Genomic DNA, 57,444 nt, shown 5'->3' with positions numbered 1-57,444 from the left:
CGGGTTTCTCATGCCGCTTATAGAACAGAGAGGGGGGTTGGGGGGAGAGGTTTTCCCTAGATATTCACTGTAATAAAACGACTGGCAATTTGCTCTTGCGTTGCATCAATAATGCTAGCCACATAAGGTCCATTTGCACCGACGCTAATCAAGGTAACGTCTGTCGAACCATTCCCATCACGATCGAAAGATGTAGGTGTAATTAGACCCTCGTTGATGAACCTTGTTCCCCGACCCGAACCGACAAAAAGGTTATAAACTTGAGTGGAAGGTACTGTCTGTGTACTAAATGTAAGTTGGTTCGCTGACAGTCCTCCGCTAAGTCCAATAAAGTCACTCGATGGATCGAAGTCGAGAATCAGCTGTGGGACAGTTAAGTTAATTGAATCGCTTGTATTGCCCAAAAGCAGATCCTGTCTGAATACAAACACATCACTACCTGCGCCGCCAAAATTTATATTGACACCCCTATCGCCAATTAAAGTATCGTTACCATTTCCACCAATTAAATAGTCATCACCTTTGCCACCCCGGAGCAAGTCATCTCCATCTCCGCCATTGATAAAATCATCTGCTTGCATACCGTTGAGGATGTCATTGTTAGCTTGTCCAAAAATGTTATCGTTCCCTTCACCACCAAATAGGCTATCGTTACCCGCAGCACCTAAAAGACTGTCGTTGCCAGCACCGCCCAATACCAAATCTCCGTCCGATGAACCCGTTATTGTATCGTTTCCTGCCAAACCCCGTAACCCACCCGGCAGCGTGCTTAGTAGCCCTGAAGTAATGGTAAAATTGTCAACTTCGGGAGTTAAGTCAAAAAAAGGAAAATTTGCTTGCATATTTATTACCTTTTCTTGTAAAAGCAGATCAATTATAAAGGCTTTTTGGAAAAATTTTAGAGCCAGATAATAAAAAAATTGTGGAAAAAACTAGACGTTAAGCGATTGTCCTGGAAGGTTGCAGGCAGATTAAAAACAGAACTTACGCCAGTTATTTTCCCCCCTCTCAGCAGAGGGGGAGAGGGGGGGTAGGGGGGAGAGGTGAAAATCTTAGCTTTAGAGTTTGGCGGGAGCAAGCACGCCGCCGCTTTGCTAAATTTAGGTGAAAAACAGTGGATTGCTCACAAACGCGCCCTCTCGCCGCCTAATCCGAATTTTAGGACGGATATGGAGATAATGCGATCGCTCGCCAGCGACCTTTTACAAAACGAAACACCCGCTGCTATCGGCGTCAGTTTCGGTGGCCCAGTCGATGCTACCACCGGCACGGTACGTTTATCCCACCAAGTTGAAGGATGGGAAAATAGCGGTGCGGTGGCACTAGCATCTGATATCCTGTCTGGTTGATTGCGTCTTGAGAGAGGCGGGTTTAGCCAAGTTGTCTGTTAGAGTTTGAAAGTTATTGGTAAAACCCGCCCCAAAAATTCTCACCTACCCGCCTGCTTACCCGCTCACCTGCTATGATTCGTCCTGCTACACCCGCTGATGTTCCCGCCATTTTGCCGATGGTTGCCAAGATTTGTGCGTTGCATGAAACTTGGAATGAGGCGAAATATGGATTTTTACCCAATCCAGAACAGCGTTACGAGGGATGGTTGAAAAGATTGACGACCAACGAAACCAGCGTTTTCCTAGTCGCCTCTGCACCCGAACAACCGGGCAAATTAGTTGGATTTATAGTAGCAACGGTAGAGAAAGAAATACCCATCTATCGTTTAAAAGAATATGCTTTTATTCACGACCTTTGGGTGGAAGAAGAATATCGCCGCAGTGGAATCGCGCGACAAATGGTCATGGAAACCATTGAGCAATTTAAGCTCAGGGGAGTCAAACAAATTCGGCTCGATACAGAGGCGGTTAACGAATCAGCGCAGCGGTTGTTTTCCTCCTGCGGTTTTCGGGTTAGCACGATAGAAATGCTGGTGGAATTGGAGTCACTTTGACGAATTTTAAAATTAGGAACATAGTTGGACTACTTCACATTATCTTTAGGGACAGCATTTAGAGTTTGGTGGTAAGTTGAGCAATGTTGATCTAGCATTTCAACCCATGATATTGGAAGTTGCGATTCTTGAGGTTAAACCTAATTTGACTGAAGAATTTGAAGCTGCATTCAAAACAGCCTCAACGATTATTGTTTCTATGTCAGGCTATATCTCCCATGAGCTTCAACGATCTCTAGAAACTACAAATCGTTATATTCTGCTTGTACGTTGGCAGCAATTAGAAGACCATACGGTTGGATTTCGACAATCGCCAAAATATCAAGAGTGGCGCTCCCTACTCCACCACTTCTACGATCCATTTCCAACTGTGGAGCATTATCAAAGCGTTTTGTTTAACTCTGGATCTGAGTTTTGCCCATGATACTCCCTGAATTTTCATTATATGGGAAAATGGATGCGGTACGTCGGTCTTAAAAAGGGAGATTGAGATCGTTAAATTTCAATTCCCCCTTAAAAAGGGGGTTAGCGGGGACAAGTCCCCCTTTTTAAGGGGGATTTAGGGGGATCTCTTACACCCCACTAATCTGCACAAACACAGTTCTTTTTCTCGGTCCATCCAAATCAAAAAATAACACAGATTGGTAAGTACCCAAACCCAATTTACCATCTACAACCGGAATTACTTCACTCGTACTCAAAGTCATCGCCATCAAGTGCGAGTGAGCATTCATCGGTTCATCCGGCGGGATATTTGTTCTTAAATGCAGGTCGTTATGCAAGTACTTATCCGATTCCGGCGCTAACTTTCTCAGATATACTTTAATATCTTCCAGCAACCTTTCCTCATATTCATTAATCGCCAAAGCCGTTGTCGTGTGACGAGAAAACACTAAAACCTGCCCCGTTTTGATTCCACTAGCCTCTATAATTTTTGTCAGATTGGGCGTAATATTATAAATGTTGATTCCGGCATCGGTTTCTACTTCAACAATTTCATTTATAATCTGCATAAGTAGTTAGTTCTTAGTTGTCAGTTGTCATTGGATCAGATGGTACTTTACTTGGTGCGATTTAAATCCCTTTTTTACAGAACTGGCGACAGCATTAAGTCCATTTTAATGGACTTGAGCTATTAGCCCGCAAATTGATGATGCTGTTGGTAAAGTCACTCCGGGATCTGACCCCTCCCCAACCCCTCCCCTAAGCGGGGAGGGGCTTTCCGGCCCCCCCTTCCCTCCTAGGGAAGGGGGTTGGGGGGTTAGGTTTTTCGACTTTGCCAACAGGATCATTGATTGGTGGGCGGGTCGTCAGGCAGGTGCAATATCTAAGTATTCCAGGACTTACGCACGAAGAGAAAATCACCTTTGTTTCTTCCTATATCTCTAGCTGACAAATCAACGGTTTTTCAGATTTAAGTATTACAAAAAAGAGTCGTTAAGTGAGGAAGCTATCGTGAATTATTGGTTAATGAAATCAGAACCTACTGTATACAGCATTGCTGACTTAGAGCGAGAACATCAAACGATTTGGGAAGGAGTCCGCAATTACCAAGCGCGCAACTTCCTGCGGGAAATGAAAGTAGGAGATTTAGCCTTTTTGAACGCGACACCCCCAGGCATTGCCGGATTAATGCGGATTGTCAAAAGTAATATTATAGACCCGACTCAGTTCGATTTTAACAGTAAATACTATGATGCCAAATCTACTCAAGCATCCCCAAGGTGGCAGACAGTTGCAGTGGAATTTGTTGAAGCTTTCCCGACAATTTTATCTTTAGAAACACTCAAACAAGAGTTTAGCGACCAAGAGTTATTATTAGTCAAGCGAGGGAATCGATTATCGGTGATGCCAGTGGCAGAAATAGTAGCTGAGAAAATTATAGCGCTCGCTCCCCAAAGTTTATAATTATTACCAGGAAGTAGCAATTTAATCTTGTGGCGAGGTGTCAGATGACACCTTTCTAAACTTAATAACAACGGTAAAATAATTGAGCATTTCTACAACGTGTCCCCTAATAGCACCTTGACCAAAACATTCTTTGGCTTCCTCTGCTGTTGCAAACTCTAGATGAAACCCATCTTTCTCGACCTCAACTCGCTTTGGATGAAACGAGCTGATTCCCATATCATCAGCCATAATATTACTCCATTCTTGCAATCAGTTGTTTCAATCCTGTTGCCAGGATTCATTAATTTGAAAGTACCGCAAGCAGCATCGCTGGCACACAATTTCCATTACCTATAGTTCCACTTTGACAGTTGCGTAAGTCTTGTGCCAGTTGCCTAAGTTCTTACCCCTAATTGCAATAGCTTTGCACCATCACCGGCAGCGTCACTGTAAAAGTCGTGCCAACTCCCTCTTCACTTTGCACGGAAATCTCGCCTCCATGCGCCTCCACACACCTTTTGACAATGGCTAATCCTAAACCAGTACCGGGAATTGTATCGACATTACTGGCGCGGTGGAAAGGTTCAAACAGTCGTTCTTGGTCTTCTTCTGGAATGCCAATTCCTTGGTCTTGAATCCGGAAAATAACTGTTTTTTCCTGACCGATTAGTTCAAATCTAATTATACCACCTTCCGGTGAATATTTAATCGCGTTGGCTAGTAGATTGGTCAAAATGTGTCGCAGAAGATTTTCATCCCATAGCGCCTCGACGAATACCCCACCCGTTGTAAAAACAAGCTGATGTTTCTCGCCTATATTGAGTTTTAGCTCTTCAATCAAATCGTGGCAAAATAGTTTTAAAGCTAAGGGAGTGGGGCGAAACTCAAATTTACCGGCATCGGCTTTACCGAGTACTAAAGCTTCATCCAATAACTGTGCCATGTTTTTGATGGCTGAGCGGATTAATTGGTAATGAGCGTGTTTTTTCTCCCGCGTTAATTTTTGTTCGTGGTGTTGCAGAAATCCAGCCGAAAGCAGAATAGCATTTAAAGGATTGCGGAAATCGTGAGACAGCATCGAGACGAATTCAGATTTGAGTTGATTGATTTCTTTGGCTTTCATCAACTCAGCGGTTCGTTCCTCAACGCGAGTTTCTAAGGTTTTATTTAATTCCCGTAACGATTCTGACATTTGCTTGCGTTCGATCGCATAATAGAGCGATCGCACCAACAATTGCGAATTTACCTGGCGCTTGACTAGATAATCTTGCGCCCCTTGACGCACCGCTTCTATCGCCAGTTCGTCATCGTTGGTATTCGTTAGCACTACAATCGGTATGCTAGGGGCAAGACTTATCAGCGGCGGCAGGGAGGCTAATCCTTGGCTGTCTGGTAGCGTTAAATCCAACAAAATCGCATCAAAACAATCTTGATTTAGTTGTTCAATTGCTTCTCGCAATCGCTTCACATGCACCAGACTAAATTCCTTGGACTTCGCTTGCTGCAAAAACTCTTCCAACAATCTAGCTTCTGCCAGACTGTCTTCAATCAACAAGATTTTTAGCGCGCTTGCAAGCATATTCTTTTGGTTCTTCCCTTTCTCCTCCTTTGATAGTCTGCCCAATCTAAAATTTAAAATTACAATCCAAAATCCTATGACTCCGATGGTAAGGTAACTGTTGCTAACCAGAAATCTTCAATCCCCTTCACGATTTTGAATAGTTCGTTGAGATTGCGGGATTTGGTGATGTAGCAATTGACGTGCAATTCGTAGCTGTGGTGAATATCCTCCTCATTTCTAGAAGTTGTCAGCACGACGACCGGAATGCGTTTCAAGTCAGGGTCGGCTTTAATTTCTGCTAGCACTTCTCGACCATCTTTTTTGGGCAAGTTTAAATCTAGCAGAATCAGGTCAGGACGCAATGCTTCAGTATACTCCCCTTCGCGGCGGAGATATGCGATCGCGTCAATCCCATTCCTCACCGCCACCACCTGATGAGACACCGAACTATCTTTCAATGCCTCTTGTATTAAACGAATATCCGCTTTATTGTCCTCCACCAAAAAGATGATTTTGGGTCTTTCGGTTGCTTCTACGCTCACCATAAACCTCCGGGAGTCTCGAATTTCCTGCGCTTAAGACGGGAGAGGAAAGACGACGCGGCGAATACATTTGCCGTTTTCTTCCTAGAATGCATAGCTGTAACCATCCTTTTGATGAACTTTAAAGCAATATCTATAACTGATGCCTGATATTCTTCCATCCTTAGTTACAATATCAAAACTGCCAGTTGCTCTACAAAGAACTCGACCAATGTAAATGCCAATTTTCTTGCCGCAACTGACAACTGCTTTAACAATGTCACCCGTTTGAAATCCTTTATGGATTTGGGTTCTAGAGCGATGTCGAGTGGGAAATCCGTATTTATCAGTACCGCACATTTGACGAGTTCCATGACCCGTAGATTTGATTAACAGTGGTTGTTTAGCCAGAATCTCCAATTGCTCAACTTTACCCACACAAGCTGCATCTATCCAATGAGTTTTAGCTAACTCCAAACGACATCGATTGTACTTGGTTTGTCCTCCACTCCCTGTCTCAATAGGTAAATCTGTTTGTTTTAATCGCTTTAACAATGCCCATCTGGTTGAATTGATTGCTGCTGCGTCCTTTGATGGACGCTTTACTTGTGCTAAAACTCTCTTTAAGACATCAGGTTTGTTTTTCAAGAAAACCTCAATATTCTGAGTTCCTTTTTTGATGTTGCAAGGTTCACAAGCTAGGCAAAGGTTAGAAATTCTATTAGTTCCTCCCTTAGCTTTGGGTTGAATATGCTCAATTTGTAGCGGCACATTTTGAATACTACAGTAAGCACATTTTTGTTCCCATTTAGCTAACAAATACTCTCTAATCTCGCAGCCAAACAATGTACCTTGCTGGTACTCAATTTGTGCTATTTCAGGATTGTCTATTTGCTGTAAATCAAATCGGACAACTTCTTGAGATATACCTGTAATTGGGGCATATCTGCGTAACCGATTAACCCAAGTAAAAATTGTTTCAATTCGATGTTGAAGACTGGGAGCTAACCAACCATCAGGACGAGTACGGTTTAAAAATCGAGGCTGACGATAGCGAGTCTTACGGTTTCTCCTTCCTCTTCTTAATGCTCTACGTAACTCAAGAGCATCTTTAATCTGTTGTCCACGATGGGTAAGTTCTGCCCCCCAAACAACTTGATTTCCTTGAAGTAAGGCTATCCCTGTGGTTTTTGAACCGGGGTCTAGTTTCAGTTGTATTGGCTGAGGGTTATCATCAACAGCTTTATTCAAAACAATTGTGAAGGGAAACCGTCGAAAGACTTTTGCTTTCCCCAATCTGAGTAAACTTCTAGCAACTCCTGGTCTACACGGGTTGAGTGGTTTACGGTTGGTATCTAGAACTAAAACAAGGTTAGACATTGTTGCGTCTCTTCTGATTTCTCGTAACGTTAGCTTCGCCAATGTTCAGAGTCGGTACTTTCCAAAACGCACTTCCTTAACCCCTTAGAGATGTTTAACGTTTTGGTTCTAGAAGCTCAGGTCTAGCTACGCAACCCAAGGTAGGAACTTAAACTCTTACTCTGAACGTAGCCATATGGCTAAGGCTGGTCAGCTACCTGAAACTGGAGGCACGAATCCCCCACGCTTCAGCCGGGGGTGCTGACGCTCGCGTCCTCCGACTGGAATTGTAAAATAAAAAGTCGCACCTTTTCCTAATTCTGACTCAACCCAGATCCGACCTCGGTGACATTCCACAATCTTTTTACAAATCGCTAATCCCATCCCCGTACCTGGGTATTCATCCCGCGCGTGCAGGCGTTGAAAAATCACAAAAATGCGCTCGGAAAATTGCGGTTCAATCCCAATCCCGTTATCCTTGACTGAAAATAACCACGCATCTTCTAAACGAGTTGCTCCTAAGTGAATTACAGGGGTTTCTTCGCTGCGGAACTTGATAGCATTCCCGATCAGATTTTGGAATAGCTGCATCATTTGAGTGCTATCCGCCATCACCGTTGGCATGGGGTCGTGGGTAATAACCGCTTGACTTTCACCGATGCGTCGCCGCAGATTGCTCAGCGCTTTATCCAAGGATTTTTCCACATCAGTCAGCTTAAATTCGCTGCCTTGAATATCTACTTTTGAATAAGCCAGCACGTCATCAATCAAAGTTTGCATCAAGCTGACTCCTTCAACGGTAAAGCTAATAAATTCTTTAGCATCTTCGTCGAGTTGGTCGCAATAGCGCATCTCTAACAGTTGCACGTAATTCGCTACTTGATTGAGCGGTTCTTGCAAGTCATGGGATGCTACATAAGCAAACTTTTTCAGTTCCGCATTAGACCGTTCTAAATCTTGCGCTAATTGAGCCAGCTCATCTGCTTGACGCAGCACGATGTTAATAATTGCCTTTCTCAATTCCAGTGCAGTTTTAACTTCCACCTGTTTCCAGGGCAGCGATGTTAATCGAACGGTTTCTTTCCACAATTCAAATGATTTACGCGGACACAGGCGCAAATTCCCCTCGGCGCGATTTAATTCATAAGCCTGATTCGGGTTGCCTCCCCAATTGACCGTTTTAATTACTTCTGGTCGGAACCACAACACGTAGTTTTTCTTGGAGATAGGAATTGCTAGCAAACCGCTGGCGACGTTTTTATACTTCTCCGCATCGGGATAAATCCTCGGCAAAGAATCGGTGTAGAAGACTTCTTCTTGAACGTTATTCTTGAGCCATTGGACTAAGAAATTCAAATCTTCTTCTTTGGGAGTTTCGCCGATGGTGGTAAAATAGTTGCCAAAACAGACGGCGGCTCCAGTAGCGTTCGCTAAGTCGAGCAGATTCGGCTGGTGTTTGAGCAACCCATCAACAAAGTTTTCTTCTTGGGACATGTATTCAATCAAAGCTGATTGAACGTAGTTTAATTTCATCCGATAGTCGTAATCTTCGGTTTCTTCTTTTGCCGAGATTTCCGAAAATACTACTCGCCCCAAGAATTCGCAAGCTTTCCGCAATTCGTAAGACACGTGTTTGGGCGTCTGATGGTGACAAGCAATCAGTCCCCAGAGTTTTTGGTCTTTCATTAAAGAAATCGTCAGACTCGCTCCAACTCCCATATTGTGCAGGTATTCCATATGGCAGTCAGCCGCACTTCTGAGCAGAGACAATGTTAAATCGAGCCGTTGTTCGCTGATGGGATTCTCAGCGGGAAAAAGTCCGACGGGTTGCGCTTTGGTATCGGGGATTAATCTGATCCAATTTGAGGTAAAAAATGTTCTGGCTGGTTTAGGAATATCTGACTCTGGATAGTGCAAACCCAGGTAAGATTCCATAGTCTCTAATTTTTCTTCGGCGATGACGGCTCCATGTCCATCGTCATCAAATTTATACAGCATCACCCGGTCGAACCCAGTGACTTTTCGGACTTCCTGGACAATAATTTGACAAAAATCCCGCAGATTCGCTGTTTTTTCTAATTGGTTAATCGATGCCCTCGCTAAATGATAAAAACTGAGAAACGGAATGCTTTCTTGTGAGAATGTTGGCTCTAATTCTAAAATCAGGAACCCATCTTTGTTGCGATGAAACAGTGCATCAAAGACTAGATAATTATCGCCCTTGGTGCGCGCCCAAACTTTGGTGGGATTGATGTAATCAAAATTTTCGTCGGTTAACCCGGCTTTAATTCTCTCTACTTGGTAGGGATCTAGGATTTCTTCTAGAGTTTTTTGCAGCATTTCTGGGGGCGATATGCCAAAAATAGAGTAGGTATTGCTGCTCGTTTGTAATATTTTTAATTCTGGTTCTTCTAATACGAACAAAACCCCGTGAGGCTGAATTTGCCCCGATAGCTGAGTGGCTAGCTGCATTGCTTCTTGTTCCAAGCTAGCCAAATTAATATCTTGTCCTTGTATGTCTATGTCTATCATGATTTCCTCCGTTATCGGGGTGACAAAAATCTGTGCGATCGCAACACTCCCTGGATGTCACTCCCGCAGCACTCTAAAACTTACTTGCAGACGAGCAAACTAATGCCGATGCTAAAATCTGGTTCCCTTCAATTGCGCTCAAAATTTTCTGAATCGTTTTGCAGTGTTTTGCCCATCTGCTTGCGTTAAACAGCATAGCACGATCGCCGTGCCTGCCTTATCATCAAAATGTAAAAAATTGTACAAAACAGGGAACTCTTCTGTTTCTGATGCGGCTGCTAGGGTAAGGGCAGGATAGGGATTTTTAGCCTTAATTTCGCCTTTTTTTGAGGATGACGCGAAGGATTAATGTAACAATTTATGTGTGATTCGTAATGCTTGAAAATATCTTTTCTTATTTATATAAACTCAAATGCAGCAATTTTCTGAACCGCCCCCATGCTTTAGCATGGGGCTACACAAACAAAGCAAGGCGTAGCGGGCTGCAAGAATTTCAGCCCGCTACGCCTTGCTTTGTTTGTATAGCGATACGCTTAAGGGTATCGCGCTTTTTGGCGACTATCCTTTAATTAAGCCGCTAAACCGCTGTGTCTGAGTAAGGGTGTAACAGAAGGTTCGCGTCCTCGGAAGGCTTTAAAGACTTCCATCGGGTGTAAACTTCCGCCTAAAGCGAGGACGGTATTGCGGAAGCGCGATCCGGTGGTAGCGATAGCTTCTTCCCGGTCCAAACCAGCTTCTTCAAACGCCGCAAACGCATCCGCACTCAATACTTCAGCCCATTTATAGCTGTAATAACCCGCCGCATAACCGCCAGCGAAGATATGCCCGAAGCTGCATAAAAAGCCATCTTCGGGTAGGGGTGGCAAAATCGTGGTGGTTTTGGCGACGCGGCGACGCACATCGGCTGCGGTTTCCTCGCCACCAGGTTGATAGCGGTGGTGCAATTCTAAGTCCACCAAGCTAAAGTGCAACTGGCGCAGCATCACACTACCACTCATATAAGTGCGCGCAGCCAATAGTTTTTGGTAATAATGCTCTGGTAGCGGTTCCCCTGTTTCGTAATGTTTCGCCATTCCCATCAAAGTGGGTCGTTCGTAACACCAGTTTTCCATAAACTGACTGGGCAGTTCTACCGCATCCCATTCAACGTTATTGATACCCGCTGCTTTGGGATAATCTACCTTTGTCAGCATGTGTTGCAAACCGTGTCCAAATTCGTGGAACAAGGTTTCCACTTCGCCAAAGGTCATCAAGCTGGGTTTACCATCGACTGGGGGACTTTGATTGCAAACCAAATACGCCACAGGTAACCTGGTTTTGGGCGTCCCCGCTTCGATAATTTTGGCGCGCACAATGCACTCATCCATCCAAGCACCGCCCCGCTTTTCCGCTGGACGACTGTATGGATCTAAATAGAAGTAAGCGATCCGATTCCCCGTTTCATCCGCAATTTGGAAATATCGTACATCCTCGTGCCATAGTGGTGCTTGACCATCGGCAGCAGTTATGGTGACTCCGAACAACCGCTTGGCTAAACCAAACAAACCATCTAGCACTTGCGGTAACGGGAAATAAGGGCGCAACTCTTCCGCACTAAAGGCAAATTTTTCTTCCCGCTGCCTTTCCGACCAAAATGGGATATCCCAGTGTTTCAAGTCCATAGCTGACTCTGCACCTTTCGATGCTGCAAAAGCTTTGAGTTCTTCCAATTCCTTCAAAGCTGCATCGTAACTAACGCGGCGCAGTTCTTCTAGCAGCGCTTCTACTGCATCGACGCTGGGAGCCATTTTACTGGCTAAACTTAATTCGGCATAGCTGTTAAAGCCGAGTAGCTGCGCCTGTTTTTGACGCAGTTCTAATATGCGTTCAACCAACGGATTATTATCTAACTCCCCACTAGAAGCGCGACTGATATAAGCTTTGTAGAGTTTTTCCCGCAAGTCGCGTCTAGTGCTGTGCTGCATGAAGGGGAAGTAACTGGGGAAGTCCAGAGTGATGCGCCAGGGTCCATTTTCCGGGGTGGCGTTTTCTTCTTTGGCGGCGCGGGCAGAAGCGGCGGCTAAACTGAGTAAGCTTCGCGGTAAACCGTCAACTTCGTCAAAGCTGGTTAAGGTAAGGCTAAAAGCTTTAGTCGCGTCTAGGACGTGGTTCGAGAATTTGGTAGAAAGTTCTGCCAGTTCGAGTTTGATTTTGTTGAATTGGTATCGCTTTTCTCCTTCAAATCCTACCCCCGATAGTTCCGCATCTCGGATTGCCGCTTCTACAATGCGCTTTTGTGCCGACTCTAAACTTTTCCAAGTATCCCCCGCCCGCAGTGCCTTAAACGCCTCGTAGATCGGTTTGCTTTGGCTGAGCTTGTTCCAAAATTGTACAACTAGAGGCTGTACCGTTTCCTGGGCGGCGCGCAGTTCGGGGCTATTTTTCACACCCATCAAATGATTTACTACACCCCAACTCCAATTTAAGCGCTCTGTCAATCTATCTAAAGGTTCAACCAAGCCGTTCCAAGTGGGTGTTACGCTAGCCTCCAATCTGGCAAGCTCCTCATCTAGTTCAGCCAGTAGCTGGGTTATTGCAGGTACCACATGCTCAGGCTTAATGGCATCAAACGGGGGCAACCCTTTGCCTCTTAATAACAGGTTATCGGTAACGCTGGTAGTTGCAATCATGGGTGGTTTTTATACCAGTTGAACGTTAATTGTCAGTGAATTCTCCCAGCTTATCCCTTCCACTTAGGTTGCGGGAGAGGTAGCAACTGTCGAGACGCAAAAGTCGCCCGGAACCTAAGGCTGAGCTATATCCCAGCCTTACCGGACTCAATGCGGCTACTCCTATCCTAGAGGACTTTAGCCAGAGTGGCTGTTGCCTGGAAATCGGGGTTCAATTGGCTAGCGGGTAATGAATGATACTGGTGCATTCAGTCCAGGTTGGGAGTTGTTATGGTAATAATATTTATTATGGTAGAGGTTTGCAGAGGGGAATTGTGAGTGCGATCGCAGCCCACGACCATCGGCAGCAGTTATGGTAATATCAAACAACCGCTTGGCTAAACCAAACAAAATAATTCCCATGCCAACGGAAGTGATATGACTCAAGCACACAGGGGAATAATGAAAAAGTTAATTTATACAACTGCGCTCGCTATTTTATCCATCGGGATGATAAGTTGTAATCAGCCACAGAGTAATAGGGCTAAGGATACTAAAATAGATACCACTGTTGCAGCTAACACTGAATCCGCTAATTCTCGACCAGACCAAGCTGAAGTGAAGGATAACAAGAATATTAATTCTCAAAGCCAAGCCAAAGTTAAGGCTAATTCAGCTAATTCTGCTGAAAGTAGCAGCAAATATAAGACTAATTCTAGCAAGCAAACTAGCTCCGGAAAACTGGAAGTTGGTACAGTCAAAAGGATCCAACAAGGCGATATTAGCTGCTATGTAGACTTAGTGGATGAAAATGGTGAAACTCACGTAAGTATGTATGCAGCTTTTGATATCTGTGACGAGGAAAAAAATTTTTTAAATAAAAAAGTCCGTTTAAGCTATGAATTAGCTAACCTTAATGATTGCCAAAGTGCCGAACCATGCGGCAAAACTAGGCAAGAAACCATTATCAGTAAAATGGAGATTATCAGATAAAATTCAGAGAGATTTTGGCGAGAAACAAAGGTGATTTGCGTAATTCCTCTTCTTTTCTCTTACCTCTGCGTCCTCTGCGTCCTCTGCGGTTAATTAAATAGGTATTTTTTCGGCGGGAAACGAGTAAGTGACAAAAGCTCACAGAATTTGGCGATCTTTGAGAAACTGGTTAAATGCATCGCGGGAGGGCATCGAAGGCATTGCACCGGGTTTCGTAGTAGCGATCGCACCCGCCGCCGCACCCCATACTACCGCTTGTCGCAAAGACTGTCCTTCTGTTAAACCTGCTACCAAACCCCCATTAAATGCATCTCCAGCAGCAGTTGTATCCACCGCTTCCACGGGAAATGCTGGCACAAAGAAACACTCATCCCCTGTAGCACAGCAAACACCCAATGCCCCTAATTTAACAATCGCCGTTTTCACCCCTCGCTGACGCAATACAGCAGCAGCTTCAAATGCCGTTTCCGGATGATTAACTGGAAAACCAACTAATTGCGCCGCTTCGATTTCATTTGGGGTAATAATATCAACCAATCGATAAATTTCATCCGGGATATCTTTCTGCGCGGGTGCTGGATCTAAAATCACTGATATTCCGGCATTCCGAGCGGCTTTTGCTGCTAAAATTACCGCCGATAAAGGGATCTCTAATTGGAGTAATAAAGCAGATGTACTGTCAAAAATATTACTTAATGGTTCCAAATCTTCAGCATTTACACGATGATTGGCACCGGGAACGACGATAATATTATTTTGCCCGCTGTCTTCTACGGCGATGATGGCGACGCCGGAATGAGCTTCGGTATCGGTTAAGACATAATCTGTGGATACGCCATAGGTTTGGAGACTGGCGAGGAGGGAGTTACCTTCGGCATCTTTTCCCACTCTTCCCACCATAAAAGTCGGGATACCCAATTTTGCCATTGCTACCGCCTGATTCGCACCTTTTCCCCCCGGTGCGGTAAAAAAATCATGGCCTAGTAGGGTTTCTCCCGGAATCGGTAACCGGGGTGTTTTTACTACTAAGTCCATGTTGATGCTACCGAAAACGATTACTTTATTGGTCATGAGTCAGTAGGGGCTATTCAATCTGTACTATCTCCAATAAGAATACCCCTTCCAGTCGCGTGTAAGGGGCTAGCAAGGATTTCTCAGGAGGGTATGTTTCGGGAGGGCTATTTATGCTCTTCGTCTTCTGACTACGACTGTGACGGTTTGAATTTTACATAACTACCATTTTTGTCAAACCGGCCTATAAAAGCCCAGTTAATCCATCCACCATCGCCTTGATTGATGAATTCACCACTTTCAAACACCCAAATACCGTAATGGATGCCGTCATAAACTGCTGAACCATAGAATACAACACCTTTAAATCTTTCCTGATAGTTTTGGTTCAAATTAAAAACCATCACATGGTATCGTTTACCCAAATTGTGTCGCTTTGCAGCAAAACGCGCAGCATAATAAACTGTGTTCGCTAAATTTTTCACAAATCCGCTACGGTTTTGAGCAGATTTGATATCGGATTTGATTTGGTTAGCAATGCCAAGTAAATCCAGGTTAACAGATAGACCTACACCAGACTGTGCCATCATAATTTGTTGCTTGTTATATAGCTTGTTTGCGCTAGCAACATCACTGATAGCAAGAGTTGTAGTTGATGCAGCAAGAGTCATAGTTAATAAGGTGCCAAAAACTGCAACAGGGGTTTTCATGACTAATTTTTCCTTTCAACGAGAGGTTTATCTAGCCCGCCCAAGCGGGCTAGGTTTGTATGGCCCCAGGTTTTCAACCAGTGGTAGAAAAAAGGGCATTAAATGCGGATTAGGTATGTGGGATTCAACAGTATCCTCTATTTTTGTTGGTATGGTTTACAGCTGCGTTGCAGCCATTGTGCCCCTTGTTCAAGACGTGGCAAGTGTTGCCAAGCCTTTTTACAAGCTTCTTCACGTGAAGCTTTACGTAGTCCACTTTCGTTATGTTGCTGACGGACGTTTTTGCCACACTCTACGGGAGTTACACCAGAAATAACTCGTCCATCTTTAGCCTTATAGGTATATTCAACTTTTGCACACATTCTCAGTGTTTTGTGACTACCTCCACCTGCGGCTAAAGAGGGACTTACCAATGGCATCGCTAGGGAAACAGCAGAGGCGATGATTGTGCCAAAAGTAGCCAGGGTTTTTGATTGAATCGAACGCATAATCTATTCTCCAAAGTTACTTGGGTTTGACTTGTGTCTACTTATCTCAGGTTGACTCTGCAAGCTTTTACGCAATTAGCTTCTGAAATTTACAAAACTTTATAAATCGACGATTCTTCTGCGAGCTACAATAATTTTGCAATTGCCACTCAAAAATAAAACAATCGCCGTTGACCAAAAGCTTTGGGTCAAAAGCGATTGTCATATCAGAAAATTGATGGGTTTGACTAGGGACGGCAGCCCTGTCAGTTGCCAAGCCATGCCTTATACATTGGATAGCAGTTTAAGGCTTTATTTGACCGGACTAACTTTTCAAACACCCTCTTGATTTGTTATGTATGACCGCCGACTTGAAGGATTTTGACTTCATATTCATTGGTGACTTTGCCTTGACGGTCTTTCTTCTGTTCGAGCGAATATGTAACCCGATTCTTCTGGCTTAGGCGAAATTGAAATTGATTGTTTCCGAATGATTTCCAATCGGAATCTCCAATTGCTTCAGCAGCCTCTTTAGGAGATTTGCCCGCTTTAATCTGATTCAGAAAATCCTCATATTTCTGCATTTCAGTTGGTGTGAGTCCCTGTTTAATGCGTGCCTTTTGATCGTTTACAGTCCATTGAGGTTTAGGTTTACTGGAACTGGGCTGCTGGTTAGAATTGTGCTGTTGGTTGGAACTGCGCCCTGGTTTACCAGCTACCAGGATGGAGGAATCGGTCGATAAAGTTTCAAACGTAGGCGCAACAGAGTTGGTAGCCTTTTGATAACTACTAAAGTTCTGGGGTGCGGCTAAAGAGGGACTAACCAATGGCATCGTTAGGGAAACAGCAGAGGCGATGATTGTGCCAAAAGCAGCCAGGGTTTTTGATTGAATCGAACGCATAATCTATTCTCCAAAGTTACTTGGGTTTGACTTGTGTCTACTTATCTCAGGTTGGTTAGGGGAGTTTTTACGCAAAAAGCTGGTGATTTTACAAAAGTTTATAAATATAGGATTCTTCTGCGAGCTACAATAATTTTGCAATTGCCACTCAAAAATAAAACAATCGCCGTTGACCAAAAGCTTTGGTTCAAAAGCGATTGTCATATCATAAATAGGGACGACAGCGCTGTCAGTTGCCAAGCCATGCCTGAGACATTGGATAGCAGTTTAAGGCTTTATTTGACCAAACTGACTTTTCAAACACCCTCTTGATTTGTCATGTATGACCGCCGACATCACGTATTTCAACTACGTGGTATTGACCATAGATAGAAAAAGTAACCCGATCGCCTCCACTTAACCTAATTTCGTAGAGATTGTCTACTCCTCGCAAACGTTTGACCGTCTCGCCAACTTGGTTTGCTGCTTCGTAAGGACTTAATCCCCTGTGACTAATCGCCGTCTTAAAATCTCTATATTTCCACAATGATGCTTGTGTGATTCGGCGAGTAAAACGTTCGTTGCTCAACTCTAAACGCCAACCACAGCTACAAACTGACTGCTGGCGATACACCGTTGTATGCCAATTACCATTCCACCACATGCTGTTCGCAGTACAAAGCTGAGGGCATACTGTTCGTGCATGACCGTTATTCCAGATTGGACCTGCGTTAAACTCCCGCCCAAAAGCTTTGCCAGAAAAGCCAACAACAGCAGAACTGCAAACAAGAAGTGAGCTAAGAGACAACAAGAATCTCTTTTTCATGAGTTGATTAAAATTAGTGGACATGACATTCTCCTTATCCGGTGAAAAGTCAGAAAAGTTATTTGAGTTTGACTTGTTTCTACTTCTCTCAGGTTGGCTCTCCAAGCTTTTACGCAAAAAGCGGCTGAATTTTACAAAACTTTACAAACAGGCGCGTTGTGTGCAAGACTGCTGCTCTCAGGGTCAGGAATCTAGCCAAAAGTAAATTTTTGTCAACAAAGCGACATTTTGCGTAGAATACAAGGATTAAAACTAAGATAGGTACAAGCAGAAGCGGCACAGACTTGTTCTACTGCTAAAGCACTTCTGTGGAAAAGCAGTTTGTCACTGGTTATTCGGTATCTCAGATGGATAATCTATCTCCAGATCAACTAGATAAGCGGCTGCTAGAGCTAGCTAAGTCAGCTCAACAACACCCATCAGGGAGTAAGGAGCGGCGCATCGCTTTAACTAAGCTAGTTGAAGAAATTAATCGACAATCTAATAGACTTACCCGTCCAAATAGCAATCGATACCCTGCAAATCTTTGTCCAGAAATTTTTGTTATAGCTTTACAAAAAATTTTGTTTTTTATCTATCAACCTGACAATAATATTGATGGTTACAATCCGCAAGAAGGTAAAGTAAGAACCTGGTTGAATGTAAAATTAGATAGGCGATTTTTTAAAGAGTCATATAATGAATTATTGGGAGTAAAAGTCGTGGCAGGACAATTTGTAACAATTCCTAATTTTTCAGATTTAGAGGATTCAGGTTTAAATATTCTCGAAAATATTCCATCACCTGACGAGTCAACATCCTTAACCCAATCTGAAATTATCAAAAAATGTATAGAAGAAGACCCAGAAGGTATTTTCCGAAACGAATGCATCGGTAATAATCCCAGGGCTAACTTTCGAGCTATAGCTTTGAAACGGTTTGAGGGAAACTCTTGGCAAGAAATTTCAGAAGAATTAGGTATTGATGCTCTTTCTACAACGAGTTCATTTTACTCTCGTTGTGTCAAAAAGTTTGCACCCAAAATCAAAGCTTACTTGCAGGAAAACGCTTAACTAAACAGGAGAAACCCAAAAATGAACAACATAGCAGACTCTCTAACATTCACCGTTCCTCTAGCACTGCCAGAACATTTGACAGCGCAACGGTTTTCTGAACAGCAAACTAATCCTCGGAAAATCAAACAAGTTTATCTCAACACCTTGGCTGTTTATGCGGTAGATTTTTACCTGCGTTGCCGGGGAATAGAGACAGATTTGTCAGCGAGCGATAGTTGGGATTTGGTGACGCAGACGCTGATGAATGTTGCTGATTTGGAAATTAAAAATCTCGGCAAGTTAGAATGCCGTCCTGTGTTACCAGACTCTCAATTTTGTCATATTCCGCTTGAAGTTTGGTCAGACAGAATTGGCTATGTAGCTGTAAAGTTGAGCGAATCGCTTAGAGAAGCAACGCTGCTGGGGTTTGTGGAAACCACAACTCAAGAGGAATTACCAGTCAGCGAATTGCGATCGCTCGAAGAGTTGGAAGATTTGCTTGCAGAACTAACAGCGAAAGTTACACCTCGTCAGACACAGGTCAATCAATTACTCCAGTGGTTTGATAATATTTTTGAACCAGGCTGGCAGGCAATAGAAGCTCTGATCGCTCCTCAAGAATTAAGCTTCGTTAGAAACCTAAAAGTGAGACGGGGAAAGGTGATCGATCTTGGAATAGAATTAGCAGGTCATCCCTTCATTTTGATTATCAATCTTTCGCGAGAAAGCGAAGATACTGTGGCAGTTAATTTGCAGGTGTATCCAACAGGAGAGAATAGTTATTTACCTCTAGGACTCAAACTGATTGTACTTGATGAGTCAGAGGAAATTTTCAAAGAAGTTACAGCCAGAACTGCTGATAAATTCATCCAATATCAGTTTGAGGCTGAACTGGGAGATCGATTTGGAGTGAAAGTAGATTGGCAGGGTGTTAGCATTACCGAAGAATTCGCTATCTCAGAGCTTGAACCACCGCCATCACCTTTGTTTATTGCGAATGATGAAACGTAAATCTTTTGATTTTTCGTTCATCAAACCGATTCATTAAGCCTTATTAAGAAAGGTGTAAGATGCGAGTCTCTTACCGGGGCGGTTTACGCTACCGTTACAATATTCTAACCCTTGAAAAATAAGGCTTTGAGCATTGTTTCTTAAGAATAATACTTAAGGGTGCTGGCAATGGGTAAGCTCATCGTACTGGAGATATATGGAGACTTTGAGCATGGATTTGCCGTAAATTTGGCAATTAAGGAAGACAACAAACACACCCCTACTTTAACGAGAAGCGGTAAGTTGCCCAGAAATCCAGATCTTCTCAATCAATATCGCCAATGGCAGTCGCTTTACCGCAACTTAGAGACGTTTTACCGTTCTCTCAAAGAAAAACCGGGACAGGTAACAAACTATTCTCAAAAACCTGAAGCTTTTGCAGCTTGTTCCCAGGCGGCTAAAGCGTTAGAAAAAAGCATGAATACCTGGCTGAAATTGGAAAATCGGTTTCGCGTTATTGAGGACGAATTGTGCCATCAACTGAATTCATCCAAAGATGTGCGAGTGGTGCTGCGAACTTACAACATTTGGCTGCGAAGACTACCTTGGCATCTGTGGGATTTGCCCCTGGAAACCCAACCAGAAATCATCTTCAGTGTACCTGAGTGTGAATTAGTTAAAAAACCAGCTTCACCTTCTGCTAAGGGAAAAGTTAAAATTTTGGCGATTTTTGGCCCTGGCATTAATCCCGAATCAGAGTGGCAAGCTTTGAAAAATTTAGCTCGACAAGCAAAAATAGAATTTCTGATGCAGCCTTCAGTAGAAGAGTTGAACGATCGGCTTTGGGAACAGGGATGGGACATTCTATTTTTTGCTGGACATAGTTTGACTCAACCCGATAGTCAACAGGGAATAATTCAGATTAATGAGGAATATTGGTTAACAATTGATGAATTAAAATACGCTCTGAAGAAAGCTGTAGAAAAAGGTTTACAGCTAGCGATTTTCAACTCTTGCGACGGGTTAGGATTAGCACAACAGCTAGCAGAAGAAGCGATATACTTGCCTTTTGTGATTGTGATGCGGGAACCTGTGCCTGATGAGGTCGCTCCCAAATTTTTTCGGTATTTTTTGGAGGAATATGCCAAGAGGGGAACTGCTTTAGACAGCGCTATACGCAATGCAAGGGAAAGATTACACGGTTTAGAGAAACAATATCCTTGTGCTAGCTGGTTACCTGCATTTTCTCAGAGTTCGGAAAAGGCACCGCTAACTTGGCAGCAATTGCTCAACAGAAACAGCCTGTTTTCACCGCCGTACAGATGGCGCATTCTCCGTACAGTGCTTGTTGCCAGTTTAGTGATAACCTGTTTGCTAATGGGGTCGGAGTGGCAAGAGAGGCTGCGAACATGGGAACTACCAGCTTATAACTCTTTAAAGCCGCTTCTGATTGGAGTGGGGAGTAAGCTAATTTTGATTTGGCCTTGGTGGCGTAATGCTCTTTGGATATGGGTTTGGTCATTAATAGGAGGTTTGCTTGCTTGGCAATCTAAATCGTTAGTAGACCTTGGTGCTTATGCGATCGCACTCGGTATTTTGTACGGACTCTATTTTGTCTTCTTGACGCAAGGCATTATGATACCGCTACTGGCTTCAGCGATAGCTTTATTAATTACTGGTACTTGTTTAACTTTATATATTATCTTTCAATGCCGAGTCTGAATTTCTCGTATATCTGTGAAGGGATACTGCCATTAAATATATTCCACAACTCTTGAGCAAAAAACTATCTTATATCATGTTAGTTTGATTACCCCTAATTAGGACTGACGCGGCGACACGGGGAAAGGGGGACGCTCTGAGTTTTAATTATGGGTGAGTTGCCTGACATCATATTAAGTCGAGTTTTAATCAGGGAAATCTCCCCAGTCAACGCCTCGCATTAACCAGGGATATATGACGTTAGGAACAGGACTTACGCACGAGGATGCCAGAAACCCGGTTTCGACCTTGATCTCTGGTTGCAAAACCAACGATTTTTCGGAGAAACCGGGAACTTGCGCGTAAGTCCTGAGGAATAGAGATATCTACCGTTTGGTGGTATAAGAACCCACTTGATCCGGTTCGCGATAACGCACGGGTTCTTGATTTTTGCGTCCTGCTAAACCAGCTAAACCAATTAAACCCAGTAAACCTAGCCAACCCCAATTAAAATCGTTGTCGTAGTTAACAGCATCAACGCCTTGGCGAGGAGTAGTCGTGTAAGTATCTCCTGGGGTAGTGGTGGTTTGAGCTTGTGCGGGTAAACTTAAAGGTGCAACAGCTAGAGCGGCAGCTAGAAGGCTAGCTTTAGCCATTTTGGTCAATTTCATAATCGTATTTTCCTTTGTCTTCTTGTTGCTACTTTATCGATTCACACCAGAAAATATCCTCAATCTCAGGCGGGAAATAAATGTTTTATTATCTGGCACTAAAGACATAGAAAAATTGGCAGTTCGGTCTATCTTTTTAAATAAAATATGGTTAACATAATATCAACCACAGGAATAGATGGTTTGAAAGTTAAAAGGTTACGCTAGCTGTTTAAAATTATAAAATTGTAAATTAAAACACAGATGAACGGGGTAAAATAGCCAGATTCATCTGAGGTTTTGAAGTTAGCTTGACCCCTCTCTCGCAGCGTGGGATGAATGACTCTGCAATTAAAGTAAAGCGCGTCCCCCGACTGCAAAGCAGCGTGCAAGAAAAAAGGAGCTTCGACAGCGCTTTAATTGCTAGGCCAGTATATCGGGATCTTGCGGCTCTTCCCAAGAAATATGCCTCGTGTTAGAGTGGTTAAGCAAGTACTCTAAATAGTCATGCTGAAAGCTGTAAAAGTCCGAATTTACCCAACAGATGCCCAGCAAGCTCACCTTGCCAGGGCGTTTGGTTGTGTACGTTGGGTCTTCAATCAGTCACTCGCTAAGATCTCTCAAACTTATAAAGAGACGGGTCGCGGTGTTTCAGCAATGGACATGAAGAAACAGATACCGATTTGGAAACAAGAGCATGAATGGCTCTCCCAGTGCTATTCCCAATGCTTGCAGCAATCTGTTTTGAATCTGGGAGCAGCCTTTGGTAACTTCTTTGATGGTCGTACAGGCTATCCCACATTCAAAAATCGACATGGAAGGCAATCGATTCAGTATCCCGCAAATGTCAAAATATTGAACGATCGCGAGATCAAGTTCCCAGGCTCACTGGGAACGGTGCAAGCTAAGATTCATCGCGATCGCATTGGGAAACTGAAAACCGTTACCGTGTCGAAAATGCCCGATGGTCGGTATTATGCTTCTCTGCTACTGGACGATGGTATAGAAAAACCCAAACCTAGTAGCGACGGTAAAGCGATTGGGATTGACTTGGGATTGATTGATTTTGCCGTGACTTCTGACGGTTCCAAATTCAACAATCCAAAGCACCTTAAGAAGTACAAACGTAATCTGAAACGGAAACAGCGTAAGTTATCGCGCAAAAAAGATAAAACTACTGAGGCGCGCCGTAAAGCAAGAATAGCACTGGCAAAAGTGCATTCTAAGATCTCAAGAGTGAGAGAAGACTTCCTTCACAAGCTATCCCGCAAGATAGTAAACGAGAACCAAGTGATTGTGGTAGAAGATCTGGTAGTAAAAAACATGGTGAAAAACCACAACCTGGCTAAATCAATTTCTGATGTGGGTTGGGGAATGTTTTGCACCATGCTCAAGTACAAAGCAGAACAAGAGGGCAAGATTTACCTTGAAGTTGGACGATTTTTCCCATCGTCCCATCTTTGCAATCAAACGTTGTTACCCATTCCAAAGATGGATCTTTCGATGCGTTCTTTCCTTTGTCCTCATTGCCACGATAGAGATGTAAACGCGGCAATTAATATCAGAAATGAAGGCTTGCGGATTTTGGCGTTGGGAACCAGCGCTCCTGCCCTTGGAGGCAATGTAAGACCAAAGAGGTTCGGACGTAAGTCTACGATCGCGGAGGCTGTTGCCGTTGAATTGGGAAGCCTACGCTGCCCTAACGGGTCAGCGTAGGTAGTTCACAGCATAATTAAACCCAGTCGCGCACCCAGGGTAACAGCTTCGGTGCGACTGGAAGCATTGAGTTTGCTCAAAATCGAAGCAACGTGGAATTTAACCGTATGTTCGGATATCCCCAGTCGTCGCGCAATCGTTTTATTTCCCATTCCTTCCGCTAGCATCCCCAAAACTTCGATTTCGCGGGGAGTGAGTGCTTGTAGCGGGGAAGCTGGTAAGGTGCGTGGGGTAGAGGGTAAAGTTGTTTGTAATGTTTCTACCGCATCGGGATGGAGTACAAAAAGTCCGGTAGCAGCAGCAGCAACGGCGGCGATAATTTCGCTTTTGGTTGCGGATCGGGGTAGAATTGCTCGCACGCCCAAGCGTAATGCTTGCGATGTCGAAGTTAGGGAATCGGTGAGGAGTGCGATCGCAGGTAAATCCTCGACATCCATCCCCAAAGCGAACAATTGTTTGAATACCGCTTCGTCTTCAACTCGATCCCAATCCAGGAGTACCACATCGGGCGCATGAGTTTCAATTTGCTGCTGTAGCGCAGTTGGCTGGGTTCCTACACTACCGACTAGGGTAAAATCTGCGTGAGAGAGGAGAATCGTTTCCAAACCAGCACGAGCGATCGCAGAATCCGCAGCAACCAAAACCCGCGTCACGCCGCCTCCGCCTCACTTGCGCCACCCACCATCACATCTGGGCAATAGATCTGTCCTTGGCGAATCAATTCCAGCGGTAGCACATCCCCTGGATTCATTTCCCAAAGCACCCTCACCAAATCATTCGGCGTCCTAAAATAGTCATTCCCAGCTTTAATTAACACATCAAATGGAGCAATCCCCGCCGCAAAAGCAGGACTATTTTTAGTTACCGCCAACACCAACAAACCCAAAATCCGCTGTCTACCTAAACGTACTAACACGGGTTGAGTAGTTACCCCAAGATAAGGACGCGGCGCGTTTTGTTTTTGCCAGAAACTTTCTACCCTATTACTAGGTATCGCCAGCGCCAAACCATTAGCAACCATACTATTAATACCGATAACACGTCCGCGTGCATCAGCCAAAGGTCCACCAGAATTGCCAGGATAAAGTCGGATATCAGCTTGTACCAAATCGGCGAATTTTAGACTTTGGATTCCCAGCAAACGATCCCCCTCCCGTCCCCCTTCAAAACCCTGCAAACGATCCCCCTCCCGTCCCCCTTCAAAAGGGGGAAAGCAGCGAGCCGATTTTGGATTAGAAGGTTGACCAACTGCGTGGATAATTCCAGTAGTAAATGCGCCGACTACACCCAAAGGGTTGCCAACAGCTAACACCAATTCCCCTACTCGTAAATTATCCGAATTAGCGATATTAGCGGCGTGCAAACTAGCAGCATTAACCTTAATAGCAGCCAGGTCCAGCATCGAATTTTTAGCAATAATTCCCCCTGTCAATACTCGCCCATCCCACAACTCAACAGTTGCACTTAAACCGCGAACAACGTGAGCATTGGTGATAATTAATCCATCAGCACGCCAGATCGTACCCGAGCCAACCCCATCACCTCCAGAACGCACTTGAACTGTAGAACATCTCAAACTTTCTGCGACAGAAGCCAACTCATCCGTTAAAGACAAATTAAGACCAGCCATAACCAATCCTAAAATTAAACAAGCCAAACGCTAAAAAAAATCCGTACATCCGTGTCAAAATCCGTGTCGTCATTCTTGTCGCACTCGTTCACCAACAGTTATGCCCAACTCAACCAAAATCCCACCGCGAATAACCCGCGCCTGCATAGTTTTGCCGACACTATCCGAACCAAGCATTGCTAAAACATCATAGGTATCGTTAATCGGATTATCGTCGAGCGATACAATAACATCGCCAAGCAACATGCCAGCTTTATCCGCGGGACCATTCGGTTCGATATTGACAGCGATCGCACCCCCACCAGACGACAAATTTAGCTGCTTTATCAGCACATCTGGCAAGCGCACGGGTTGCATACCCACACCCAAATATCCCCGTTTAATATGTCCCGCTTCTAACAATTGATTCACCACCCGGTTGACGGTAGAAACCGGAATAGTGACATCGCTGCGACGGGATAAACCGGCGGTATTGATACCCACAACGCATCCAGAAGAATCGACTAACGGCCCTCCATCCATACCGGGGTATAAAGTTAGATCGGGTAATAATAATTGGTCGATTTGACCGCCGCGCCAAGTGCGCCAAGCGCCGCCTTTGGCGCTGACTACGCCCCAACTGGCGGTTAAAGAGCGATCGCTTGACCTCCCCAACGCCAGCACTATGTTACCCACTTTAAGCGAGTCCACATCGCCGATCGCAGCAGTAGGGAAATCTATTTCCTCTAACTTCAATACTGCCAAATCCGTACTCGTATCCCTTCCTGCTAAAGTAGCGGTAACCGTGCGATTATCGGGCAAAATAACGGTAATTTCATCATCGCGTCTAATAGTATGGTCAGCAGTAACAATGAAACCAGATCGCCAGTGGACGCCGCTAGAAGTCATCCGCTGTCTAGCATTAATACCAACAACCGCCCCACCTGCGCGTTCAACCGCATCGGCTAAATTATTAGACAATGTAACTATTGCGTTAGATTGATCGGCAGACATTTAACAACTCCATTTGGTAATCGGTAATGGGTAATCGGTATGAACAATTACCAATTACCAATTCCCTACTGTCCTAAGAATGCCGTATTCTCACAGGTAGCGACATCGGTAAAATGGGCAGAAGCATACCTAGAAAAATGGCTAGGGACATTGCTGGACTCACTGTTTACAGCGGCTTGCAGCCGCGTGAGGTATAGCGTTTTCGCGCCTTTTGTGTAGCGGCACCCATAAGGGTGCCGCTACACAAACCAAGGTGTACCTCATCCGAATGAAATCCGCTATAGGCGTAGGTGGTAAAATCTAGCTGCTTTTCTGGAATTGAACGGTGGCAAAATGTAGCTTAATAACTACCACTAAACTTAATGGGAGAGTTAACGCGATGTCACCTGAAATTGAAACCGCCAGACTCAAATTTCGCCCATTTACCCTAGATGATGTGGATGCGCTGCATCAAATGTGGATTCATCCCGATGTGCGTAAATATCTTTGCGATGACAAAGTAATCCCCAGAGAGGAAGTCGCTTCCCTGATTGAAAAAAGTATCGCTTCCTTCCAGACTAATAATTTTGGTGTTTGGGGAGTTTTTCTGCGCGAACAACAAATACTAATAGGTTTCGGAGGCTTTTGGTATTTTCACACGCCGCCAGAATTGGAAATGATTTATGGAGTTGCACCCGAATATTGGAATCGGGGATATGCTACAGAAATTGCCAAAGCCACGATAAAGTACGGTTTTGAACAACTGGGTTTCGATCGCATTGTGGCAAATGCAGATGCGCCTAACCTCGCCTCGTTGCGCGTGATGCAGAAAGCGGGGATGAAGTTTGAGAAGCAAGCAAACATTAACAATCTAGACTTAGTTTTTTATTCAATATCGCGCGCTGAATGGGAGTGATTTATGAAACTGCATCGGTTTGAAGACGCGAGTCAATTTTACCAACAAGTTAAAGACTATCTGCTAAACTACGAAGCCCATCACTGCTTGCTGTTTGGCATCATAGATACTTTAATTAACTATCCGCAAATATCCGACAAAAACCCCTATTTAGCATCCGTAGAAGATGGGGGAAAGGTGGTAGCAGTTGCAGTTAAAACAGCACCGTATGCGGCGGTACTATCAAAGGTAGAGGATTTTGCTGCATTGGAAGCGATCGCATCCAACTTACACGCGCAAAAAGAACCGCTTCCCGGCGTCAATGCTTTGACAGATGAAGCACTTGCATTTGCTCAAACCTGGCAGAAACTAACAGGTGAATCTTATGAGATAGAAATGCAAATGCGAATTCATCAGCTGCAAACCGTCGAACCAATTGCCAAATCAAGCGGTTATTTGCGATTGGCTCTTGAGAGCGAGCGCAACTTATTACTAGAATGGTATAAAGCCTTTGAACTCGACGCACTAGGAGAGAATCAGGAAGAGATCGATCGCATCGTCGATTATCACATCAAACACAATCGAGCCTATATTTGGGAAGATAAAATTTCCGTATCAATGGTTTTTTATGGAGGTTCAACACCCAACGGAAAGCGCATCACGGCGGTATATACTCCACCCGAATACCGCCAAAAAGGTTATGCTACTTCCTGCGTCGCCGCCCTCAGTCAAAACCTGCTCGATAGCGGTTGCAAATACTGCTTTCTCTATACAGATTTAGCCAATCCCACTTCCAATCACATCTATCATACCATTGGTTATCGACCCGTCAGCGATTGGAGCAACTATTCATTTATCAAGCATTAAGTAAAGGCGGGTTTTACAGACATTTTAGATAAACCCGCCCCCAGCTCAATCCAAAATCTAAAAACCTATGAACCCCGAAGCAAATTCCATACCTGTTCGTCAGTAAAATCCGGATCAACATTAAACGCCCCTGCTGCCAACACCAGAGGATTGTGAGTAGAAGCAATCCCAATAGTCAAAATACCCGCACCCACAGCACAACGAATTCCCGATGGAGAATCCTCAAAAACCAACCCTTGCTCTGGAGCAATATCTAACAAAAGTCCAGGACTTCTGATTTTGGAATTATTGCTAGCGGCTAATAGCGTTCCCAGGCTCTGCCTTGGTCACGAGGCTAATGGCGAGATTGGTAAAAATCCTATATTAGCAGTTAGCAATTAGCAATTAGCACCGCCCTTGTTTATAACTAGCAACTTGCCGCCTAACGAGACTCCGGTCAGCTTGTGGGACACTTGGGATTTCAGAGGACTTTGGAGTCATCCGGTAGTGAGTTCTCAGGCATTGCCACCTAATAACTTGCCACTATCCTACCCTGTGTCGTGGCAAGTCCACCCCCGGTAGCCAAATTACTGGGGATTCTGTATAAGAATCTACCGTTTGGCTCTTTCCCACGATTCGATTGTGATGTTTTCTTAAAAGAAGACTTCAAAAATGGAGCTTGTATGACTGACGATAAGCGCGGGCAATTACTAATCATCGGCGGTGCAGAAGAAAAAGAAGGCGAATGCAGAATCCTGCGGGAATTCGTGCGACGCGCCGGAGGTACCAAAGCTCGCATTGCAATTATGACAGCTGCCACCAGCTTGCCCAGAGAAGTAGGAGACGACTACACCAGAATCTTTGAGCGTCTGGGGGCCGAAGAGGTTAAAGTAATTGACACCGAATATCGAGAAGATGCAGATAAACCAGACTACTTAGAATTGATTGAACAAGCAACTGGCGTATTTTTTACTGGAGGAGATCAAGCTCGCATCATCAGCTTAATTAAAGACACCAAACTCGATACAGCAATTCACAGGCGTTACGCTGAAGGAATTGTAGTCGCAGGCACAAGCGCCGGTGCTGCCATGATGCCAGATGTAATGATTATTGAAGGAGACTCCGAGACAAATCCTCGCGCTGATACTGTGGCAATGGGTCCTGGTATGGGCTTCCTTCCGGGAATTGTAGTCGATCAGCATTTCTCCCAGCGCGGACGTCTGGGACGCTTAATTGCAGCCTTGGTACAGCAACCAGCCGTCTTGGGAATCGGTATTGACGAAAATACAGCCGTAGCAGTCAAGGGCAACAAATTTGAAGTCATTGGGGCTGGCTCTGTTACCGTTGTTGATGACTCGGAAATCACCCATAGCAACGCCGATGATGTCTTGAAAGACGAACCGATGGCAATTTGCGGCGCGAGGCTTCATATTCTTCCCCACGGCTATGGATTTGACCTAGAAAAGCGCAAGGCTATCCTTGATAGAGTTGCTGCCCCAGTTGCCTAAATCGCAAAGGTGCTAATAGCTAATGGCTCCAAAAACCATTAGCTATTAACTCAAGTTGCTAGTTATCTCTCTCACAGCGGCTAATGGCTAATGGCTAATGGCGAGATTGGTAAAAATCCTATATTAGCAATTAGCAATTAGCAAGCTTGCAACGCGCTTGTTTATAACTAGCAACTTGCGTTATTAGCTCGAGTCACCAAAACCGCAATCTAATCCCCAAATCTTGCTTAAATATATCGACATTTCCCGCCGAAACAATCAGCAATTGAGCAACCATACAAGTATATTCCGTATCATCCAAAATCATCCCTCTACCAAACAAAAATTGAGATTGATTCAAATGCGGATAAAGACGAACTAGCCGACGCTTACTTAACCCTTCATAAAACAATCCAAAACCATCACCCACAGCAGTTCCAACCAAACAGCCAACAATTGACTCACAAGTTCGAGATCGCATTTAAACATCAAAAAATCTCTCTCTACTCTCCTCTCTGCGTCCTCTGCGTCTCTGTGGTTCAATTAAAAAGAAAATTTTTGTAAAGTCAGAAACTTTTGACAAATCAGATCTGTCTGACTGCCTACATCCTTAAAAAACTTATCCTATGGTTGAAATAGCCCAAGGTATTCCAGGGTTACCCGATCTTACCCAACCAACCCAATTAATTGAATTTGGCAAACAGCTACTTCGTACATTCCTAATTTTAACTGGTTTAGTAGGAGTACTAGGAATAGCGATCGCTCTCCTAAGTTTCTCCCTCCGCCGCGACGAACCCGAACAAGCCATTTTCATCGGCGAATGGCTCTTCCGCTACTCAGTATTGCTACGAGGATTGCAACATACAGCCTTAATTTTAATCCTCTTAGTGGGCGGATTTTTTCTCTGCTCAACCTTAAGCACTCGCTACCACTTTTGGGAACAAGCACGAGTAGCTAAAGTCGCCGAAACTGTCGCCGGAGAACGTTTAGAACAACCAGCACCCCAATTGCGCTACGTTATTAGCGCGCCCTATACTTACAATACTCAAGTAGGTGACAGGCTTGTCCGAGTCCAGGAAAAGCGAGCAATTAATCGCTTTCTCGCACTCACCGGATCGCAAATTGAGGTTAAAATTGACCAATTCCCAGACCCCCAAAAGCAGGGTCGAGCAATTTATCTTTTAGATTTTAGCGCTGACTATCAAGCAACGAATCGTCTAAACCAAGCTGAGAATTTTTTCTTTGAAATTTCCCCACCCAACGGTTACTCTCTATTACAAAATTTTAAGGTAGAGCGAAACGGTACAAGACTGCAACCCAAAAATCCAGGGGAATATAGCTTTCCTTTCCGCCTCCAACCTAACGAAAAAACTCGCTTTAGAGTCACCTATAAAGCTCAAGGCGCGCCGCGTTGGGTTTATAATGCTAGCGGGCAACTACTTTCCAATTTTCGCCTCAGCGTACTGGCTAATTTCCCCGCAGCCGATTTTGCTAGCGGTATCGTTCCTACTGAGAGCAAAGAAGAAGCAAAAGGCACACGCTTTACCTGGGTATTTGACGATAATGTTTCCGTCCTCAACCCCTTCGGAGTATTTACAGCGATTAAACCGGCTCAGAATACGGGTATTTTACCCCGCTTGCTGATACTGGCTCCAGCTTTATTCCTGTGGTGGTTATTGTTACTGTACTTATCCCTACCGATGAGTTTACGAGATGTCGCGATCGCTGGCGCTACCTTCTTCGCCTGCATCCTGGCTTTAACATATCTCAGCCGCTTTGTCAATGCCCAAATAGCGTGGACAGGTATTTCCCTTGTCCTGCTAGCCCTAGCCTGGGGATTGGGGTCAAATCGTCGCGTCCACCTCGCCGCCGTTATTTGTAGCATTGCCGGGGCAATTTTGCCCGTTTTAGGGCTATTAGTCGCCTACAGCGGTCTAACTCTTAGCCTAGCGGGGCTGCTTTCGGTCATATGGCTCGCCGTTCGTCACTGGTATAATTTATATCCTTTAACTTCAGGATATTCAATTACTCGATCCGAGTAAGGGCGAGAGGTAGATTGGCAAAATCATTACCAATTACCAATTACCCTCGTTCCCTGGCTCCTGCCTGGAAACGCCATTAGCTACTTTTCAGCGTATCTTTTAGCACAGTCCGAGCCGCCAGATGATTGCGCGTGGAAGTGAGAATTTCCGCTTCCCGCTCCAGTCGCGCCGCAGTATCTTGCATTTCTAGCATTGCCTGTTGCTCTAATGCCACGCCAGCGAGATTGCTGGCGACCCAGTAAGATAATTCTCTAGGCAGACTGGGGATATCATCGGGTAATTCGATATTTTGCTCGGTCAACTTAGCCGAAAGACGTACCACATCCCGCAGCAGTTGTTCTACTTCCGCTGCTAAAGGAACCAAGTTCTTCTGTGGCGGCGTATCTTCGAGCCATTCCACCAAGCCGACTCGGTAAGGTTTTTCTCGGACATACTCCAGGACGCGGAACCGCTGCTGTCCTAAGGTTAATATCTTCATGCGATCGTCTGGGAGACGCTGGTATCTAATAATTTCGGCACAGCACCCCACATCGGCGGGTTGTCCCTTAACCTGATCCCACAGCAGAATCCCGAAGCGGCGATCGCTTTCCAGAATCGTGTTCATCAAGATTCTGTAACGAAACTCAAAAATGTGTAGAGGCAGCGGTCTACCTGGAAATAAAACTACTTCCGGCAACGGGAACAGAGGAAGCTCTCTAACAGCAATTGAGGAAGAGGATGCCATAGTACAGAAAGTAAAGGCGCTTATTTACTTACTTTAACGGATCTGCTCCTAAAAAAGGTAATAAAGTAACCAGCCCTTGAGCATTAGCACTCAAGGGCTACCCTTGCCAACTTGCCAGTTTTGCTTACAGCTTCACTTCAATATCTACGCCAGCTGGCAGGTCGAGCTTCATCAAAGCATCAATCGTTTTAGAAGAAGGCTGGTAAATATCAATAATGCGGCGATGGGTGCGCGTTTCAAAATGTTCCCGCGAATCTTTATCAACGTGGGGCGAGCGCAGCACGCAGTAAATACGGCGTTTAGTCGGCAGGGGAATCGGGCCGATTGCTGTAGCGTTTGTCCGATTTGCCGTATCTACAATCTTTTCACAAGATGTATCTAGCAAGCGCCGGTCGAAAGCCTTGAGTCGAATGCGAATTTTTTGCTGTTGAATCGTTGCCATTTTCAGTTTTCCAGGTTCGGTTGAAAACGATTATTTTTGTTTTTCCAGAAGCCATAGCAGAAAAGCACCCTTCCCAAACGGTTAGTTGCCTTTCTGCTCTTAGATTAAAAACGAAAGTGTCTACTTGAGGATCTTCGAGACGACACCTGCACCGATGGTGCGACCGCCTTCGCGAATAGCAAAGCGCATACCTTGCTCAATGGCGATCGCGTTGATTAACTGCACAGTCATTTTAATCCGGTCACCGGGCATCACCATTTCGGCTTCGCTCCCACTATCTGACGTGAATGCTGATATCGTTCCGGTTACGTCGGTTGTCCGCACGTAGAACTGAGGACGGTACCCAGGGAAGAAAGGAGTCTTGCGACCGCCTTCTTTTTCGGTCAAAACGTACACTTCACCTTCAAATTCAGTGTGAGGCGTGATCGAACCCGGCTTGGCAATCACCATCCCGCGCTCGATGTCGGCCTTTTGGATACCCCGCAGCAGGATACCGGCGTTGTCACCAGCCATCCCTTCCTCAAGGCTCTTCTTAAACATCTCGATCCCAGTAACGGTGGTGCTACGGGTAGCTTTAATGCCGACCAGTTCCACGTTGTCACCGATTTTAACCTTACCCCGCTCAATCCGACCTGTAGCTACAGTTCCACGACCTGTGATAGAGAACACGTCTTCTACAGCCATCAGGAACGGTTTATCAATATCCCGTTCGGGAGTTGGGATATAAGCATCTACAGCGTCCATTAACGCGTAGATTTTATCTACCCACTTATTCTCACCCCGTGCTGTCTTGGGATTAGCAACCATTGCTTCCAGCGCTTGCAGACCAGAGCCGATCACAACTGGAATATCATCCCCAGGGAATTGGTAGCTAGACAGTAACTCACGGACTTCCAATTCTACCAGTTCCAGGAGTTCTGCGTCATCCACCATGTCTTCTTTATTTAAGAAGACCACCAGACTGGGAACACCTACCTGTCTTGCCAAGAGGATGTGTTCGCGGGTTTGAGGCATAGGACCATCAGCCGCAGAAACTACCAGAATAGCACCGTCCATTTGAGCAGCACCCGTGATCATGTTCTTCACATAGTCCGCGTGCCCGGGGCAATCCACGTGAGCATAGTGCCGTTTTGCGGTTTCATACTCTACGTGAGCGGTGTTGATGGTAATACCCCGTGCCTTTTCTTCTGGCGCCGCATCAATTTCATCGTATTTTTTTGCCTGCGCCTGACCAAGAGCTGCCAAGGTCATGGTGATGGCTGCTGTTAAGGTTGTTTTACCGTGGTCAACGTGACCAATAGTACCGATGTTGACGTGGGGTTTATTCCGTTCAAACTTTGCGCGTGCCATGAATGCTAATTTCCTTTACTAACTAAGAGTTCCCTTTGCTCTTGGCGATGATGGCTTCAGCCACGTTCTTAGGCACTTCATCGTAGTGGCTGAACTCCATCGAGAAGATGCCTCGGCCTTGGGTCATAGACCGGATATCTGTAGCATATCCAAACATCTCTGCCAGTGGGACTTTAGTGGTCACCTTAGCCAGACCCTGTTCGACTTCTTGAGCTTCGATTTGACCCCTACGGGAAATCAGGTTTCCCATTACAGTCCCCAGGTATGCTTCCGGTACTTCCACCTCAACTTTCATCATAGGCTCCAACAGTACCGGCGAAGCCTTATTGACTGCCTCTTTAATTGCCATTGAGCCAGCAATCTTAAAGGCCATTTCTGACGAGTCTACTTCGTGGTATGAGCCATCCACCAAGGTTGCTTTCAGGTCAATTACCGGATATCCAGCCAAAATACCGGATTCGCAGGTTTCCTTGATCCCTTGCTCTATGGGTCCTATGTATTCTTTAGGTACAGTACCCCCAACGATCTTGGAGACGAATTCAAAGCCGCTACCGGGATCTCCTGGTGCCACTTCGATCACGGCGTGACCGTACTGACCTTTACCACCGCTCTGGCGGATAAATTTCCCTTCTGCTCTCACCGCTTTGCGGATTGTTTCGCGGTAAGCCACCTGCGGCGCACCGACGTTTGCTTCTACCTTGAACTCCCGCAGCATCCGGTCAACTAGGATTTCCAGGTGCAACTCGCCCATCCCGGCAATCACCGTTTGGTTGGTTTCCTGGTCGATATTGACTCTGAAGGTGGGGTCTTCTTCCGACAGGGATTGGAGTGCTTTGGATAGCTTCTCCATATCCTGTTTGGTCTTTGGTTCCACCGCCACCGATATCACTGGTTCGGGGATGAACAGGGACTCCAGAATCACTGGCGAGCCTTCTTCGCAGATCGTATCGCCGGTAAAGGTGTCTTTCAGCCCCAAAATCGCACCCAGATCTCCCGCTCGCAGTTCTTCAACTTCGATCCGTTCATCTGCTTTTAATACGATCAGGCGGGATACCCGTTCCTTCTTACCCTTGGTGGCGTTCAGGACGTAGCTGCCTTTCTTGAGTACGCCCGAGTAAACGCGAATAAAGGTGAGGCGACCGTAGGGGTCTGCCATAATCTTGAAGGCCAACGCTGACAGTGGTTCTTCGTCGGAGGCTCTCCGCTCTACCTCAGCGCCATCTGGCTTGGTTCCCTTAATCGCCGGAATGTCAATTGGGGCGGGTAGGTAATCGATCACCGCATCCAACAGCGGCTGTACGCCTTTATTCTTAAAGGCCGACCCGCACAGCATCGGAACGATCGTGCCATCGATCGTGCCTTTGCGTAGGGCTTGCTTGATTTCCTCTTCAGTAAATTCTTCGCCTTCGAGATATTTTTCCGTCAAGACATCATCGGTTTCGGCTACTGCTTCCACCAGCTTGAGGCGAAACTCTTCTGCTTTTGCTTGCAGATCGGCTGGAATATCTGTTTCTGTGATTTCTTTGCCGACATCGTCTTTATAGATCAGGGCACGCATCCGCACCAAGTCTACAATTCCCTGGAAGTCGCTTTCCGCTCCAATCGGAAGTTGAATTGGTACTGCGTTGGCTCTCATGCGATCGCGGATCTGGTCGTAAACTTTATAAAAGTTTGCCCCAGTCCGATCCATCTTGTTAACAAAGGCGAACCGAGGCACGTTATACCGATCTGCCTGCCGCCATACTGTCTCAGACTGAGGCTGTACCCCGCCCACCGAGCAGAATACAGCAATTACTCCATCCAAAACCCGCATGGAACGTTCGACTTCAATCGTGAAGTCAACGTGTCCCGGTGTGTCAATAATGTTAATTTGATGGTCTTTCCAGCTGGTGCTGATAGCGGCAGCAGTAATCGTTATTCCTCGCTCCCGCTCTTGTTCCATCCAATCCGTTACTGTGGTTCCTTCATGGACTTCTCCAATCTTGTGAACCAGCCCGGAATAGAATAGAATCCGTTCAGTTGTCGTTGTCTTGCCCGCATCAATGTGGGCGGCAATCCCGATATTGCGTGTTCTTTCAAGCGGGACGGTACGTGCCACGGCTACCTCCTTGGTTAATGCCGCAGTATTGATTTCCTTACTCTCTGTTAAGATTCTATACTTTTTGTGGTCAAGCGGGTTGCCCAAATGCTAATAGCGATAGTGAGCAAAAGCTTTGTTCGCTTCAGCCATCCGGTGGGTTTCTTCCCGCTTGCGAATCGAACTGCCGGTTTGGTTAGCCGCATCCATCAACTCGTTTGCCAATTTCATCGCCATTGAGCGACCCGACCTGGCTCTGGAGTATTGAATCAGCCAGCGCAGTGCCAGGGCTGCACCCCGGTCTGGGCGTACTTCCATCGGCACTTGATATGTAGCGCCACCCACCCGGCGGGCTTTTACTTCCACCAGAGGCGTGGCGTTGCGGACAGCCTGCTCAAACGTTTCTAATGGATCTGAGCCTGTCCGTTCCTCGATAATTTTCATGGCATTGTAAATCACCCTTAATGCCAGTGACTTTTTGCCGTGCCGCATTACCCGTCGCACTAGCATGTTAACTAGACGACTGTTATAGACCGAATCTGGCGGTACGGGACGTTTTTGAGCAACAGTACGACGAGACATATTAAGCCTTCAACAGGAACTTGTTTTTTTTGGCATCAGACTTATATAAAATCCTGTTGCCTATGACTTAGGCACTCCCAAGTTGATTCCGAGCGCAGGCATTGCGCCCAGCAGAATTCAATTTTACAGTCATTTTTGTTAAGACCGTCTCATCTGCTTGGGATGACAGGAATTATTTTTTCTTAGGACGCTTCGTGCCGTACTTAGAACGACCCTGCTTGCGATCCTTGACTCCTGCTGTATCCAAAGTGCCGCGAATAATATGGTATCTGACACCGGGTAAGTCTTTCACCCGACCACCCCGAATCATTACAACCGAGTGTTCTTGCAAATTATGACCAATTCCCGGAATGTACGCCGTTACCTCAAACCCAGATGTGAGGCGCACCCTAGCTACTTTCCGCAGCGCTGAGTTCGGTTTTTTCGGCGTCGTTGTGTAAACTCTTGTACAAACACCACGGCGTTGCGGGCAACTCTTCAACGCTGGCGATTTTGTTTTCTTCTCTATTTTCTGACGTTCAGCACGAATCAATTGCTGGATGGTGGGCATGACCTCTATATCTACAGTTTTTAGCTGTTTTAATTTACCACAAACATTGAATATATCAATTTTGTTAGATTTTTGTCAAGGCAAGGGGGTGGAAAGCCAAGCCAGGAGTTAGGCAAAGAAACTAAGGTGATATGAAAAATCGGGGCTGGGAAACTCCAGCTCGCCGTCAGAAACTAAGGTGATAGGAAAAATCGGGGCTGGGAAACTCCAGCTCGCCGCCAGAAACTAAGGTGATAGGAAAAATCGGGGCTGGGAAACTCCAGCTCGCCGCCAGAAACCGGGTTTCTAAGCTCGTAGTGCGTCAGTCCTGCAAGCAAAAAACCACGCGCAGAGCGCTCGCGTGGCAGTTCAATATTTGCTGCGGCATCTTAACCCTGTATGGAAAAGGAATTACCGCAGCCACAGCTAGTCTTGGCATTGGGGTTATGAAAGCGAAAACCGCCACCCATCATATCTTCCGAGTAATCCAGAGTCAGGCCGTCGATATAGTTGATCTGCTGTTGTGCTACGACCACAGAGAGGCCGTTACAATCGTAAACTCGATCCCCTGGCGCTGGCGTCTCGTCAAATTCCAGGGTGTAGACCATCTCAGCGCAGCCGCCTGGTTGTACCCCCAGGCGAAATAGTGCATTTGGCTTTTGGTGTTTAGACCTGAGACGTTTGATTTCACTGGCGGCTGCTGGACTGAGATTAATCATAAAACTTTACTTTTTGGTGCGGGCGTAGTCGTCTTGAAAGCGCACAATATCATCTTCTCCCAGATATTCTCCATTTTGTACCTCAATTAAAACCAGAGGAATTACACCAGGATTTTCCAGACGGTGGTTGGTGCATTGGGGTACGTAGGTAGACTGATTGCTGCCCAGCATGATTTCTTCTTCGCCGCAAGTTACCTTAGCCGTACCCGAAACTACGATCCAGTGTTCGCTACGGTGGTGGTGCATTTGCAGGCTGAGGCGGTGACCAGGCTTGACTTCAATCCGCTTAATTTTATATCCTCGCCCTTCTTCAAGAATTGTAAAAGAACCCCAAGGCCGCAGTTCTGTGGCGGCAACTGCGTTTGTAGCAGCAGATGTGGGTAGGGCAACTGCGGATACGTGAGAGATTTCTTGAAGCTGAGCCATATATTTTCTCCTAATTACTGGGATCAGAGTTAGTTTTGTGAAGATCTATGAAATACAAGCGCCGCTCGGTTGCGTTGAACCTAGATACTTTTCAAACCCACAGCTAAACATAGCAAATACCATCCAGCGGCTGTCATCAGTAATCCTGCTAATTGAGCTGATTTACATCAAGTCTTTACATGGGACTTAGCAGCTTTAAAGGGGCTTTAACAACATGGGGAAGATGGGGAGATGGGGACTCCAGGCGATGGGGAGCTCCAGGCGATGGGGAGAATGTACATTCTAATTCCCCTTTTGCCCCTCTGCTCCTGGGCCCCTTTTGCCCCTCATCTCCCTTATCTCATAGCCGGGGATTGAGGAAAATGCCGATGCCGTTGTGAACGCGAGCGGCAGTGCCGGGAGGGCGATTGAGCAGTTGACCGCCCAGGTAAAGGCTGGTAGAACTGCCGCCGTCTAAATTAAGTGCATCAACGGCTCCCATTTGTTGTACGATCTGAGCGATTTCACGTAAGGTTGGTCCCGTGCCACCGGTACGATTACCGACGGTGACTATGAGTAGGGTGTTGCTGGCGGTGATAGCGATCGCACTCCGAACGGCAGATTCTGCAACAAAGGAATCGCGGAATTGTTCGGCTTTGGCGTCGAGAACAATTTGACGATTTTGCAGCAAAACCGGCCCTGCTCCTAAAATTTGGGAATAACGGACGAATTCGGCAGGGACGGGAACGCTTTCGTAGCGGACTGTCGTACCAACGGCAAGCTTATCGGCTAATTCTGGTTTGGCACGGATAACGAGCAGGTAGCCGTCAGGTGGAATGGGAAAGGGTGTTTGTCCCGCTGAACCTGCGGGTGATTGACTGATAACCTGGTTATTCCCGATTGCGACTATGGTTTCGTTATCGCTGAGGGGGGTGTAGGTAGTTCCCCACTCTTTTGTGTGGAGGGCAATTCCTGGCTGGATGTAGCCGCTGTTAACCGCTGTGACGGGCAAACGCTCTCCACCTGATGTAACGATCGTGTTCTCAACACTTAGATGTCCGATTTTGACTTCGCCGAAGTCGTTCCAACCGATCGCTCCCCGGTTGAGAATAGGACTGGATAACCACCTACCATCCCGCCTGATTGCGCCCAAAGGCAACTGAGTATTGCGATTAAAAAAACCCGCGTTAATCGCCGCCGCGACTTGCCACTGCTGCGCTGTCTGAATTAAAGGGGCAATCCCCACTAACGTACTAGGATTGCTCCAGATAGGCTTGATCGTCAATCCAGGCTGACGCGGATTGATTTCCAACCAAACTACCGGAAAACGGGAAGCAACCTGTTTCTCAGATGAAGCATCTTTAATTTCGATATACTGCTGCCTGTAGCGCAATCCCGTTGCCCAGACAATATCTCGCTCTACCATAGTCTCTGGTTGAAAATCGATGACGAGGCGGTAGGGATTGGATAAACTCCAAACGCGAGGACGCAAACCACTGGGAATGTTGGTTCTAATTGTCGTTTGGTTAGAAGTGCTTTCCAGATTAATTGGGCATGGCGTCTGGGGAATTGGACATAGTTCGGCGGCAGGGGGAGGGGGCAGAAGTTGGTCTGGCTGCGTTTGTACTGTGTCTGCTATACCAGATTCTATGCTGGGCGTCCCATTTCCCGGCACGGTTCTCTGTAGTATTGCTGGGTCAGTTGCCGCATCGATGGTAACTTTTATGACATTGCCTTCTTGGCTCACTTGCCAAGGGGTGGGACGGTCTAGATCAAAGACAATGGGTAGGCTAGAGGAGGCGGGGGAGTTTTGACGCCAAAGTCGCTGTTCCTGTCGCATGTCTTGTAATTTGGCGGGAGGCAAGTTAATTCGCAGCGTTGTCCCATCGGCTTGCAACTGCCAACCCATCGCTGTCGCTAAATCGGTAATATCTAAATAGCGGTACTGACTGGTTAACCAGGTTGCTAAAATCAGCGGCTGGGTTTGAGGCTGGGAAAACCACTGTACCGGCTGTGCTGTTGTATTCCAAGTACTCAGTAACTCAGCTCCGATTGTCCGCATTAAGCCGGTATCGCTAATCCCAGTGCGGATAGTTTTATCGCTGACACTTAGTTGCCGCTGACTCCAAGCTACGGGTAAAATTCGCCCATTTACAGCGATTTGGTTCCCCTGTCTTAAATTCCTCTGGAAAGAAGTGTCGTTGGGTACCGATACTGGGAGTTGTTGGCTTAGTACAGTCATCGGTTTGGCTGGCACTAGCTGCTGTGGGATGGCTACAGAGGTAGAAAGGCTAGCAATGGCATTTTGACCCAACCACAGCGACGTGGCGATGATAGGTACGATTGACAGGGTGAGATACAATTGATGTTTACGACCTGGCATAGGAAGGATAAATACTTGGAAGGCCAGCGAGGTGCTGTGGTAGCGTTCCCGCCTGCGCCCGTCTTTGGTCAGATTAGCCCCCACATAATATCAAGAACTAATGACTTGAGCGTGGTAATCCTTTCCTCCCCGCCCTCATAATATAAGGTGTAAGACCCCACAAATAACCAAGTTGCTTTAAACTAACCTTCAAGAAGCGCGATCGCCAGGAAATATTGGCAACTTTTCTTGGGCTTCGGTTTAACCCATTGTTAACCGATAGGTGCCTCTAGGGGATTGTTAGATACGAGTTTTTTAGATAGAATCTTTATCCCGCCCTCTGAGCAGTCGAAATGCGTATATTTAACGTTGGATTTCCAGGGTTTATTGACCCTATTAAGCCAGGGTCTACTTTTGGCAAAAGGTTTTTCCAGCTGCCGACACCAGACGCATAGGTAATAAAAGAAACTGAGCGTTTCACCTTCACAATCGAGTTGTATAAGCATCTGAAGGTGTCAGGCAGTATAGGTGTCAGTTGGAGTAAGGGCTGGATTGGTCGAGGGAACTGGCTTTAAGTTCGCGACAAAATCAGAATTTTTACGCAGGCGAACTTGTTGTGGTAAGCACAAGCCACTACATGCGGGGCAAGGTTCGATCAATAAATCTACATCAGGATAAACGAGGAAACAGTTGCATGAGTCATCCGATGAATCACACGAGCGTCGATAATAACCAACAACAGGCGGGATATGCAGGCCAACGCTGGTTGGTAGAGGAACGCGATGCCTGCGGTGTCGGCTTTATCGCCACCCTTGAATCTGCCCCCACCCATGAAATTGTGACAAAGGCTTTGTCTGCACTGACTTGTTTGGAACACCGGGGCGGGTGCAGTGCTGACCAAGATTCCGGTGATGGTTCTGGTTTAATGACCGCCATTCCTTGGGAAATACTCCACCAGTGGGCAGGGGAACAGGGAATTCAAATGCCATCCTCGGAACAAGTTGGGGTGGGAATGGTGTTTCTGCCCCAGGATAACTCTGTTATAGAAAAGATTCGCCCGGTTGTCGCGGATTTATTACAAAAAGAAGGCTTAACCTTGTTGGGGTGGCGGAAAGTGCCGGTACGCGAACAGGTTTTGGGCGTGCAAGCACGGGAAAATCAACCGCAAATCGAACAGCTAATAGTTGCTTCAGAACATCTGCGCGGCGATGAACTCGAACGACACTTGTATTTAGCCAGGAAGCAGATAGAAAAAGCGGTAATTGGTAATGGGTCATTGCATTCCCAGGCGGATCCAGGGAACGAGGGTAATCAAGAAGAATCCGCCCAATTACCCATTAACGATAACCAATTACCGATTACCGATTTTTACATTTGCTCTTTCTCTTCCCGCACGATTGTCTATAAAGGCATGGTGCGCGCGGCGGTATTGGGAGAGTTTTACGCGGACTTAAAAAATCCAGCATATAAGAGTCTGTTTGCGGTTTATCACCGGCGCTTTAGCACCAATACCATGCCCAAGTGGCCTTTGGCACAGCCGATGCGCTTGTTGGGACACAATGGCGAAATCAATACGCTGTTGGGCAATATTAATTGGATGGTGGCGCGGGAAGCAGATTTAGCCCATCCGATTTGGGAAGGGCGCTTAAACGACCTCAAACCAATCGTCAATGTCGATAACAGCGATTCGGCTACTCTGGATAACGTGCTGGAATTGTTGGTGCGATCTGGTCGCAGTCCAATGGAAGCTTTGATGATTATGGTGCCGGAAGCGTACCAAAATCAGCCAGAATTAGACGCTCATCCAGAAATTGTCGATTTTTACGAATATTACAGCGGCATTCAAGAACCTTGGGATGGTCCCGCTTTGCTAGCCTTCGGCGATGGTAAGAAGGTGGGTGCTACGCTTGACCGTAACGGTTTGCGTCCGGCTCGCTATTGCGTTACGCGCGATCGCTATATCATTGTCGCTAGCGAAGCTGGTGTGGTAGATATCCCAGAAGCTGACATTGTAGAAAAAGGTCGCTTAGGACCGGGATGCGCGATCGCTGTTGACCTGGAAACTAAAGAAGTTCTGAAAAACTGGGAAATCAAGCAGCGGGTAGCAGCAAGGTTGCCTTATGGGGAATGGCTAAAACAGCGCCAGAAGTTGGAAGTACAACCCCCCCTCGAAAATACTCAACTCGATGCACAAACTTTACTGCGCCATCAAACCGCCTTTGGCTATACAGCTGAAGATGTGGAAATGGTCATCGAAGAAATGGCGGCGTCGGGGAAAGAACCAACTTACTGCATGGGAGACGATATTCCTTTGGCAGTGCTGTCATCCCGTCCCCACTTACTTTATGACTACTTTAAGCAGCGTTTCGCCCAAGTAACTAACCCGGCAATTGACCCTTTGCGCGAAAAGTTGGTCATGTCTTTAAGCACGTACTTGGGCGAGAAGGGAAATCTGTTAGAAGCAATGCCTGAATATGCGCGCGTCTTGCAGTTAGATTCGCCAGTACTTTCCGATACAGATTTAGAGCAAATTCGGACTCTAGAATCTCGCACGGCTACTATTTCTACGCTGTTTGAAATTGCCACTGGACCAGATGGTTTAGCAGACGCTGTTCGCAATCTTTGTGCCAAGGCGACGGAATTGGTACAAAACGGAACGAAGATATTGGTATTAAGCGATCGATCCCCCCTAGCCCCCCTTGATAAGGGGGGGACAACAGGGGGGGATCTTGACAAGAACGGGGGGACAACAGGGGGGGATCTTGACAATAAGGGGACTGTTAGTGCGGATGCAACCTATATCCCGCCGCTGTTGGCAGTGGGTGCGGTTCACCACCACTTAATCCGTCAAAATGTGCGGATGAAAGTTTCTTTGGTTGTCGATACGGCGCAGTGCTGGAGTACTCACCACTTTGCCTGTTTAATTGGCTATGGATCAAGTGCGGTATGTCCGTATTTGGCGCTAGAAAGCGTGCGTCATTGGTGGTCAAATTCCAAGACGCGAAGTCTGATGGAACGAGGCAAAATTGCCAACATTACTGTCAGTCAAGCCCAGAAAAATTTCCGCAAGGCGGTAGAAGATGGCTTGCTGAAAATTCTGTCCAAGATGGGCATTTCCTTGTTGTCTTCTTACCAAGCAGCCCAGATTTTTGAAGCAATTGGTATCGGTGCAGATTTGCTAAATTTGGGCTTTAAAGGCACTGCTTCTCGCGTCGGCGGCTTAAGCGTGCGGGAATTAGCTTCTGAGGTGCTGTCTTTCCATCAAAAAGCCTTCCCCGAACTAACGCTGAAAAAGTTAGAAAACTTCGGCTTTGTTGCTTACCGTCCGGGTGGCGAGTATCACATGAATAGCCCGGAAATGGCGAAAGCTTTGCATAAGGCTGTCGCAGCAGCGAAATCGCAGATTTCAGATTTCAGATTGCAGATTGAAGATGAAAGTCCCACCTCAAATCTGCAATCTGAAATCTCAAATCTAAAATCTGACATTCCCGGTTACGACCACTACGAAGTTTATCAGAAGTACTTGCAAGGTCGTCCGGTAACGGCGTTGCGGGATTTGCTGGAATTTAAGAGCGATCGCTCTCCCATCCCCGTCGAGGAAGTAGAATCAGCAGAAGCAATTATGAAGCGCTTCTGCACCGGCGGTATGTCTTTAGGGGCGCTATCCCCAGAAGCGCACGAAACTCTGGCGATTGCAATGAACCGCATCGGCGGTAAGTCGAATTCTGGGGAAGGTGGAGAAGATCCCCTGCGCTTCAAAATTTTGGATGATGTGGATCAAAATGGTCATTCCCCAACCTTCCCGCACCTCAAAGGTTTGCGAAACGGCGACACTGCTTCTTCTGCAATTAAACAAGTCGCTTCCGGTCGGTTTGGCGTAACTCCAGAATACTTGATGAGCGCCCAGCAACTGGAAATTAAAATCGCCCAAGGCGCGAAACCCGGAGAAGGCGGTCAATTACCCGGAACCAAAGTCAGTCCTTACATCGCCATGTTGCGGCGTTCTAAACCCGGCGTAACCCTGATTTCGCCACCTCCGCACCACGATATCTACTCGATTGAAGACTTGGCGCAGCTGATTTTCGATTTGCACCAAATTAACCCCAAAGCTGGGGTTTCCGTCAAACTCGTCGCGGAAGTTGGTATCGGCACGATTGCCGCAGGCGTCGCCAAGGCGAATGCAGATATTATCCAAATTTCCGGTCACGACGGCGGCACGGGTGCTTCGCCCCTAAGTTCGATTAAGCACGCGGGGTCCCCGTGGGAACTCGGATTGACAGAAGTGCATCGCGTGTTGATGGAGAATGGGTTGCGCGATCGCGTCATCCTCCGCGTGGATGGCGGTATCAAAACTGGTCACGATGTACTGATGGGCGCTGTCATGGGCGCAGAAGAATTCGGCTTTGGGTCAATTGCCATGATTGCCGAAGGCTGCATTATGGCACGCATCTGCCACACGAATAACTGTCCCGTCGGCGTGGCAACTCAGCAAGAACAGTTGCGGAAGCGCTTTACTGGTATACCGGAACACGTGGTGAATTTCTTCTATTTCATCGCCCTTGAAGTCCGGTGCGTCCTAGCAAAGTTGGGCTATCGTTCAATTAACGAAGTTGTTGGTCGCGCCGACTTGCTGACAAGGCGCGACGTGCAACTCACCAAGACAGGCGCTTTGAATCTCGATTGCCTCCTATCCCTGCCCGATACAAGGGAAAATCGGGATTGGCTGAATCACGAAAGCGTCCATAGTAATGGCCCCGTACTCGATGACGAATTGCTTGCCGATCCGAACTTGCCAGCGGCGATCAAAGGGAACGGATTATACCACAAAACGATGCGAATTGTCAATACCGATCGGACAGTAGGAGCGCGTCTGGCGGGAGAAATTGCTGCCCAATACGGCAATAACGGCTTTGCAGGTCACATTACCCTCAACTTTATCGGTAGTGCGGGTCAAAGCTTTGGCGCGTTTAACTTGCCGGGGATGACTTTAATCTTGGAAGGGGAAGCAAACGATTATGTAGGCAAGGGGATGCACGGTGGAGAGATTATTATTAAGCCACCCTCCGTCGCTACCTACCATTCCTGGGAGAATGCGATCGCGGGCAATACCTGCCTCTACGGTGCTACCGGCGGTACCTTGTTCGCCGCTGGAATTGCCGGAGAACGCTTCGCGGTGCGGAACTCCCAAGCTGCTGCGGTAATTGAAGGTGCGGGCGACCACTGTTGCGAATACATGACCGGCGGCGTTATCGTCGTTTTGGGTAAAGTAGGCCGTAACGTGGGAGCGGGTATGACGGGCGGTCTGGCTTACTTCCTGGATGAAGATGGCAGCTTCCCCTCCAAAGTTAACCGGGAAATTGTCAAAATTCAGCGGGTAATTACCCAAGTTGGAGAGCAACAATTAAAAGACCTAATTGCAGCTTTCTTAGAACGTACTGGCAGCCAAAAAGCCAAAGCTATTTTGGCTAATTGGTCGGAATATTTGCCGAAATTCTGGCAAGTTGTGCCGCCTTCGGAAGCGAATTCTAAAGAAGCGAATCCCGAAACAGCGGCACAAAAAATTCTCAGTACTGTTCAGTAGATGAATGGGGACTGGGTAATGGGGATTGGGAATCCGGTATTTCTTGTATCCCCTCTGCTGGTAAGGCTTCTGGTTCAGGGGCGATATATGAGGGATTGGAATCTTTCTGATTGCTCTTAACACCTTGTTCCACGCTGTTGATGGGTGAGGAGTTAGAATCTTTCCCATCGCTCTTCACCCCTTGTTCCTCCTGATTAACGGGTGAGGAGTTAGAATCTTTCTCCTCGCTCTTAACACCTTGTTCCTCCCTATTAACGGGTGAGGATTTAGAATCTTTCTCCTCGGTGTTAACTGCTTTTTTCTTACTCTTAGAAGCGGCTTCTTTTTCCTTCAATTCCATTTCTAGTAACTCGGGTATAGTCACAAACTTGTATCCGAGTTTTTTGAATCTAGAAATGATTTCCGGTAAAGCTTTTACCGTTTCGGAACGATTTCCACCACCATCGTGCATCAGTACGATTTCGGTAGGGTTAATCCTACGCATTACGTTATTTACCAACCGTTTTGCAGGAGAGCGACGATAGTCTATCGAGTCGTTCGACCACATGATGACGGCATAATTTTTCTTTTTGGCGTAATCAGCTACTCCGTTGGTTAAAATCCCACCAGGGGGCCGGAAATAGAGCGATTTTACTCCTGTCGTCTTGTAGATTAAATCTGCCGTGTCATCAATTTCCCGTGCAGCAGTAGCTTTATTCATCCAACGGTAAGAATGGCTCCAAGTGTGGTTCGCAACGACGTGTCCTTCAGCGACAACTTGCTTGGCTATCTCCGGATGCTGCTTCAGCATCCGTCCGATCCAGAAGAAAGTTGCCTTAATATCATTTTTCTTAAGTATTTCCAACACCTGCGAAGTATAATTAGGCACTGGTCCGTCATCAAACGTTAGGGCAACGACTTTTTCTTTATTTGAGAGTTTGACTTGCTTGACGAGTTTGCCCTGATACTGGGTTGGGGGTGAAAAAGTTTTAACGGGTTGCTCCTCTGCTGGGACTTCCGATTGAGCATCGGCGATTGGGGTTTGGGGAGTGGGAATCGGAGTAGAAGTAGCCTTTTGCTCGGTTTTTGTCGCGGGCGATATCTGGGGCGCAGAATTCTTTGCTTGTAACGTTTGAGCTGCTGGTTGGCGTGCTATCCCACCCAGAGCGATCGCTAAACAGAAACCCGAAATAACCAGCGATAAGAATATCAGAATCTGCCTAACCAAGCGCTTACGCTTTGCCAACTTAAGTTTCCTCACACTCATATAGCCTTTGATTGTAGTGGCACAACCAGCATAATATGACGAGGAGAAAGTTAAGATTGGTAGTGGAAAATTTATTGCAGCGATTCTCCACTTGTCCTGTTCCCAGGTTACCCCAAGGCACGCTGTGGGATCGCGCCCGCGTCGGCGTGCAGCGGCATCCCGCTTGCCCTTGCAACTAATGAGCCTTGTCTATAGTTGAAGGATTGAGTATTTATAGCTATTTTTAGTTAAATATTGGGGAAGAATTTACCTAGCATCAACTTAGAGGAAGTTTCCCTGATGTTTTCAAGCTTTGGTGATTCTTCTACGGGATTTTCAGATGAAACGTTATAGCAGATGGCGGTTTGTGGTATTCCTGGCATTAGCTCGACTACCTGCTGGATAATGTTGTCAATGTGTTGCGTTAGTTTCTCTGCCACATCTCGGTTTGGAGCTACAATAAAAAACGTTAAGATATTGTTGCGATTGGGAGCAATGCCAAAGGCACACCCTCGTAAAAGTGCCCGGAGCGAACTATTACAACCACTGTAGAAACGATTGAATAATTCTCCGTAAAAAGATTCAACTAAAGAGCGATCGTCGAAACTCGATTGAGATAACATAATTGGCTCCTCTTATGGCGGTTTTTTAGCGGCAAAAATCCATATACTTAACGTAAGTTGCTAGTTATTCAAATTGGTAATTGGTAATTGGTAATTGGTAATTGGTAATTGGTAATTGGATTCATTGGCAGTAGGGGCCGCTTTAACGAAATCATCACCTTTGTTTCGACCTAGATCTCTTTCCTGGCTCAACAATTTTTCACAGAAACCCGGTTTCTTTGAGCATCACCTTTGTTTCTGAGTATATCTCTTTCCTGGCTCAACAATTTTTCACAGAAACAAAGGTGATGGCGGTAAAACCCGCCCCTACTCTTGATAGTCAGAAACCCGGTTTCTTCATAGATTTCTCGGTGTCAAACCCACGATTTTTCAGAGCACCAAAGTTTCAATGCCTTGGGATGTAACTAGCAACTTGAGTTACTTATAAGATAAAGCATCGAGTAGGATTTTCAAGCGATCGCAGTCTTTTATCGATGTGATAATATCGGCTTTTTTAAGTGTTTGATCGTACTGAAAAACTGTGACTCAAGTAGCGGATTTTGGTGATATGAGTCACTTAATTGAGGAAATCGGAGAAAATTGGCATTCAAAACCGATTACTGTAAGGGTGAAGCATTCCGGCTCAGCTATTTGGCTAAAAGCCAGGGGACTTTTTGCCGGAATGCTTCGCCGCTACATTTGGGAATCGAGTCCCTTTTCGCAGTAGAGAGTAATGATTCGATTGGTAACCTCGGCAATGCTAAGGTTATCTGTTTGAATCTCAAAGGCGTCCGCTGCTTTTTGCAAAGGTGCAACTTCCCGGTGGCTGTCCTTGAAGTCGCGTTCGGAAAGCGCTTGTTCTAGCTGTTCCAAACTTAGCTGTTTCTCGCCTTGCACTTTTAGATCTTGCTGACGCCGTTTGGCACGTTCACCAACCGAAGCCGTCAAAAAGATTTTAAGTTCAGCATCAGGGAAAACATTAGTGCCAATATCGCGACCTTCCATCACAATACCGCCTTTTTCTCCCCAGCGCTGCTGTTTTTTAACCATCTGTTGGCGGACGCTGCTATAAGCTGCGATCGCCGACACTTGGGAAGTTACTTCCAGACTGCGAATCACCTGGGTCACTTCAAAGCCGTTAATCCAAACGCGAATAGGCGCGTTTGGTTCATCGCTTTGAGCCAATTGAATATCGCACTGACTGGTAATTTCTGCGATCGCAGGTTCATCTTCAATCGAAATACCCGATTTTAGCACCAGCCAAGTTACCGCCCGATACATTGCACCCGTATCGAGATACAGCAGCCCTAATTCTTTTGCTACTGCCTTTGCTACGGTAGATTTTCCTGCCCCAGCGGGGCCGTCAATCGCCACAATTGGTTTGCGATTCTGCAACAGAATATTATCAATCAGGCGAGTAGCACCCAACCTTGCTGCGATCGCCAACAGTCCGACCTCCTCAACTTTGTTTAAAGGCATTAGAGTATTAGGATGCACCAACTCAACGTACTCTGGTTTAATAGCTGGTTCGCTTGCCAACTCGGCCTCCACTGCCATTTTGAGCGAGGCACTGACTTGTTCCCCAGCTTTAAACGCTTTCGCAGCTTGCTGCAAGCTGCGATATAAAACCGCCGCCTGCTGTTTTTGTTCTGGGGTCAAATACTGATTTCGGGAACTGAAGGCGAGTCCGGATGCTTCCCGCACCGTGGGACAGGCTACTATTTCCACTGGAATATTCAGATCTGCCACCAAACGCCGAATGATAGCCAGCTGCTGGGCATCCTTCTGACCGAAGTACGCCCTATTAGGTTGTACCAGATTCAAGAGCTTCGTCACAATTGTGGCAACACCCTGAAAATGCCCCGGTCGAAATCGACCGCACAAAACAGAGGTGATTGATTCGGGGGGAACAACTGCTGTAGGTGATGCGTCATGGGTCATAGGTGGTGAGTTAGACCCATTCCCATAACTCACAATAACTTCCTCAGCAGCAGGGGCAAAAATGGCATCGACTCCAGCTTGTTGGCAAAGTTGCCGATCCTGCTCTAATTTACGGGGATATTGCTGGAAATCCTCATTTGGTCCAAATTGCAACGGATTGACAAAGATACTGACAATCACAACGTTATTCTCTTGCCTAGCTCTTTCAATCAGGCTTAAATGGCCTATATGCAAAGCTCCCATTGTGGGAACCAAGCCGATTTCCACATCCTGAGTTGATTGTCCAAACCGGCATCGACGCAAGTAGCAGCGCAATCCGGCAACCGTCGTAAACAGACGCACGGCTATACTCCAGGGTTCGACCAACTCGACCCATATTGACATCCTGCCCCACTAACCGCAAGCGGTAAAGTGGGGATTTCCAGCCTCACAGGTGTTGTGCTTTTGGCATTACTATTCTGTAGTCACCGTGATATCTTGACTTGTCAAGTTTTTAACGGCTAAAAGCACACCTGCAAAATTTCGGAAAAATTCATTTCGTCCTGTTCTAAGGCTAGTAGTTTCCGAAGGCGAAACTCCTGCCCTCATCTCAAAATTACCGTCAACATTGCAGTCAACGATAACTTTAGTCTCTTTCCCGAAAGCCCAAGTTGGTATTCCACCTTGTACTTCATCTGGTGCAAGTCGAAACGGACCAGCCATAGTTACAAATCTCCTTGTGGCAAATTTTTGGTTGGGGTTGAACTTTAGCAAAATTGTTAAATTCAACTTCTAACCTTAAATGGGTGCCACCCGAATTAACTTATGCACTGCGATCGCTGCCATTGCTCCCACAATACTCAAAGGGTGCGATCGCATATGACTCCCGCATACGCCTTGCTTGAGGTAGTTGATAGCGAACCTAAGACGGATCTTCGATGGTTACGGTTGGCGGCGGGCCAAGAACTTCTATGGTGACGGGAGCCACTCCGCTTCCCATCATGCCGATCGTTCTGGCAGCGGCTGCGGAAAGGTCGATAATCCGACCGCGAATGAATGGCCCTCGGTCGTTTATCCGTACAATCACGGAAACGCCGGTGTTTAGATTGGTGACTCGCACCCGCGTGCCAAAGGGCAAGCTGCGATGGGCGGCAGTCAAAGCATTTTGGTTGTATCGTTCGCCGCTGGCGCTGCGATTGCCGTGAAAACCCGGTCCATACCAGGAAGCCCAACCCCTAAAGCGGGATAGTACTGTGACTAGGGAAACTTGTTGTGGTGGACGAGGGGGTGCAGGGATACCGGCTATTTCCCTGACGGGTGGAGCGCCACCCAGCAGTCGCCGGAGTCGATTGGTGGCTTGGAGTGCATCTTGGGCTAGGTTACGGGTGGTATCTGGCAGCCTGGTTTCAGCATCGATTTGGACTATATCCTGTCCATCAGCTTGGATGATGTAGCGATCGCGCATCGGTCTGCCATTGCCAGGTGTTGGCTTGGAAGCAGTAGCATTTTGCTCGCCATTCCATCTAACTGTAATCGTGTTGGCATTGACATTATCTCGACTCAACTGGTTGATGCGAGCTGCTACCGACATTGCCCGCCAAACTGGGTCGGCTGGGGATTGGCTTGCCTCGCTTGCCATCTGCCCTTGAGGATTGCTATTGCTGCCCTGTTCCACCTGCCCGACTTTGATATCCGGACGAGCTTCCTGCCCGCCAGGGGTGACGGGAGCAGACTCAACAAAGGTCAGAACTGGGATATTTCTCACATAAAGCGTTGCCGCCTTTCGCCCTTCGATCTCGTGAGTTTCAATCTTGGCGATCGTTTCAGCAGCGCCTGGGGTGGCAGGGTTGGACTGATACTCCCCTACTTTTACTGCTTCAACTGGTTGGATGTGCGTTTGTGGTAAGGCCGTTTCTCCTGTTTGGTTTGGCGTTGAGGGACTTGAGCCACCACTACCAGCGGGCAAGGACTTCTGTCCTGTTTGGCTTGGTAATGAGGGATTCGAGTCTCTACTACCAACTGCCGAATAGCTTGCCTCCGGTTCTTCTGCAACTGCCTTGGTTTGCTGTGCCTGACAAGATGATGTCGTGCTGAGTGCAGTCGTTAGCAAGACGGCAGTGAGGCCATTCCAAAGTCTTTGATTCATAAGTCAGTCGTAAATCGACGTTGATACCTGAGCAGCGGCAGCTTTAATCGCAATCTACTTGACCCGCTAACTCATACTCGTTCCGCGTTTGTTGCGGATTGTTAAACTGCAACAGCCTACCACGAAGTTTTTAGTTTGGGGATCGGTGTTATCCGCAATCGACCCGTAACTTTATCAAAAGTTTAAAATTGAAATTTTGCTCAAAAGCCCCATACGACCCGGATTTTCGGGTTTTGCAGCCCCATAAATTAGGTAAGCAAATTTTAACAAATCTTTATAGTAACGTAAGTTGCTAGTTACATCGAGCGGTGCTGGTAATGGGTAATGGGTAATGGGTCATTGTCAAGAAGGCAAAAGCCTGTTAAAGCGGATTGCAACCGTATGAGGTACACCAACGCGAGCAAGCAGCATTAAGGGTGCTGGCACACCAAGCCAAAAGGCTGTACCGCACTCGCTTGCAAGCCGCTGTAATCCAATTACCAATTACCAATTACCCATTACCGCTGTCACAACTTATAACCAGCAACTTGGGTGATTAACTGGCTCCGATTTGTGGGTACGACGGAACAGCCAAAAGTCTGTGCTGGTGGGGAGGTGGCCTTGGGTGCTTTTCCTGGCCAAAAACCCAATGCCGACAGTTTCTCATGCCCAATCCCTAGTAAAATACCCCCTGATGGCAATCGCATTCCCAGGTTGTTTGGCTCATGGATTATCGAGAAGCAGGGGTTGATGTAGAGGCAGGCCGTGCCTTTGTGGATAAAATCCGCAACCTGGTGCATCGTACCTATCGACCAGAAGTTATTGGTGGTTTAGGTGGCTTTAGCGGTTGCTTCCATTTGCCAAGCGGCTACAGCGAACCCGTTTTAGTTTCAGGGACGGATGGTGTAGGGACGAAACTAAAACTGGCTTGTGAACTCAACCAACACGATACGGTTGGCATTGACTTGGTCGCCATGTGTGTCAACGATGTCCTCACCTCTGGGGCAGAACCGCTATTTTTTCTGGATTATTTAGCCACCGGGAAGCTCAATCAAGACCAGCTAACTCAAGTGGTTGCTGGTATTTCCGCCGGGTGCGAGCTTTCTGGGTGCGCCTTGCTAGGAGGAGAAACCGCAGAAATGCCCGGATTTTATCCGCCTGGAGTTTATGACCTGGCAGGATTTTGCGTCGGAATTGTGGAAAAAAGCCAGATGTTGGATGGTTCGCAAGTCCAAGTTGGCGATATTGCCATTGGTTTGGCTTCTTCTGGCGTTCACAGCAATGGTTTCAGTTTGGTACGGAAAATTGTCGAAACCGGCAATTTTAACTGGAGCGATTCTCCAGAACAACTGGCAGGTAAAAATTTAGGCGAAGTTTTGCTCACACCTACGCGGATTTACGTAAAACCAGTTCTAGCTGCTCGTTCTGCCGGTGTTGAGATTCGTGGCATGGCTCACATCACGGGTGGAGGGTTGCCAGAAAACCTGCCCCGCTGTCTAGGTAAAGGGCAATATGTACGAATTGATACGAGTAGATGGCCCGTTCCACCGATTTTTCAGTGGATAGCTGCTGCTGGTGAGGTTTCTCCAAAAGCCATGTTTGAGACTTTCAACATGGGAATTGGATTTGTACTGCTAGTGCCGCCAGATCAAGCTGAGCAGACCATCAGCTACTTTGAATCGCAAGACATTGCTGCCTACGCTATCGGTGAAGCGATCGCTGGCGAAGGTGGTCTGCTGGGAATCCCAGATTGACACGCTCCCCACCTTAAGCGCTCCTTTCGTCGTGCTTTGAAGCTGGGGATTGTAACAATCGCTTGTGAGATTTCCTGCTTCTTCCCGTGCCAGATCGACTAACGTTACCGCTAGTAAGAGTCGCATCCAGTCCACAGGCAATTTCTTTTACTTCCAGGCTATGCCCTAGCCGAGAAACCCCACAATTTCTTATGACTTGTGCTGCTGCAACGTCTCGCGTTGCAGTGTAGAAGCACACAGGACATGTTGGTATTTTAGCTGGATAAGACAGCAGCCTCTCGCTTACCGCTTTGGGGAAGCGATGAGATGAATGGCGCGTAAATCCCAGTGCGATATCTGAACTATGTTCGACAAGGGGAAGATATCAGCACTGCGATTTACTAACTCTCAGGCAATGAACGAATAAATTCTCGTAAGACATCCGTGATTGACCTACCATTTTTTTGACAATAGAAATCTAATCGATCTTTTTCTGCTTTTGCAAGAAGGATTTGAATAGTTTCTTTGCTAGTCATTGTTGTAGTGTATGGCTATATGCACTACAAGAGTAGCATCAACACTCACCCTTGGTCGATAGCGAGGAGCTTGACTAAATAGCCAAATACTTTACTAAAGTTACTCATAATTATTTATGGCGATAATTAATATTGACGTTGGTGTAATTTTATGCTAAATTTAGCATTTTGCCGAAAACCAAGGCTGAAAATCTTCTGGTTTGTAAACCAGTAGCTGCGCTGCAAAACTAGCCAGCCTATAAAAAGGTCGATCGTTTTACCACGATTCGTTAAATTGGCTGAAAATAATGGTTGAAGAATGGCTAAAAGCTGGAAAAACAATTGTTATATTGGCTAGAAAAAATAGGGTGGGAAAAACCCGAATCTCCTAGTGGACAAGAAGGATCCGACTCCCTTGGTGGAAGCTCTAAGCAGACCCTCTAGAAATTACTTCTAGTTGAATGGTGAACTTTAGATAAGTTTAGCCAAGTTTTGTATAGCACACACGAATGAAACTCAACTACCAATACAGAATTGTGCGACGTGAAAGTTGCATATTTGATTGAAGTATACCTTCCAGGGCAACCCTTCGCCTTGTGCTCACGTAAAGGGGTCAATGACCCTACCTAGATCAAGAGTAAGTAATGAAACTGATGGAATGCAAGGTAGGAAAGCCGGAATACGAATAGCCTCAATTGGTAAGAAGGCAAGAGGAGAACTGTCAGGGTTAACGCAAGTGAATCAACATAAGTTCCGTTAAGCGGAGAAGGTGAAATCAGGCTGATACACCTTGACCAAAAGGTAAGTAGGAAGGTTGTAGAAGTGATTCGGTCTACAACGAAGGGGCAAAGCTCCTACGGGGATAAAGTTGAAACCCAAAACAGTTAATCATCAAATGTGTGAAACAAGGTAAGCCCTATGGATTCTCTAGTCCATGTCGATAACTAGAGTAAGCAAACCGCAAGGAATGCCTAATCATCCAGAGGGTAAAGGATGCCAGAAAAAGCGAACTCTCTTGGTAATGGGAGAGATAGGGGTTCAAGATTTGCTCCACATCGAAAGATGGCAGACTTCTGGCGGGTTCTCAACGATAATCGGCGTAAAGGAATCGAACCTTAGTGAAAGATAGGGTCAGCAATGACATCGGAACGAAGGAACCTCTCCAAGATTGGTCAACCATCGACTGGAAAACCATCAAGAAGCGGGTGAGAAACCTAAGAAAAAGAATCTATCGTGCAACCCAGGCACATCAATGGAATCGGGTCAGAAGCCTGATGAAATTGATGTTACGCAGTTACTCCAACCTGTTGCTATCTGTGGGACGAGTCACATCAGAAAATCGAGGCAGGAAAACGGCGGGAGTAGATAACCAAACCGTCCTAAATCCCCAAGACAGAGTCAGACTGGTCAGAGACATGAAAACCGATCAATTTTGGCAGGCAAAACCAACCAAAAGGATCTACATTCCCAAATCAAACGGGAAAAGAAGACCATTAGGAATACCAAAACCCGAAAGGCGGATACTAATGGATACCGTCAAACGCGGCAAGTCCCAATCCATCCAACCTTGGAAGAAAGGCTCAAAACTTACAAATTACCGGCAAGCGAATTGTTGTTTCCCAGCAATCGCTGCGGTCGCAAAAACCATCATGTTTCGTTCAAAACAGCAGACGCCTTTCTGCGGACAGCTTTGGAGAAAGTCGGCTACGAGTCTAAAGGCATCAGCACTGATTCAACCCGACGCAGCTTGATTACTCATTTGGACGAGAACGGGGTTAGCCCAAAGACTGAAAGCCTAAACTCAGTTAGAAGGCAAGGGGAAGACTGATTAGGGTTAGCGAGAGCAAACCATTTTGACACTATCCGGCAGTCCATGGGTGGAGATTCTGAAGATCTTTCAATCTTAATATCCCTATTGCTAGGGTTCTCCAAACTCACCACTCTTGCCACAAGGGCGTGGTGATACGCCAGTTGCTCCACTTGGGGTTTCCCCAAGACCGCAGTGGCTCTTCTCCTTACAGTTTTTTGGGCGTTTAGCGGTTTTATCCGCAGGTTTCGCCCAGTCCACACGTACCATTTCTAACGCTCTATCTCGAATAGTTTTAGCTTGCCGTAATATCAGCATGTGCAAAAAATCCACAGGCAGAACAGATGAATTTTTCACCTTCGCGATTAGTACAGTCTATATGACCGCAGTTTCTGCAAAAGGTGCACCGAATGTTTGGGGTTGACCTTAATCGCGATCTTGGTGGAGTCGAGTAGAAAGTCGCCTTTCTACCGGCTGCTTCAAAACCGGACGTGAAACTTTCGCTTCATCCTGCGCCTGAATCAAATGGCTCTATGTCATGAGTACCAAGACTTCCATCAGTGGCTGTCTTTGTGTCATGGCAATGTCTGTGGAGGGCTTTAAGCTTGGCATATACGTTTTTTCCTCCTTTAGATAATGGTTCAATATGGTCAATTTCTATCAAGTCCCCCGGTTTGAATGATAGTCCGCAGTGATTGCATTTCCCCTGTTGTCTCTTGAGTAGGGTTGCTAGTTTTGCAGAGACTTCTGGGCTTCTTCCCATGGGTGTACTCGAGTATATCCAATCTCCATCGTCAGGGCTTCTTGTTCCTTGAACTTTGGTGAAAACCTTTATTGAGGTTTTTGAATGTTTTTCAAGTGTTAGCCCTTCGTTGGTACTAAAACACCATTTATCATTTCCAACTGTGTGCCAGTATTTATTTGATATTTGGTGTTGATTGGATTGTATGTTTCTACGCCTTGCCCAAGCAAGGCGCTTTTGGTATAACAGAAAATCCATCGAATCAAAAAAATACTTGAAAATTTTGAGTATTAGTTACACCATACCCTAATAAATGAGGGCAAATCAGTTATTAATAATGCTAGGGGTTTGGTGAGGTTTTTATCTACTATTTCAGCCATTTTATTTGGGGGAATTCTCTGTTTTTCCTGGCTGGGGGTGATGATTGTGTTAAATCCTAATATTTGTCCTGAGGAATTGGTGGCGCTGCGGTAATTCCCTGAGCCATATTGTTGAATATGGCATCCCAGGAAATCGAACCCTACATTTCCGTTATACTCATTGAGGGTGTGGGTTATTTTTGTTTGACTGGGTTTTAATTCCAGTCCCATTCCTTTGAGCCATTCGGATATTATCTTTTGGCATTGAGTCACCACGTTTATATCTTCGTGTATGACTACAAAGTCGTCTGCGTATCTTATGAAACTCAGCGACTTTA

The 57,444-nt window shown here is 46.2% G+C and carries 55 protein-coding genes; 18 read left to right on the top strand and 37 right to left on the bottom strand.

Features of this window, described 5'->3' with window-relative positions; genetic code table 11:
- Nucleotides 1-56: 56 nt before the first annotated feature.
- A complete protein-coding gene (locus tag ACE1CM_RS07565; protein ID WP_374876793.1) occupies nt 57-842 on the bottom strand; it encodes a calcium-binding protein in 786 nt (261 codons plus the stop codon).
- A 201-nt stretch (nt 843-1,043) separates the two neighbouring features.
- Between ACE1CM_RS07565 and ACE1CM_RS07560 the strand changes: the two genes are divergently transcribed.
- From ACE1CM_RS07560 to ACE1CM_RS07550, 3 genes are all read left to right on the top strand, one after another.
- On the top strand, nt 1,044-1,349 hold the full coding sequence (locus tag ACE1CM_RS07560) for a hypothetical protein (RefSeq protein ID WP_374876792.1): 306 nt from the start codon (nt 1,044-1,046) through the stop codon (nt 1,347-1,349).
- Between the two features lie 113 nt (nt 1,350-1,462).
- Nucleotides 1,463-1,945, top strand: a complete 483-nt coding sequence (locus ACE1CM_RS07555; protein ID WP_374876791.1) for a GNAT family N-acetyltransferase — start codon at nt 1,463-1,465, stop codon at nt 1,943-1,945.
- A gap of 106 nt (nt 1,946-2,051) precedes the next feature.
- Complete coding sequence (locus ACE1CM_RS07550; RefSeq protein ID WP_374876790.1) at nt 2,052-2,369, top strand: antibiotic biosynthesis monooxygenase family protein; 318 nt, start codon at nt 2,052-2,054, stop codon at nt 2,367-2,369.
- Between the two features lie 148 nt (nt 2,370-2,517).
- Here ACE1CM_RS07550 and ACE1CM_RS07545 read toward each other — a convergent pair whose 3' ends face one another.
- Nucleotides 2,518-2,958, bottom strand: coding sequence for a secondary thiamine-phosphate synthase enzyme YjbQ (locus ACE1CM_RS07545; RefSeq protein WP_374876789.1), 441 nt, complete (start codon nt 2,956-2,958; stop codon nt 2,518-2,520).
- 442 nt (nt 2,959-3,400) lie between these two features.
- Between ACE1CM_RS07545 and ACE1CM_RS07540 the strand changes: the two genes are divergently transcribed.
- A complete protein-coding gene (locus ACE1CM_RS07540) occupies nt 3,401-3,853 on the top strand; it encodes an EVE domain-containing protein (protein ID WP_374876788.1) in 453 nt (150 codons plus the stop codon).
- A gap of 21 nt (nt 3,854-3,874) precedes the next feature.
- Here the strand turns inward: ACE1CM_RS07540 and ACE1CM_RS07535 are convergent, their stop codons facing one another.
- The 7 genes from ACE1CM_RS07535 to ACE1CM_RS07505 form a co-directional block, all read right to left on the bottom strand.
- Nucleotides 3,875-4,084 carry a hypothetical protein gene (locus tag ACE1CM_RS07535; RefSeq protein ID WP_374876787.1) on the bottom strand — a complete coding sequence of 70 codons (210 nt, stop codon included), beginning with the start codon at nt 4,082-4,084 and terminating at the stop codon, nt 3,875-3,877.
- A 160-nt stretch (nt 4,085-4,244) separates the two neighbouring features.
- On the bottom strand, nt 4,245-5,414 hold the full coding sequence (locus ACE1CM_RS07530; RefSeq protein WP_374876786.1) for an ATP-binding protein: 1,170 nt from the start codon (nt 5,412-5,414) through the stop codon (nt 4,245-4,247).
- Nucleotides 5,415-5,488: 74 nt separating this feature from the next.
- Nucleotides 5,489-5,941, bottom strand: a complete 453-nt coding sequence (locus ACE1CM_RS07525; protein ID WP_374876785.1) for a response regulator — start codon at nt 5,939-5,941, stop codon at nt 5,489-5,491.
- Between the two features lie 81 nt (nt 5,942-6,022).
- Nucleotides 6,023-7,297, bottom strand: coding sequence for an RNA-guided endonuclease IscB (gene iscB, locus ACE1CM_RS07520; protein ID WP_374876784.1), 1,275 nt, complete (start codon nt 7,295-7,297; stop codon nt 6,023-6,025).
- 189 nt (nt 7,298-7,486) lie between these two features.
- Nucleotides 7,487-9,808: an ATP-binding protein gene (locus ACE1CM_RS07515; protein ID WP_374876783.1), complete on the bottom strand. Its 2,322-nt coding sequence runs from the start codon at nt 9,806-9,808 to the stop codon at nt 7,487-7,489.
- Between the two features lie 569 nt (nt 9,809-10,377).
- Nucleotides 10,378-12,477, bottom strand: a complete 2,100-nt coding sequence (locus ACE1CM_RS07510) for a M3 family metallopeptidase (protein ID WP_374876782.1) — start codon at nt 12,475-12,477, stop codon at nt 10,378-10,380.
- 219 nt (nt 12,478-12,696) lie between these two features.
- Nucleotides 12,697-12,903: a hypothetical protein gene (locus ACE1CM_RS07505; protein WP_374876781.1), complete on the bottom strand. Its 207-nt coding sequence runs from the start codon at nt 12,901-12,903 to the stop codon at nt 12,697-12,699.
- Between ACE1CM_RS07505 and ACE1CM_RS07500 the strand changes: the two genes are divergently transcribed.
- On the top strand, nt 12,895-13,449 hold the full coding sequence (locus ACE1CM_RS07500; RefSeq protein ID WP_374876780.1) for a hypothetical protein: 555 nt from the start codon (nt 12,895-12,897) through the stop codon (nt 13,447-13,449). The two genes, ACE1CM_RS07505 and ACE1CM_RS07500, sit on opposite strands and share 9 nt — an antisense overlap.
- A gap of 138 nt (nt 13,450-13,587) precedes the next feature.
- Here ACE1CM_RS07500 and rbsK read toward each other — a convergent pair whose 3' ends face one another.
- From rbsK to ACE1CM_RS07475, 5 genes are all read right to left on the bottom strand, one after another.
- Nucleotides 13,588-14,520 (bottom strand): ribokinase, encoded by a 933-nt coding sequence (gene rbsK / locus ACE1CM_RS07495; protein ID WP_374876779.1) that lies wholly within the window; start codon nt 14,518-14,520, stop codon nt 13,588-13,590.
- Between the two features lie 131 nt (nt 14,521-14,651).
- Nucleotides 14,652-15,170 (bottom strand): hypothetical protein, encoded by a 519-nt coding sequence (locus tag ACE1CM_RS07490; RefSeq protein WP_374876778.1) that lies wholly within the window; start codon nt 15,168-15,170, stop codon nt 14,652-14,654.
- 137 nt (nt 15,171-15,307) lie between these two features.
- Nucleotides 15,308-15,658, bottom strand: a complete 351-nt coding sequence (locus ACE1CM_RS07485) for a hypothetical protein (RefSeq protein WP_374876777.1) — start codon at nt 15,656-15,658, stop codon at nt 15,308-15,310.
- 332 nt (nt 15,659-15,990) lie between these two features.
- The gene (locus ACE1CM_RS07480; RefSeq protein WP_374876776.1) at nt 15,991-16,539 is read right to left on the bottom strand and encodes a hypothetical protein; all 549 of its coding nucleotides are present in this window, start codon (nt 16,537-16,539) and stop codon (nt 15,991-15,993) included.
- A gap of 316 nt (nt 16,540-16,855) precedes the next feature.
- Nucleotides 16,856-17,368: a mannan-binding lectin gene (locus ACE1CM_RS07475; RefSeq protein WP_374876775.1), complete on the bottom strand. Its 513-nt coding sequence runs from the start codon at nt 17,366-17,368 to the stop codon at nt 16,856-16,858.
- 284 nt (nt 17,369-17,652) lie between these two features.
- Here ACE1CM_RS07475 and ACE1CM_RS07470 point away from each other — a divergent pair, with 284 nt between their 5' ends.
- From ACE1CM_RS07470 to ACE1CM_RS07460, 3 genes are all read left to right on the top strand, one after another.
- Nucleotides 17,653-18,396, top strand: coding sequence for a hypothetical protein (locus ACE1CM_RS07470; protein WP_374876774.1), 744 nt, complete (start codon nt 17,653-17,655; stop codon nt 18,394-18,396).
- A gap of 21 nt (nt 18,397-18,417) precedes the next feature.
- Nucleotides 18,418-19,389, top strand: a complete 972-nt coding sequence (locus tag ACE1CM_RS07465; RefSeq protein ID WP_374876773.1) for a DUF1822 family protein — start codon at nt 18,418-18,420, stop codon at nt 19,387-19,389.
- A 168-nt stretch (nt 19,390-19,557) separates the two neighbouring features.
- Complete coding sequence (locus ACE1CM_RS07460) at nt 19,558-21,090, top strand: CHAT domain-containing protein (protein ID WP_374876772.1); 1,533 nt, start codon at nt 19,558-19,560, stop codon at nt 21,088-21,090.
- Between the two features lie 365 nt (nt 21,091-21,455).
- Here ACE1CM_RS07460 and ACE1CM_RS07455 read toward each other — a convergent pair whose 3' ends face one another.
- Nucleotides 21,456-21,740 carry a WGxxGxxG family protein gene (locus ACE1CM_RS07455; protein ID WP_374876771.1) on the bottom strand — a complete coding sequence of 95 codons (285 nt, stop codon included), beginning with the start codon at nt 21,738-21,740 and terminating at the stop codon, nt 21,456-21,458.
- A 486-nt stretch (nt 21,741-22,226) separates the two neighbouring features.
- On the opposite strand from ACE1CM_RS07455, the gene ACE1CM_RS07450 reads away from it, so the two are divergent.
- Entirely contained in the window at nt 22,227-23,435 is a 1,209-nt protein-coding gene (locus tag ACE1CM_RS07450) for an RNA-guided endonuclease InsQ/TnpB family protein (RefSeq protein WP_374876770.1), read from the top strand.
- A gap of 5 nt (nt 23,436-23,440) precedes the next feature.
- Here the strand turns inward: ACE1CM_RS07450 and ACE1CM_RS07445 are convergent, their stop codons facing one another.
- The 3 genes from ACE1CM_RS07445 to ACE1CM_RS07435 all read right to left on the bottom strand — a co-directional run bounded on the left by ACE1CM_RS07445 (nt 23,441) and on the right by ACE1CM_RS07435 (nt 26,058).
- Entirely contained in the window at nt 23,441-24,088 is a 648-nt protein-coding gene (locus ACE1CM_RS07445) for a response regulator transcription factor (RefSeq protein WP_374876769.1), read from the bottom strand.
- A complete protein-coding gene (locus ACE1CM_RS07440) occupies nt 24,085-25,065 on the bottom strand; it encodes a S1C family serine protease (protein ID WP_374876768.1) in 981 nt (326 codons plus the stop codon). Before ACE1CM_RS07440 ends, ACE1CM_RS07445 begins: the two co-directional genes overlap by 4 nt.
- Before the next feature lie 69 nt (nt 25,066-25,134).
- Nucleotides 25,135-26,058 carry a S1C family serine protease gene (locus tag ACE1CM_RS07435; RefSeq protein ID WP_374876766.1) on the bottom strand — a complete coding sequence of 308 codons (924 nt, stop codon included), beginning with the start codon at nt 26,056-26,058 and terminating at the stop codon, nt 25,135-25,137.
- Nucleotides 26,059-26,097: 39 nt separating this feature from the next.
- On the opposite strand from ACE1CM_RS07435, the gene ACE1CM_RS07430 reads away from it, so the two are divergent.
- The 3 genes from ACE1CM_RS07430 (at nt 26,098) to ACE1CM_RS07420 (ending at nt 27,799) form a co-directional block, all read left to right on the top strand.
- Nucleotides 26,098-26,277: a hypothetical protein gene (locus ACE1CM_RS07430; protein ID WP_374876765.1), complete on the top strand. Its 180-nt coding sequence runs from the start codon at nt 26,098-26,100 to the stop codon at nt 26,275-26,277.
- Nucleotides 26,278-26,437: 160 nt separating this feature from the next.
- Nucleotides 26,438-26,953, top strand: a complete 516-nt coding sequence (locus ACE1CM_RS07425; protein WP_374876764.1) for a GNAT family N-acetyltransferase — start codon at nt 26,438-26,440, stop codon at nt 26,951-26,953.
- Between the two features lie 3 nt (nt 26,954-26,956).
- Complete coding sequence (locus tag ACE1CM_RS07420; protein WP_374876763.1) at nt 26,957-27,799, top strand: GNAT family N-acetyltransferase; 843 nt, start codon at nt 26,957-26,959, stop codon at nt 27,797-27,799.
- 65 nt (nt 27,800-27,864) lie between these two features.
- Here ACE1CM_RS07420 and ACE1CM_RS07415 read toward each other — a convergent pair whose 3' ends face one another.
- Entirely contained in the window at nt 27,865-28,059 is a 195-nt protein-coding gene (locus tag ACE1CM_RS07415; RefSeq protein ID WP_374876762.1) for a hypothetical protein, read from the bottom strand.
- 402 nt (nt 28,060-28,461) lie between these two features.
- Between ACE1CM_RS07415 and ACE1CM_RS07410 the strand changes: the two genes are divergently transcribed.
- Entirely contained in the window at nt 28,462-29,286 is an 825-nt protein-coding gene (locus tag ACE1CM_RS07410) for a cyanophycinase (RefSeq protein ID WP_374876761.1), read from the top strand.
- A gap of 193 nt (nt 29,287-29,479) precedes the next feature.
- Here the strand turns inward: ACE1CM_RS07410 and ACE1CM_RS07405 are convergent, their stop codons facing one another.
- Nucleotides 29,480-29,746: an ADP-ribosylglycohydrolase family protein gene (locus ACE1CM_RS07405; protein ID WP_374876760.1), complete on the bottom strand. Its 267-nt coding sequence runs from the start codon at nt 29,744-29,746 to the stop codon at nt 29,480-29,482.
- 145 nt (nt 29,747-29,891) lie between these two features.
- On the opposite strand from ACE1CM_RS07405, the gene ACE1CM_RS07400 reads away from it, so the two are divergent.
- Nucleotides 29,892-31,307: a hypothetical protein gene (locus tag ACE1CM_RS07400; RefSeq protein ID WP_374876759.1), complete on the top strand. Its 1,416-nt coding sequence runs from the start codon at nt 29,892-29,894 to the stop codon at nt 31,305-31,307.
- A gap of 76 nt (nt 31,308-31,383) precedes the next feature.
- Here ACE1CM_RS07400 and ACE1CM_RS07395 read toward each other — a convergent pair whose 3' ends face one another.
- The 9 genes from ACE1CM_RS07395 to ACE1CM_RS07355 all read right to left on the bottom strand — a co-directional run bounded on the left by ACE1CM_RS07395 (nt 31,384) and on the right by ACE1CM_RS07355 (nt 40,518).
- Nucleotides 31,384-32,031, bottom strand: a complete 648-nt coding sequence (locus ACE1CM_RS07395) for an LON peptidase substrate-binding domain-containing protein (RefSeq protein ID WP_374876758.1) — start codon at nt 32,029-32,031, stop codon at nt 31,384-31,386.
- A 124-nt stretch (nt 32,032-32,155) separates the two neighbouring features.
- A complete protein-coding gene (gene rpsJ / locus ACE1CM_RS07390; protein WP_216595738.1) occupies nt 32,156-32,464 on the bottom strand; it encodes a 30S ribosomal protein S10 in 309 nt (102 codons plus the stop codon).
- Nucleotides 32,465-32,593: 129 nt separating this feature from the next.
- Entirely contained in the window at nt 32,594-33,823 is a 1,230-nt protein-coding gene (gene tuf, locus ACE1CM_RS07385) for an elongation factor Tu (protein ID WP_374876757.1), read from the bottom strand.
- 22 nt (nt 33,824-33,845) lie between these two features.
- Nucleotides 33,846-35,921 (bottom strand): elongation factor G, encoded by a 2,076-nt coding sequence (gene fusA / locus ACE1CM_RS07380; protein WP_374876756.1) that lies wholly within the window; start codon nt 35,919-35,921, stop codon nt 33,846-33,848.
- 90 nt (nt 35,922-36,011) lie between these two features.
- Entirely contained in the window at nt 36,012-36,482 is a 471-nt protein-coding gene (gene rpsG, locus ACE1CM_RS07375) for a 30S ribosomal protein S7 (RefSeq protein ID WP_374876755.1), read from the bottom strand.
- 172 nt (nt 36,483-36,654) lie between these two features.
- Complete coding sequence (gene rpsL, locus ACE1CM_RS07370; RefSeq protein ID WP_226573341.1) at nt 36,655-37,032, bottom strand: 30S ribosomal protein S12; 378 nt, start codon at nt 37,030-37,032, stop codon at nt 36,655-36,657.
- A gap of 368 nt (nt 37,033-37,400) precedes the next feature.
- Nucleotides 37,401-37,730, bottom strand: a complete 330-nt coding sequence (locus ACE1CM_RS07365) for a HesB/IscA family protein (protein ID WP_374876754.1) — start codon at nt 37,728-37,730, stop codon at nt 37,401-37,403.
- 6 nt (nt 37,731-37,736) lie between these two features.
- Entirely contained in the window at nt 37,737-38,156 is a 420-nt protein-coding gene (locus ACE1CM_RS07360; RefSeq protein WP_374876753.1) for a cupin domain-containing protein, read from the bottom strand.
- Nucleotides 38,157-38,496: 340 nt separating this feature from the next.
- Nucleotides 38,497-40,518 carry a phosphodiester glycosidase family protein gene (locus ACE1CM_RS07355; RefSeq protein WP_374876752.1) on the bottom strand — a complete coding sequence of 674 codons (2,022 nt, stop codon included), beginning with the start codon at nt 40,516-40,518 and terminating at the stop codon, nt 38,497-38,499.
- 673 nt (nt 40,519-41,191) lie between these two features.
- On the opposite strand from ACE1CM_RS07355, the gene ACE1CM_RS07350 reads away from it, so the two are divergent.
- Nucleotides 41,192-46,078: a glutamate synthase-related protein gene (locus ACE1CM_RS07350; protein WP_374876751.1), complete on the top strand. Its 4,887-nt coding sequence runs from the start codon at nt 41,192-41,194 to the stop codon at nt 46,076-46,078.
- Here the strand turns inward: ACE1CM_RS07350 and ACE1CM_RS07345 are convergent.
- Nucleotides 46,062-47,303 (bottom strand): polysaccharide deacetylase family protein, encoded by a 1,242-nt coding sequence (locus ACE1CM_RS07345; RefSeq protein ID WP_374876750.1) that lies wholly within the window; start codon nt 47,301-47,303, stop codon nt 46,062-46,064. The genes ACE1CM_RS07350 and ACE1CM_RS07345 overlap by 17 nt on opposite strands.
- Before the next feature lie 56 nt (nt 47,304-47,359).
- On the opposite strand from ACE1CM_RS07345, the gene ACE1CM_RS07340 reads away from it, so the two are divergent.
- The gene (locus ACE1CM_RS07340) at nt 47,360-47,503 is read left to right on the top strand and encodes a hypothetical protein (RefSeq protein ID WP_374876749.1); all 144 of its coding nucleotides are present in this window, start codon (nt 47,360-47,362) and stop codon (nt 47,501-47,503) included.
- A 48-nt stretch (nt 47,504-47,551) separates the two neighbouring features.
- On the opposite strand, the gene ACE1CM_RS07335 is transcribed toward ACE1CM_RS07340, so the two are convergent.
- From ACE1CM_RS07335 to ACE1CM_RS07320, 4 genes are all read right to left on the bottom strand, one after another.
- Complete coding sequence (locus tag ACE1CM_RS07335) at nt 47,552-47,926, bottom strand: hypothetical protein (protein WP_374876748.1); 375 nt, start codon at nt 47,924-47,926, stop codon at nt 47,552-47,554.
- A gap of 672 nt (nt 47,927-48,598) precedes the next feature.
- A complete protein-coding gene (locus tag ACE1CM_RS07330) occupies nt 48,599-50,188 on the bottom strand; it encodes a bifunctional pantoate--beta-alanine ligase/(d)CMP kinase (protein WP_374876857.1) in 1,590 nt (529 codons plus the stop codon).
- A gap of 111 nt (nt 50,189-50,299) precedes the next feature.
- On the bottom strand, nt 50,300-50,548 hold the full coding sequence (locus tag ACE1CM_RS07325; protein ID WP_374876747.1) for a hypothetical protein: 249 nt from the start codon (nt 50,546-50,548) through the stop codon (nt 50,300-50,302).
- A 199-nt stretch (nt 50,549-50,747) separates the two neighbouring features.
- A complete protein-coding gene (locus ACE1CM_RS07320; RefSeq protein WP_374876746.1) occupies nt 50,748-51,971 on the bottom strand; it encodes a septal ring lytic transglycosylase RlpA family protein in 1,224 nt (407 codons plus the stop codon).
- 704 nt (nt 51,972-52,675) lie between these two features.
- Here ACE1CM_RS07320 and purM point away from each other — a divergent pair.
- Both purM and ACE1CM_RS07310 read left to right on the top strand, forming a co-directional pair.
- Nucleotides 52,676-53,704 carry a phosphoribosylformylglycinamidine cyclo-ligase gene (purM, locus tag ACE1CM_RS07315; RefSeq protein ID WP_374876745.1) on the top strand — a complete coding sequence of 343 codons (1,029 nt, stop codon included), beginning with the start codon at nt 52,676-52,678 and terminating at the stop codon, nt 53,702-53,704.
- A gap of 1,612 nt (nt 53,705-55,316) precedes the next feature.
- On the top strand, nt 55,317-55,949 hold the full coding sequence (locus ACE1CM_RS07310; RefSeq protein ID WP_374876744.1) for a reverse transcriptase N-terminal domain-containing protein: 633 nt from the start codon (nt 55,317-55,319) through the stop codon (nt 55,947-55,949).
- Between the two features lie 351 nt (nt 55,950-56,300).
- Here ACE1CM_RS07310 and ACE1CM_RS07305 read toward each other — a convergent pair whose 3' ends face one another.
- The 3 genes from ACE1CM_RS07305 to ACE1CM_RS07295 all read right to left on the bottom strand — a co-directional run.
- Nucleotides 56,301-56,417 (bottom strand): zinc ribbon domain-containing protein, encoded by a 117-nt coding sequence (locus ACE1CM_RS07305; RefSeq protein ID WP_374876856.1) that lies wholly within the window; start codon nt 56,415-56,417, stop codon nt 56,301-56,303.
- Nucleotides 56,418-56,510: 93 nt separating this feature from the next.
- Nucleotides 56,511-57,005, bottom strand: coding sequence for an HNH endonuclease (locus ACE1CM_RS07300; protein WP_374876743.1), 495 nt, complete (start codon nt 57,003-57,005; stop codon nt 56,511-56,513).
- A gap of 32 nt (nt 57,006-57,037) precedes the next feature.
- On the bottom strand, nt 57,038-57,444 hold a 407-nt coding region (locus ACE1CM_RS07295), incomplete at its 5' end, for a reverse transcriptase domain-containing protein (RefSeq protein WP_374876742.1).

The organism is Microseira sp. BLCC-F43 (genome assembly GCF_041929235.1).
Lineage (GTDB): Bacteria > Cyanobacteriota > Cyanobacteriia > Cyanobacteriales > Aerosakkonemataceae > Microseira.
This window is presented reverse-complemented; position numbering and strand designations above follow the sequence as displayed.

What these genes read in the sequence shown, in the direction of transcription:
- ACE1CM_RS07350 (WP_374876751.1), top strand. Translation starts at nt 41,192, where the DNA reads ATGAGTCATCCGATGAATCACACGAGCGTCGATAATAACCAACAACAG.
- ACE1CM_RS07425 (WP_374876764.1), top strand. Translation starts at nt 26,438, where the DNA reads ATGTCACCTGAAATTGAAACCGCCAGACTCAAATTTCGCCCATTTACC.
- ACE1CM_RS07430 (WP_374876765.1), top strand. Translation starts at nt 26,098, where the DNA reads ATGAACAATTACCAATTACCAATTCCCTACTGTCCTAAGAATGCCGTA.
- ACE1CM_RS07420 (WP_374876763.1), top strand. Translation starts at nt 26,957, where the DNA reads ATGAAACTGCATCGGTTTGAAGACGCGAGTCAATTTTACCAACAAGTT.
- ACE1CM_RS07565 (WP_374876793.1), bottom strand. Translation starts at nt 842, where the DNA reads ATGCAAGCAAATTTTCCTTTTTTTGACTTAACTCCCGAAGTTGACAAT.
- ACE1CM_RS07550 (WP_374876790.1), top strand. Translation starts at nt 2,052, where the DNA reads ATGATATTGGAAGTTGCGATTCTTGAGGTTAAACCTAATTTGACTGAA.
- ACE1CM_RS07490 (WP_374876778.1), bottom strand. Translation starts at nt 15,170, where the DNA reads ATGAAAACCCCTGTTGCAGTTTTTGGCACCTTATTAACTATGACTCTT.
- ACE1CM_RS07530 (WP_374876786.1), bottom strand. Translation starts at nt 5,414, where the DNA reads ATGCTTGCAAGCGCGCTAAAAATCTTGTTGATTGAAGACAGTCTGGCA.
- ACE1CM_RS07535 (WP_374876787.1), bottom strand. Translation starts at nt 4,084, where the DNA reads ATGGCTGATGATATGGGAATCAGCTCGTTTCATCCAAAGCGAGTTGAG.
- rbsK (WP_374876779.1), bottom strand. Translation starts at nt 14,520, where the DNA reads ATGACCAATAAAGTAATCGTTTTCGGTAGCATCAACATGGACTTAGTA.
- ACE1CM_RS07325 (WP_374876747.1), bottom strand. Translation starts at nt 50,548, where the DNA reads ATGGCTGGTCCGTTTCGACTTGCACCAGATGAAGTACAAGGTGGAATA.
- ACE1CM_RS07335 (WP_374876748.1), bottom strand. Translation starts at nt 47,926, where the DNA reads ATGTTATCTCAATCGAGTTTCGACGATCGCTCTTTAGTTGAATCTTTT.
- ACE1CM_RS07440 (WP_374876768.1), bottom strand. Translation starts at nt 25,065, where the DNA reads ATGGCTGGTCTTAATTTGTCTTTAACGGATGAGTTGGCTTCTGTCGCA.
- ACE1CM_RS07510 (WP_374876782.1), bottom strand. Translation starts at nt 12,477, where the DNA reads ATGATTGCAACTACCAGCGTTACCGATAACCTGTTATTAAGAGGCAAA.
- ACE1CM_RS07465 (WP_374876773.1), top strand. Translation starts at nt 18,418, where the DNA reads ATGAACAACATAGCAGACTCTCTAACATTCACCGTTCCTCTAGCACTG.
- ACE1CM_RS07500 (WP_374876780.1), top strand. Translation starts at nt 12,895, where the DNA reads ATGACTCAAGCACACAGGGGAATAATGAAAAAGTTAATTTATACAACT.
- ACE1CM_RS07360 (WP_374876753.1), bottom strand. Translation starts at nt 38,156, where the DNA reads ATGGCTCAGCTTCAAGAAATCTCTCACGTATCCGCAGTTGCCCTACCC.
- iscB (WP_374876784.1), bottom strand. Translation starts at nt 7,297, where the DNA reads ATGTCTAACCTTGTTTTAGTTCTAGATACCAACCGTAAACCACTCAAC.
- ACE1CM_RS07365 (WP_374876754.1), bottom strand. Translation starts at nt 37,730, where the DNA reads ATGATTAATCTCAGTCCAGCAGCCGCCAGTGAAATCAAACGTCTCAGG.
- rpsG (WP_374876755.1), bottom strand. Translation starts at nt 36,482, where the DNA reads ATGTCTCGTCGTACTGTTGCTCAAAAACGTCCCGTACCGCCAGATTCG.
- tuf (WP_374876757.1), bottom strand. Translation starts at nt 33,823, where the DNA reads ATGGCACGCGCAAAGTTTGAACGGAATAAACCCCACGTCAACATCGGT.
- ACE1CM_RS07395 (WP_374876758.1), bottom strand. Translation starts at nt 32,031, where the DNA reads ATGGCATCCTCTTCCTCAATTGCTGTTAGAGAGCTTCCTCTGTTCCCG.
- ACE1CM_RS07320 (WP_374876746.1), bottom strand. Translation starts at nt 51,971, where the DNA reads ATGAATCAAAGACTTTGGAATGGCCTCACTGCCGTCTTGCTAACGACT.
- ACE1CM_RS07410 (WP_374876761.1), top strand. Translation starts at nt 28,462, where the DNA reads ATGACTGACGATAAGCGCGGGCAATTACTAATCATCGGCGGTGCAGAA.
- ACE1CM_RS07460 (WP_374876772.1), top strand. Translation starts at nt 19,558, where the DNA reads ATGGGTAAGCTCATCGTACTGGAGATATATGGAGACTTTGAGCATGGA.
- purM (WP_374876745.1), top strand. Translation starts at nt 52,676, where the DNA reads ATGGATTATCGAGAAGCAGGGGTTGATGTAGAGGCAGGCCGTGCCTTT.
- ACE1CM_RS07450 (WP_374876770.1), top strand. Translation starts at nt 22,227, where the DNA reads ATGCTGAAAGCTGTAAAAGTCCGAATTTACCCAACAGATGCCCAGCAA.
- ACE1CM_RS07455 (WP_374876771.1), bottom strand. Translation starts at nt 21,740, where the DNA reads ATGAAATTGACCAAAATGGCTAAAGCTAGCCTTCTAGCTGCCGCTCTA.
- ACE1CM_RS07545 (WP_374876789.1), bottom strand. Translation starts at nt 2,958, where the DNA reads ATGCAGATTATAAATGAAATTGTTGAAGTAGAAACCGATGCCGGAATC.
- ACE1CM_RS07405 (WP_374876760.1), bottom strand. Translation starts at nt 29,746, where the DNA reads ATGCGATCTCGAACTTGTGAGTCAATTGTTGGCTGTTTGGTTGGAACT.
- ACE1CM_RS07480 (WP_374876776.1), bottom strand. Translation starts at nt 16,539, where the DNA reads ATGCGTTCGATTCAATCAAAAACCCTGGCTGCTTTTGGCACAATCATC.
- rpsL (WP_226573341.1), bottom strand. Translation starts at nt 37,032, where the DNA reads ATGCCCACCATCCAGCAATTGATTCGTGCTGAACGTCAGAAAATAGAG.
- ACE1CM_RS07435 (WP_374876766.1), bottom strand. Translation starts at nt 26,058, where the DNA reads ATGTCTGCCGATCAATCTAACGCAATAGTTACATTGTCTAATAATTTA.
- ACE1CM_RS07355 (WP_374876752.1), bottom strand. Translation starts at nt 40,518, where the DNA reads ATGCCAGGTCGTAAACATCAATTGTATCTCACCCTGTCAATCGTACCT.
- ACE1CM_RS07400 (WP_374876759.1), top strand. Translation starts at nt 29,892, where the DNA reads ATGGTTGAAATAGCCCAAGGTATTCCAGGGTTACCCGATCTTACCCAA.
- ACE1CM_RS07515 (WP_374876783.1), bottom strand. Translation starts at nt 9,808, where the DNA reads ATGATAGACATAGACATACAAGGACAAGATATTAATTTGGCTAGCTTG.
- ACE1CM_RS07555 (WP_374876791.1), top strand. Translation starts at nt 1,463, where the DNA reads ATGATTCGTCCTGCTACACCCGCTGATGTTCCCGCCATTTTGCCGATG.
- ACE1CM_RS07300 (WP_374876743.1), bottom strand. Translation starts at nt 57,005, where the DNA reads ATGGATTTTCTGTTATACCAAAAGCGCCTTGCTTGGGCAAGGCGTAGA.
- ACE1CM_RS07525 (WP_374876785.1), bottom strand. Translation starts at nt 5,941, where the DNA reads ATGGTGAGCGTAGAAGCAACCGAAAGACCCAAAATCATCTTTTTGGTG.
- ACE1CM_RS07485 (WP_374876777.1), bottom strand. Translation starts at nt 15,658, where the DNA reads ATGCGTTCGATTCAATCAAAAACCCTGGCTACTTTTGGCACAATCATC.
- ACE1CM_RS07475 (WP_374876775.1), bottom strand. Translation starts at nt 17,368, where the DNA reads ATGTCCACTAATTTTAATCAACTCATGAAAAAGAGATTCTTGTTGTCT.
- ACE1CM_RS07340 (WP_374876749.1), top strand. Translation starts at nt 47,360, where the DNA reads ATGACGAGGAGAAAGTTAAGATTGGTAGTGGAAAATTTATTGCAGCGA.